This window comes from Streptomyces sp. A3M-1-3 (assembly GCF_024213665.1).
In the GTDB taxonomy this organism is placed as follows: domain Bacteria; phylum Actinomycetota; class Actinomycetes; order Streptomycetales; family Streptomycetaceae; genus Streptomyces.
This window is the reverse complement of record NZ_JANAVP010000044.1, coordinates 1-41552: the sequence shown is the minus strand read 5'-3', so window position 1 is coordinate 41552 and position 41552 is coordinate 1. Positions and strand designations below refer to the sequence as shown.

The 41552-nt window shown below is 71.2% G+C and carries 41 protein-coding genes and 2 pseudogenes; 24 read left to right on the top strand and 19 right to left on the bottom strand.

Features of this window, described 5'->3' with window-relative positions; translation table 11 throughout:
* Positions 1 to 72 precede the first annotated feature (72 nt).
* Entirely contained in the window at positions 73 to 528 is a 456-nt protein-coding gene (gene soxR / locus NLX86_RS32235) for a redox-sensitive transcriptional activator SoxR (protein ID WP_254375363.1), read from the bottom strand.
* A gap of 119 nt (positions 529 to 647) precedes the next feature.
* Here soxR and NLX86_RS32230 point away from each other — a divergent pair, with 119 nt between their 5' ends.
* Positions 648 to 1109, top strand: coding sequence for a MaoC family dehydratase (locus NLX86_RS32230; protein WP_254375362.1), 462 nt, complete (start codon positions 648 to 650; stop codon positions 1107 to 1109).
* On the opposite strand, the gene NLX86_RS32225 is transcribed toward NLX86_RS32230, so the two are convergent.
* Positions 1100 to 1759 (bottom strand): TetR/AcrR family transcriptional regulator, encoded by a 660-nt coding sequence (locus tag NLX86_RS32225; protein ID WP_254375361.1) that lies wholly within the window; start codon positions 1757 to 1759, stop codon positions 1100 to 1102. The two genes, NLX86_RS32230 and NLX86_RS32225, sit on opposite strands and share 10 nt — an antisense overlap.
* A gap of 97 nt (positions 1760 to 1856) precedes the next feature.
* Positions 1857 to 3017 (bottom strand): acyl-CoA dehydrogenase family protein, encoded by a 1161-nt coding sequence (locus tag NLX86_RS32220; RefSeq protein ID WP_254375360.1) that lies wholly within the window; start codon positions 3015 to 3017, stop codon positions 1857 to 1859.
* 59 nt (positions 3018 to 3076) lie between these two features.
* Between NLX86_RS32220 and NLX86_RS32215 the strand changes: the two genes are divergently transcribed.
* Together NLX86_RS32215 and NLX86_RS32210 are read left to right on the top strand one after the other, a co-directional pair.
* Positions 3077 to 3715: a TetR/AcrR family transcriptional regulator C-terminal domain-containing protein gene (locus tag NLX86_RS32215; RefSeq protein ID WP_254375359.1), complete on the top strand. Its 639-nt coding sequence runs from the start codon at positions 3077 to 3079 to the stop codon at positions 3713 to 3715.
* Positions 3716 to 3789: 74 nt separating this feature from the next.
* Positions 3790 to 4584 (top strand): isocitrate lyase/phosphoenolpyruvate mutase family protein, encoded by a 795-nt coding sequence (locus NLX86_RS32210; RefSeq protein ID WP_254375358.1) that lies wholly within the window; start codon positions 3790 to 3792, stop codon positions 4582 to 4584.
* On the opposite strand, the gene NLX86_RS32205 is transcribed toward NLX86_RS32210, so the two are convergent.
* The 5 genes from NLX86_RS32205 to NLX86_RS32185 all read right to left on the bottom strand — a co-directional run bounded on the left by NLX86_RS32205 (position 4554) and on the right by NLX86_RS32185 (position 12045).
* Positions 4554 to 5966 carry an MFS transporter gene (locus NLX86_RS32205; protein WP_254375357.1) on the bottom strand — a complete coding sequence of 471 codons (1413 nt, stop codon included), beginning with the start codon at positions 5964 to 5966 and terminating at the stop codon, positions 4554 to 4556. The two genes, NLX86_RS32210 and NLX86_RS32205, sit on opposite strands and share 31 nt — an antisense overlap.
* 239 nt (positions 5967 to 6205) lie before the next feature.
* The gene (locus NLX86_RS32200; protein WP_254375356.1) at positions 6206 to 7285 is read right to left on the bottom strand and encodes a Zn-dependent alcohol dehydrogenase; all 1080 of its coding nucleotides are present in this window, start codon (positions 7283 to 7285) and stop codon (positions 6206 to 6208) included.
* An 18-nt stretch (positions 7286 to 7303) separates the two neighbouring features.
* Positions 7304 to 8716, bottom strand: coding sequence for an aldehyde dehydrogenase family protein (locus NLX86_RS32195; protein ID WP_254375355.1), 1413 nt, complete (start codon positions 8714 to 8716; stop codon positions 7304 to 7306).
* Positions 8717 to 9038: 322 nt separating this feature from the next.
* Positions 9039 to 11288: a molybdopterin oxidoreductase family protein gene (locus NLX86_RS32190; RefSeq protein WP_254375354.1), complete on the bottom strand. Its 2250-nt coding sequence runs from the start codon at positions 11286 to 11288 to the stop codon at positions 9039 to 9041.
* A 106-nt stretch (positions 11289 to 11394) separates the two neighbouring features.
* A complete protein-coding gene (locus NLX86_RS32185) occupies positions 11395 to 12045 on the bottom strand; it encodes a TetR/AcrR family transcriptional regulator (protein WP_254375368.1) in 651 nt (216 codons plus the stop codon).
* 168 nt (positions 12046 to 12213) lie between these two features.
* Between NLX86_RS32185 and hmgA the strand changes: the two genes are divergently transcribed.
* The 3 genes from hmgA to NLX86_RS32170 all read left to right on the top strand — a co-directional run bounded on the left by hmgA (position 12214) and on the right by NLX86_RS32170 (position 15614).
* Entirely contained in the window at positions 12214 to 13542 is a 1329-nt protein-coding gene (hmgA, locus tag NLX86_RS32180; protein WP_254375353.1) for a homogentisate 1,2-dioxygenase, read from the top strand.
* 24 nt (positions 13543 to 13566) lie between these two features.
* Positions 13567 to 14316: a GntR family transcriptional regulator gene (locus NLX86_RS32175; RefSeq protein ID WP_254375352.1), complete on the top strand. Its 750-nt coding sequence runs from the start codon at positions 13567 to 13569 to the stop codon at positions 14314 to 14316.
* Positions 14317 to 14447: 131 nt separating this feature from the next.
* Positions 14448 to 15614, top strand: a complete 1167-nt coding sequence (locus tag NLX86_RS32170; protein ID WP_254375367.1) for a type ISP restriction/modification enzyme — start codon at positions 14448 to 14450, stop codon at positions 15612 to 15614.
* A 22-nt stretch (positions 15615 to 15636) separates the two neighbouring features.
* On the opposite strand, the gene NLX86_RS32165 is transcribed toward NLX86_RS32170, so the two are convergent.
* Entirely contained in the window at positions 15637 to 16368 is a 732-nt protein-coding gene (locus NLX86_RS32165; RefSeq protein ID WP_254375351.1) for a TetR/AcrR family transcriptional regulator, read from the bottom strand.
* A 64-nt stretch (positions 16369 to 16432) separates the two neighbouring features.
* Here NLX86_RS32165 and NLX86_RS32160 point away from each other — a divergent pair, with 64 nt between their 5' ends.
* The 3 genes and pseudogenes from NLX86_RS32160 (at position 16433) to NLX86_RS32150 (ending at position 19466) form a co-directional block, all read left to right on the top strand.
* The gene (locus NLX86_RS32160; protein ID WP_254375350.1) at positions 16433 to 17395 is read left to right on the top strand and encodes an ATP-binding cassette domain-containing protein; all 963 of its coding nucleotides are present in this window, start codon (positions 16433 to 16435) and stop codon (positions 17393 to 17395) included.
* Between the two features lie 18 nt (positions 17396 to 17413).
* Positions 17414 to 18172: pseudogene (locus NLX86_RS32155) on the top strand (ABC transporter permease); the annotation flags it as partial.
* Between the two features lie 61 nt (positions 18173 to 18233).
* Positions 18234 to 19466 carry a CaiB/BaiF CoA-transferase family protein gene (locus NLX86_RS32150; protein WP_254375348.1) on the top strand — a complete coding sequence of 411 codons (1233 nt, stop codon included), beginning with the start codon at positions 18234 to 18236 and terminating at the stop codon, positions 19464 to 19466.
* An 8-nt stretch (positions 19467 to 19474) separates the two neighbouring features.
* Here the strand turns inward: NLX86_RS32150 and NLX86_RS32145 are convergent, their stop codons facing one another.
* Positions 19475 to 19738 (bottom strand): hypothetical protein, encoded by a 264-nt coding sequence (locus tag NLX86_RS32145; protein ID WP_254375347.1) that lies wholly within the window; start codon positions 19736 to 19738, stop codon positions 19475 to 19477.
* 280 nt (positions 19739 to 20018) lie between these two features.
* On the opposite strand from NLX86_RS32145, the gene NLX86_RS32140 reads away from it, so the two are divergent.
* The 4 genes from NLX86_RS32140 (at position 20019) to NLX86_RS32125 (ending at position 24763) form a co-directional block, all read left to right on the top strand.
* Positions 20019 to 21554, top strand: a complete 1536-nt coding sequence (locus NLX86_RS32140; protein WP_254375346.1) for a DUF4331 domain-containing protein — start codon at positions 20019 to 20021, stop codon at positions 21552 to 21554.
* A gap of 266 nt (positions 21555 to 21820) precedes the next feature.
* Complete coding sequence (locus NLX86_RS32135; protein ID WP_308409668.1) at positions 21821 to 23128, top strand: tetratricopeptide repeat protein; 1308 nt, start codon at positions 21821 to 21823, stop codon at positions 23126 to 23128.
* Complete coding sequence (locus tag NLX86_RS32130; RefSeq protein ID WP_374214009.1) at positions 23125 to 23511, top strand: hypothetical protein; 387 nt, start codon at positions 23125 to 23127, stop codon at positions 23509 to 23511. The genes NLX86_RS32135 and NLX86_RS32130 overlap by 4 nt, the downstream gene beginning before the upstream one ends.
* The gene (locus tag NLX86_RS32125; protein ID WP_302062010.1) at positions 23426 to 24763 is read left to right on the top strand and encodes a serine/threonine-protein kinase; all 1338 of its coding nucleotides are present in this window, start codon (positions 23426 to 23428) and stop codon (positions 24761 to 24763) included. Before NLX86_RS32130 ends, NLX86_RS32125 begins: the two co-directional genes overlap by 86 nt.
* On the opposite strand, the gene NLX86_RS32120 is transcribed toward NLX86_RS32125, so the two are convergent.
* Positions 24747 to 25556 (bottom strand): SGNH/GDSL hydrolase family protein, encoded by an 810-nt coding sequence (locus tag NLX86_RS32120; RefSeq protein ID WP_254375343.1) that lies wholly within the window; start codon positions 25554 to 25556, stop codon positions 24747 to 24749. The two genes, NLX86_RS32125 and NLX86_RS32120, sit on opposite strands and share 17 nt — an antisense overlap.
* Positions 25557 to 25805: 249 nt before the next feature.
* Between NLX86_RS32120 and NLX86_RS32115 the strand changes: the two genes are divergently transcribed.
* The 5 genes from NLX86_RS32115 (at position 25806) to NLX86_RS32095 (ending at position 30483) form a co-directional block, all read left to right on the top strand.
* A complete protein-coding gene (locus NLX86_RS32115) occupies positions 25806 to 26198 on the top strand; it encodes a hypothetical protein (protein ID WP_254375342.1) in 393 nt (130 codons plus the stop codon).
* Between the two features lie 330 nt (positions 26199 to 26528).
* Entirely contained in the window at positions 26529 to 27392 is an 864-nt protein-coding gene (locus NLX86_RS32110; protein WP_254375341.1) for a glycosyltransferase family 2 protein, read from the top strand.
* Positions 27389 to 28465, top strand: coding sequence for a glycosyltransferase family 2 protein (locus NLX86_RS32105; protein ID WP_254375340.1), 1077 nt, complete (start codon positions 27389 to 27391; stop codon positions 28463 to 28465). Before NLX86_RS32110 ends, NLX86_RS32105 begins: the two co-directional genes overlap by 4 nt.
* A gap of 98 nt (positions 28466 to 28563) precedes the next feature.
* A complete protein-coding gene (locus NLX86_RS32100; RefSeq protein ID WP_254375366.1) occupies positions 28564 to 29337 on the top strand; it encodes a polysaccharide deacetylase family protein in 774 nt (257 codons plus the stop codon).
* 42 nt (positions 29338 to 29379) lie between these two features.
* The gene (locus tag NLX86_RS32095; RefSeq protein ID WP_374214008.1) at positions 29380 to 30483 is read left to right on the top strand and encodes a DUF5925 domain-containing protein; all 1104 of its coding nucleotides are present in this window, start codon (positions 29380 to 29382) and stop codon (positions 30481 to 30483) included.
* Positions 30484 to 30594: 111 nt separating this feature from the next.
* On the opposite strand, the gene NLX86_RS32090 is transcribed toward NLX86_RS32095, so the two are convergent.
* Positions 30595 to 30969 carry a GntR family transcriptional regulator gene (locus NLX86_RS32090; RefSeq protein ID WP_254375338.1) on the bottom strand — a complete coding sequence of 125 codons (375 nt, stop codon included), beginning with the start codon at positions 30967 to 30969 and terminating at the stop codon, positions 30595 to 30597.
* 60 nt (positions 30970 to 31029) lie between these two features.
* Here NLX86_RS32090 and NLX86_RS32085 point away from each other — a divergent pair, with 60 nt between their 5' ends.
* Together NLX86_RS32085 and NLX86_RS32080 are read left to right on the top strand one after the other, a co-directional pair.
* Positions 31030 to 31968 carry a GNAT family N-acetyltransferase gene (locus tag NLX86_RS32085; RefSeq protein ID WP_254375337.1) on the top strand — a complete coding sequence of 313 codons (939 nt, stop codon included), beginning with the start codon at positions 31030 to 31032 and terminating at the stop codon, positions 31966 to 31968.
* Positions 31968 to 32444, top strand: a complete 477-nt coding sequence (locus tag NLX86_RS32080; protein ID WP_254375336.1) for a DUF402 domain-containing protein — start codon at positions 31968 to 31970, stop codon at positions 32442 to 32444. The genes NLX86_RS32085 and NLX86_RS32080 overlap by 1 nt, the downstream gene beginning before the upstream one ends.
* Positions 32445 to 32586: 142 nt before the next feature.
* On the opposite strand, the pseudogene NLX86_RS32075 reads toward NLX86_RS32080, so the two are convergent.
* The 4 genes and pseudogenes from NLX86_RS32075 to NLX86_RS32060 all read right to left on the bottom strand — a co-directional run.
* Positions 32587 to 32763: pseudogene (locus NLX86_RS32075) on the bottom strand (GNAT family N-acetyltransferase); the annotation flags it as partial.
* Positions 32760 to 34259, bottom strand: a complete 1500-nt coding sequence (locus NLX86_RS32070) for a tripartite tricarboxylate transporter permease (protein ID WP_254375335.1) — start codon at positions 34257 to 34259, stop codon at positions 32760 to 32762. The gene NLX86_RS32070 and the pseudogene NLX86_RS32075, both read right to left, overlap by 4 nt.
* 1 nt (position 34260) lies before the next feature.
* The gene (locus NLX86_RS32065; protein WP_254375334.1) at positions 34261 to 34797 is read right to left on the bottom strand and encodes a tripartite tricarboxylate transporter TctB family protein; all 537 of its coding nucleotides are present in this window, start codon (positions 34795 to 34797) and stop codon (positions 34261 to 34263) included.
* Positions 34794 to 35777, bottom strand: a complete 984-nt coding sequence (locus NLX86_RS32060) for a tripartite tricarboxylate transporter substrate binding protein (protein ID WP_254375365.1) — start codon at positions 35775 to 35777, stop codon at positions 34794 to 34796. The genes NLX86_RS32065 and NLX86_RS32060 overlap by 4 nt, the downstream gene beginning before the upstream one ends.
* 130 nt (positions 35778 to 35907) lie before the next feature.
* On the opposite strand from NLX86_RS32060, the gene NLX86_RS32055 reads away from it, so the two are divergent.
* Both NLX86_RS32055 and NLX86_RS32050 read left to right on the top strand, forming a co-directional pair.
* Positions 35908 to 36591 carry a response regulator gene (locus NLX86_RS32055; protein ID WP_254375333.1) on the top strand — a complete coding sequence of 228 codons (684 nt, stop codon included), beginning with the start codon at positions 35908 to 35910 and terminating at the stop codon, positions 36589 to 36591.
* 37 nt (positions 36592 to 36628) lie between these two features.
* The gene (locus NLX86_RS32050) at positions 36629 to 37300 is read left to right on the top strand and encodes a maleylpyruvate isomerase N-terminal domain-containing protein (RefSeq protein WP_254375332.1); all 672 of its coding nucleotides are present in this window, start codon (positions 36629 to 36631) and stop codon (positions 37298 to 37300) included.
* 35 nt (positions 37301 to 37335) lie between these two features.
* On the opposite strand, the gene NLX86_RS32045 is transcribed toward NLX86_RS32050, so the two are convergent.
* Positions 37336 to 38193 (bottom strand): alpha/beta fold hydrolase, encoded by an 858-nt coding sequence (locus tag NLX86_RS32045; protein ID WP_254375331.1) that lies wholly within the window; start codon positions 38191 to 38193, stop codon positions 37336 to 37338.
* Between the two features lie 351 nt (positions 38194 to 38544).
* Between NLX86_RS32045 and NLX86_RS32040 the strand changes: the two genes are divergently transcribed.
* Positions 38545 to 39537 (top strand): lytic polysaccharide monooxygenase, encoded by a 993-nt coding sequence (locus NLX86_RS32040; RefSeq protein ID WP_254375330.1) that lies wholly within the window; start codon positions 38545 to 38547, stop codon positions 39535 to 39537.
* A 33-nt stretch (positions 39538 to 39570) separates the two neighbouring features.
* Here NLX86_RS32040 and NLX86_RS32035 read toward each other — a convergent pair whose 3' ends face one another.
* Both NLX86_RS32035 and NLX86_RS32030 read right to left on the bottom strand, forming a co-directional pair.
* Positions 39571 to 40431, bottom strand: coding sequence for a triacylglycerol lipase (locus NLX86_RS32035; protein ID WP_254375329.1), 861 nt, complete (start codon positions 40429 to 40431; stop codon positions 39571 to 39573).
* A gap of 143 nt (positions 40432 to 40574) precedes the next feature.
* Complete coding sequence (locus NLX86_RS32030) at positions 40575 to 41003, bottom strand: MarR family winged helix-turn-helix transcriptional regulator (protein WP_302062006.1); 429 nt, start codon at positions 41001 to 41003, stop codon at positions 40575 to 40577.
* Positions 41004 to 41105: 102 nt separating this feature from the next.
* Here NLX86_RS32030 and NLX86_RS32025 point away from each other — a divergent pair, with 102 nt between their 5' ends.
* Positions 41106 to 41480, top strand: coding sequence for a cupin domain-containing protein (locus tag NLX86_RS32025; RefSeq protein WP_254375364.1), 375 nt, complete (start codon positions 41106 to 41108; stop codon positions 41478 to 41480).
* The last annotated feature ends 72 nt before the right edge of the window (positions 41481 to 41552 follow it).

The window sequence follows — 41552 nt, the reverse complement described above, 5'->3', positions numbered from 1 at the left end:
CGATTCACCGGGGTATGCAAGCACAACACGACCGACAACGCACTTCTGCGACCAGCACTTTCGCAACAGACCCTAGCGCTCGGCCATCAGGCGCGAACCGCTCATGCGGTCGCCGAACACGTCGTCCGGGTTGGAGAGCACACAGGTGTCCAGGGAGAGGCAGCCGCAGCCGATGCAGTCGGTGAGGTGGTCCCGCAGCCGCCCCAACTGCTGGATGCGCTGGTCGAGTTCGGCGCGCCATGCCTCGGAGAGGCGCGCCCAGTCCTCGCGGGTGGGGGTGCGCTCGTCCGGCAGCTCGGCGAGCGCGTCCCGGATGGTGACCAGAGGGATGCCGACGCGCTGCGCCGCGCGTACGAATGCGACGCGACGCAGCGCGTCCCTGCTGTAGCGGCGCTGGTTGCCGGCTGTCCTGCGGCTGCTGATCAGGCCCTTGGCCTCGTAGAAGTGCAGGGCGGAGACGGCGGCGCCGCTGCGCGCGGACAGCTGGCCGACCGTGAGCTCGTGGATCTTCTCTGGAATCTGCGGCACTCCTCGAACCCTACTCCGCAGTCCGTTGACAATTACACAGGAGGCCAACCATGCTGAGCAAGCGCTTAGACATGTAGTGGGACATGGACATGTAGATGGAAAGCCAGAGAGGCAGGGCCATGGCAGAGCCGAGGATCTTCACGTCCGCCGAGGAGCTGCGCGCCGGGGTCGGCGAGCAGTTGGGCGAGAGCGAATGGCTGGAGATCGACCAGAAGCGGATCGACCTGTTCGCGGACGCCACCGGCGACCATCAGTGGATCCATGTGGACCCGGAGAAGGCAGCGGCCGGCCCCTTCGGTACGACCATCGCGCACGGCTATCTGACGCTCTCGCTGCTGCCCACCCTGGTGCCGCAGATCATGCGGGTCGAGGGCATGAAGATGGGCATCAACTACGGCACCAACAAGGTGCGTTTCCCCTCCCCCGTGCCCGTCGGCTCCCGGCTGCGCGCAACGGGCGTGATCAAGGACGTGACCGAGGCGGGCGGCGGCGTGCAGATCACCGCCGCCATCACGGTCGAGCGTGAGGGCGGCGACAAGCCGGCGTGCGTGGCGGAGTCGGTCTCCCGCTTCTACTTCTGAGGCGCCTGCTGCCAGGACTCCGGGCCCGTACGCCGCGCTCCGACCATACGGAGCACGAGGTCGGCGTAGAGCGCGCCGACCTCGTCGGGCGTTCTGCGCCCGTCCACCTTGAACCAGCGCGCCACGTCGATGCAGAGCGACAGCACGGCGACGGCGGTACCCGGCACGTCGGGCACCTCGAACTCCCCCGCCTGCACGCCCTCGTCGAGGATCCGGCGGACGGCGGCGTCGCTCTGCCTGCGCAGCGCGACGATCTCGGTGCGGTGCTCGGGGCCGAGGGCTTCGAGTTCGTACTGGACGACGCGGGCGGTCATATGGCGCCCGGCGTGCCACCGGACGAACGAACGCACGGCGTCGTCGAGCCGCTCGGTCGGCGTGCCCTCACCGCCGGCGGCCCTCTCCAGGATCTCGAGCGCCTTGTCGTGCCCGATCCGGCTGATCCGGTGGAGCAGCTCTTCCTTGGTCTTGTAGTGGATGTAGAGCGCGGCCGGGCTCATCCCGGCCCTGCCCGCGATGTCGCGAGTCGTGGTCGCGTGGTAGCCGCGCTCGGCGAACGCCTCGACGGCGGCGACGAGCAGCCTGCGGGCCGCCTCGGGGCTGACCTCGCCCCACGGCGCGTCCTCGCCGCCGGTCTCCTCCGCGATGCCCATTCGCTTACCCCTTCCACCCTCAGCCGGACTGACACCCTACCCTGAAGGTGAGCAAGCGCTTAGCTCTGACCGGCCTCCCGGGGGTCCCCTGATCGGCTCAGAACGCCGAGACCCCCGTGAGGGCGCGGCCGATCACCAGCTTCTGGATCTGGCTGGTTCCCTCGTACAGCGTCATCACGCGGGCGTCGCGCAGCAGCTTGCCGGCCGGGTACTCGTCGATGTAGCCGTAGCCGCCGAAGACCTGGAGTGCGTTGTTCGCGGCGCGCACCGCGGCCTCGGACGCGAAGAGCTTCGCCTTGGACGCCTCGGTGTCGAACGGCAGGCCGCGGTCGATCAGGTCGGCGACCCGCCAGGTGAGCAGCCGGGCGGCGTCCACGTCCACCGCGATGTCGGTGATCAGCTCCTGCACCAGCTGGTGGTGGGCGATCGACTTGCCGAACTGCTCGCGCTCGGCCGCATACCTCACGGCGGCGTCCAGCGCGGCCTGGGCTATGCCGACGCAGCCGGCGGCCACCGACATCCGCCCCTTGGCGAGCGCCGACATCGCGACCGAGAAGCCCTTGCCCTCCGGCGCGATCACCGCCGAGGCGGGGACCCTGACGTCCTCCAGCACCAGTTCGGCGGTGGCCTGGCCGCGCAGGCCGAGCTTGCCGTGGATCTCGCGGCGGGTCAGCCCGGCGGTGTTGGTGGGAACCAGGAAGGCGCTGACGCCCTTGTGGCCGGGCGTGTCGTTCGTACGGGCGAAGAGCAGCACCACATCGGCCCAAGTGCCGTTGGTGATGAACATCTTGGTGCCGTTGATGACCCAGTCCCCGGCCGTGCCGCCGTCCCGCACCGCCCGGGTGGCCAGATGGCCGGCGTCGGACCCGGTGCCGGGCTCGGTGAGGCCGAAGCATCCGACCTGGTCGCCCGAGGTCAGGCCGGGGAGCCACTGCCGCTTCTGCTCCTCGCTGCCCCACGCGGCGATCGACTTGGCGACCAGCCCGAGCGATACGGAGACGATGCCGCGCACCGCGGAGTCGCCGCGGCCCAGCTCCTCGGTGACCAGGGCGTACGAGAGGTGGTCGCCGCCGGAGCCGCCGCACTCCTCGGGGATGGTGAGGCCGAGGAACCCCAGCGCGCCCAGCTTCTTCACGATGCCGCGGTCCACGCTCTCGGCCCGGTCCCACGCGGCCGCGTGCGGGGTGATCTCGCGGTCGGCGAAGTCCTTGGCCAGCCGGCGCACCGCGGCCTGCTCATCGCTCAGCTCCAGGTTCATCGGCACCTCGTTTAATTAACACTGCTAGTTTATTGGCGGCAGGCCCTACTATGTGCCGCATGGCCCGCCCACGCAAGCCCCTCCTCAGCAGAGAGCGCATCGTCGACGCGGCGAGCGCACTCGTGGACGCCGAAGGGCTGGAGGCGGTCTCCACGCGCCGGCTCGCCGCCGGGCTCGGTGTCAGCGGGCCGTCCCTCTACAACCACTTCCGCAACAAGGACGAGATCCTCGACGCCGTTGCCGACACGGTCAGTGCCCAGGTCGACCTGTCGATGTTCGAGGACGGCCGCGACTGGCGCACCGCGCTGCACGACTGGGCCGTCTCCTACCGCGCCGCCCTGCGGGCGCACCCGAACATCGTCCCGGTCCTGGCCCAGGGCCCGGGCCGCCGCCCGGCCGGACTGCGGCTGGCCGACGCGGTGTTCGGCGCGATGGTCGAGGCGGGCTGGCCGCCCGCCCAGGCCACCCACATCGGGGCCCTGATGCGGTACTTCATCACCGGCTCGGCCCTCGGCTCCTTCGCCGGCGGTTTCGTCGACGACGAGGCGGCGTACAACCCGGCGGACTATCCCCACCTCGGGCAGGCCCATCTCCTGGCGGAGCGCCGGCAGCAGGTGGACGAGGGCGCGTTCGAAACGGGCCTGAAGGCCCTGATCGACGGCCTGGCGGTGCAGTACGAGCAGCTGGCGCGCGCGTGACGGCCGGCCGCCTGCCCGTTCCTTGACGTACTGACGTACTGACGTACTGACGTCCTACTGGAGGGTGATCGCTCATGAGCCGTTACGAGGAGTTCCGTGCCCTGCACCGGCCCGGTGCACCCCTGCTGCTGCCCAACGCCTGGGACCACGCCTGCGCCGCCGCGCTCGCGCAGGCCGGGTTCGCGGCCATCGGGACGACCAGCCTCGGAGTCGCCTCGGCCGCCGGGAAGCCCGACGCCACGGGTGACACCCGCGAGGAGACCCTGCGGCTGGGGCGCGGTCTGGCCCGGCTGGCCGTGCCGGTGAGCGTGGACATCGAAGGCGGCTTCAGCGAGCAGCCGGCCGAGGTCGCCGCGCTCGCGGCCGAGCTCGTACGGGCTGGGGTCGCCGGGGTGAACATCGAGGACGGCCGCCCGGACGGGTCGCTGGCCGACGCCAAGGAGCAGTGCGAGCTGATCCGGGCCGTCAAGGAAGCGGCGCCCGAGCTGTTCGTGAACGCGCGCACCGACACGTACTGGCTGCCCGGCCACCGGGAGCGGACAAGCGAACGTCTCGCCGCCTACCAGCAGGCAGGCGCCGACGGTCTGTTCGTCCCGGGGCTACAGGACGAGCGGACCATCGGCGCCCTCGCGCGGGAGCTGACGCTCCCGCTCAACATCCTCTTCGCGCCTGGCGGGTTGACCGTCGCGCGCCTCGCCGAGCTGGGCGTGGCCCGGATCAGCACCGGTTCGCTGCTCTTCCGGGCCGCCGTACACGGGGCCGTGGAACTGGCCCGTGCCGTCGCCCGCGGCGATGCGGAGGCCGCGGACCTCGGCGAACTGCCCTCGTACGACCGGGCTCAGGCCTGGGCGGGAGCGTTCTCCTCCTGAGGCGCGGCGTTCGCCTGCCGGCCGGCGCCGGCCCGCCGGGACAGGATGCGGATGGAGATCAGGGCGATGACCGCGAGGCCGATGATGTAGCCGGACACCGCCATCGAGGTGCCGGTGGCCTCCAGCAGCAGCACCATCACGAACGGCGCGAGCCCGCCGCCGAACACGGCCGCGATCTGGTAGCCGAGTGAGGCGCCGGTGTACCGCATCTCCGCCGTGAACAGCTCGGCGAAGAGCGCCGCCTGCGGCCCGTACATGATGCTCAGGAAGCAGCTGGTGACGAACGTGCCCACACCCAGCCAGAGCAGCGAGCCGGTGTCGATGAGCAGGAACAGCGGCACCGCCCAGACCAGCAGGCCCACCGCGCCGAAGGCGTAGATGCGGAGTCGGCCGACACGGTCGGAGAGGGCCGCCGCGGCGGGTATCAGCACCAGCTGGGTGAGGCTGACGCAGAGCGAGACGGCGAGGACCGCGCTGCGCTTCATCTCGAGTTCGCGGGTCGCGTAGTCGAGCACGCCGGTGATGATGATGTAGAAGGTCGCGGTGTTGACGGCGAAGGAGCCGCCGGCCAGGAAGACCGTGCCGAGATGACTGCGCAGAATCGTGCGCAGCGGCGAGCGAAGCGAGATGGGGGTCCCCCCGGCCGAAGGCTGGGGGAGAGCTTCGCCCTTCTCCTGTTCGGCCAGGGCCTTTTCGGCCTCGCGGAAGGCGGGGGTCTCCTCGACGCGCGTGTGGATGTACCAGGCCAGGACGAGGACCAGCACGCCAACGAGGAACGGCAGCCGCCATCCCCAGGCGGCGAAGGCACTGTCGCTGGTGGTGGCGCCGGCGATGAGGAACACGGTGTTCGCGGTCACCACGCCGATCGGGACGCCGAGCTGGACGAGGCTGCCGTAGAGGCCGCGCTTGCCCTCGGGGGCGTACTCGGTGGCCATGAGCATCGCACCGCCCCACTGGGCGCCGACCGCGATGCCCTGCAGTACGCGCAGCAGGACGAGCAGCACCGGAGCGGCGATGCCGATCGTCTCGTACGTGGGCAGCAGCCCGATGCCGGTGGTGGCGACGCCCATCAGGGTCAGCGCGAGGACGAGCATCGGCTTGCGGCCGCGCTTGTCGCCCAGCTGACCGGCGATGATGCCGCCGACGGGGCGGGCGAGGAAGCCGACCGCGAAGGTGGCGAAGGCGGCGAGGACTCCGGCGGAGGAGCTGCCGGCCGGGAAGTACAGATCGCCGAGCACGAGGGCGGCGGCGATGCCGAAGACGAAGTAGTCGTACCACTCGACGGCGGAGGCGAGAGCAGCGGCCGTGGCCACCTTGCGCCGGTTCCTGTCGGTGAGGGCCGGCGCGGTGGTGCCGGTCGATGGGGAAGCTGCCGTGTCCATGCGGTGCACACTCCGATGGTGGGTGCGGGGGACGGAGGGGGGGCGGCGCTGTGATGAGATTGCGGGGACCGTACCGACCGGCTGGTACGGAGGTCAACAGCCTGCACAGCAGCAGTTTGATCACGGCGTACCGCCCGGTACGCCGTGTCGGCGGGGCAGCACGAGTGCCCCGGCCGCGCGGGGCGGCCGGGGTGCTGGAAGGGGCGGCTGGACGGCTCCGGGAACCGGCCGGGAAGGGGCTAGAAGACGACCAGGGCGCGGCCGCCCTTGCCCGCGAGCATGTTGTCGAAGGCGGCCGGGATGCCGTCGAGGGAGATCCGCTCGGTGACCATGGAGTTCAGGTCGAGGCGGCCCGCCCGGATGTGCTCCGCGAGTATCGGAAGGTCACGGGCCGGGTCGGAGTTGCCGTACACACAGCCGGAGAGCGTGCGGCCGAAGTGGAAGATCTCCAACGCGTTGAACGTCACCTGCTGATCCTTGCCGCCGATCCCGACCACCGTGGTGCGGCCGCCGCGGCGAGTGGACTCCCACGCGGTACGAATGGTCGCGGCGCGGCCGACGCACTCGACGGCGACATCCGCGCCGTACCCGCCGGTGAGCCCCCGGATCTCCTTGGCCGTGGTGTCCGACGCGATCAGGAACTCGGTGGCGCCGGCGGCACGCGCCAGTTCCTCCTTCGCCGGGGACACGTCGACGGCCACGACCGGTCCGGCACCGGCGATGCGCGCGGACTGGAGCACGGCCAGGCCGACTCCGCCGACGCCGAAGACCGCGACCGACTCGGCGGGGCGGACCTGCGCGGAGTGGTGGACGGCTCCGTAACCGGTCAGGACCGCGCAGCCGAGCAGCGCGGCCTCGGTGAGCGGGATGCCGTCCGGGACGGGCAGGACACAGTTCGCCGCGACGACGGTCTCCTCGGCGAACGCGGCGACGTTCAGGCCGGGGTGGAGCTCGGTGCCCTCGGCCGTACGGGCGTGGATGTTGCCCACCCCGGCGAGGGCGTTTGCGCACAGCCACACCTCGCCGAGTCCGCAGTGGCGGCAGGTTCCGCAGGACGGCGCCCAGTTGAGGACGACGCCGTCACCGGGGGCGACATGGCCGACGCCCTCCCCGACCGACACCACCGTGCCCGCGCCCTCGTGGCCGAGGACCGCCGGGACGGGCACGCGCATGGTGCCGTTGGAGAGTGACAGGTCGGAGTGGCAGACCCCGGCGGCGGCGAGACGCACCCGCACCTGGCCGGGGCCGGGCTCGGGCAGTTCGATTTCGGCGATCTCCAGGGGAGAACCGACGGCGGGCAGGATGGCGGCGCGGACCACGTTGACTCTCCGGCGTTTTCAGAACTGCAGGGACTTGGTCTGGAGGTACTCGGCAAGGCCGTGCGTGCCGAGTTCCCGGCCGACGCCCGACTGCTTGTAACCGCCGAAGGGAGCCAGCGGGTTGAACCGCCCGCCGTTGATGTCGACCTGGCCGGTGTCCATCCGGCGGGCGAAGGCGACCGCCTCCTCGGCGTCGGCTGCCCAGACGGCACCGGCGAGGCCGTACACGGTGCCGTTGGCGATGCGCAGGGCGTCGTCCTCGTCCTCGTACGGAAGGATCGACAGGACCGGGCCGAAGATCTCCTCCTGCGCGATGGTCATCGAGGGCGTGACGTCCGCGAAGACCGTCGGGGTGACGTAGTAGCCCCGCTCGTGGGGCGAGTCCGGACCGCCGGCGACGACCCGCGCACCCTCCTCGATTCCCTTGGCGATGTAACCGCGCACCCGGCTGTGCTGCTTGGCGTTGACGACCGGGCCGAGGCGGCTGGCCTGGTTGTGCGGGTCGCCGGCGACGTACTTGGCGGCGGCCGTGGCGGCGAGGGCGACGGCCTCGTCGTACTGGTCCCGGTGGACGAGCATGCGGGTCCACGCGCTGCACGTCTGGCCGGAGTTGGACATGACGTTGGCCACGCCGACGTTGACCGCCTTGGCCAGGTCGGCACTCGGCAGGATGACGTTGGCGGACTTGCCGCCGAGCTCCAGGGCGACGCGCTTGACTGCCGCGCCGGCCGTCGCGCCGATCTGCCGGCCGACCGCGGTGGATCCGGTGAAGGAGACCAGGTCGACGCCCTCGTGTTCGGCGAGCGCCTGCCCGGCGACCGGGCCCAGACCGGTGACCAGGTTGAACACCCCTGCGGGGACACCCGCCTCGTGCACTGCTTCGGCGAAGAGCTGTGCGGTCAGCGGGGTGTCCTCGGCGGGCTTGAGGACGACGGTGCAGCCGGCGGCGAGCGCGGGTGCCACTTTGGCGACGATCTGGTGCAGCGGGTAGTTCCAGGGGGTGATCGCGCCGACCACGCCGACCGGCTCCAGCAGCACCGTGGAGTTGCCCGTCTTCTCCTCGAAGGAGTACGAGGCGGCGAGTTCGGCATACGATCCGGCGACGGCGATCGGCACTCCCGCGTGAACCATCTGCGAGAAGCCGAGCGGGGAGCCGAGTTCGGCGGTGACCGTTTCGGCGATCTCCTCCCTGCGGGCCGCGAGCACATCGCGCAGGGCGGCGATCCGGGCGGCGCGCTCGGCGGGCGGCGTCGCGGCCCAGCCGGGGAGTGCGGCGCGCGCCGCACGTACGGCCGCGTCGACGTCCTCGGCTGTGCCGGCCGGTACCTGGCCGATGACCTGCTCGTCGGCCGGGTTCACGACCGCGATGGTGTCCGGACCGACGGCGGGCCGCCAGTCCCCGTCGATGTACATCCCGTCATGGGCCTTCATCGCATGCCTCCAGTGCCGCCGTGGGTCGTCCACGCTATAAACTAGCGATGATAGTTTTCCGGCGCCAGTGCCTCCCATCGGAAGCGATGCGCGATGACCGAGGGCGAGATACCGCGGTGTTCGCCGATGACCGGCAGATAGGCGGTGAGGATGTCGGTCGCGGAGGGAACGGCCGTGCCGACGACGGGGCCGGGAAGCCTCGCAAGATCCCGTTGACCTCCCGCCAAAGCTGGCGGTGCGACGACGTCAGGTCGGCAAAGTCGGCGTTAACAAGATGTTGACGCGCGAGCAATAAGCGCAAAACCCCAGGTCACTCCCCCGGTCAGGAAATCGGCGCCACCTCGACCGGGAAACCGTTGAGGACAGCCGTGCCCGAGAGGGGGTCCAGCCGGCTGCCGTCGAGCAGCTGGTTGACGTTGACCCCGGGGCTGGCGGCGGCGACCTTCATCCGCGTCCCGGGCCGGTTGTGGCCCCAGCCGTGCGGCAGGCTCACCACCCCGGTGCGTACGGTGTCCGTCACCTCGACCGGGACATCGAGCGCGCCGCCGTCCGCCGTGATCCGCGCGGTCGCGCCGTCGGCGAGACCGAGCCGGGCGGCGTCCTCGGGGTGCACCTGGAGGGTGCAGCGGTTGGTGCCGCCGCCCAGGGCGGGGACGTTGTGCAGCCAGCTGTTGTTGGAGCGCAGATGGCGGCGGCCTACGAGCACGAGTGAGGCTGCCCGCTCCCCGAGGGCGCGCCGCAGCCTCGGCAGATCGGCGGCGATCGGCGCGGGGAAGAGTTCGATGCGGCCGCTGCGGGTTTTGAGGACCTCCGGGACGCGCGGCTCGAGGGGGCCGAGGTCGATGCCGTGCGGGTGGGCCAGGAGCCGGTCGAGGGTGAGTCCGTGCGTACTGCCGCCCTGGGCGCCGAAGCCGTCGCCGTACGGGCCGAGGCGCAGCATCAGGTCGAGCCGTCGCTCCGGGCCGGTGCGGCCCGTGAGCTGCGCGGCGAGTTCCTTCGCGTCCCGGCCGTGCACGGGCGAGAGCGGGTCGGCGACGGCCTTGGCGAGCGTGCTCTCGATCACCATGGCGTCGACGGCGGACGGCTCGGCGCCGTGCATGCCACTGGCGGCGAGGATCAGCCGGGCGAGGATTTCGCTCTCGTCGAGCCGGCCCTCCTCCAGGGGGACCGCGGGCCGGGTGTAGCGGACCTGGTTGCGTACGGCGAACGCGGAGAAGGCGAAGTCGTAGTGCGCACTCTGCGAGGGCGGCGGCGGGGGCAGGACGACATGCGCACGGCGCGACGTCTCGTTGAGATACGGATCGACGCTGACCATGAAGTCGAGGCCGGCCAGCGCCGCGTCGAGACGGTTGCCGTCGGGTGCGGACAGCACGGGGTTGGCCGCCAGCGAGATGAGCGCGCGGATCTGTCCCTCCCCGGGGGTCTCGATCTCCTCGGCGAGCGCGGCCATGGGCAGTTCACCCTTGGCCTCGGGGTGGCCGCTGACGCGGCTCTGCCAGCGGCCGAGGGCGAAGCCCTTGCCCGGCCCGGCGGGGCGCGGGGCCCGGTCGGTGGCGGCGAGGGGGAAGAGGGCGCCGCCGGGGCGGTCGAGATTGCCGGTGAGGATGTTGAGTACGTCCACCAGCCAGTTGGCCAGGGTGCCGTACTCGACGGTGGAGCTGCCGACCCGGCCGTACACGGCGGCGGTGGGGGCGGCGGCGAGTTCGCGGGCCATCGTACGGATCTCGTCGGCCGGGATGTCGCACGCCTCGGCGACGGCCTCGGGGGTGAACGGCTGTATCGCTTCCCGGAGTTCGTCCATGCCCTCGACGTGCTGTTCGAGCCGCCCCGGTTCGGTGCGTTTCTCCTCGAAGAGCACCTGGGCGAGCGCGGCCAGCAGCAGCGCGTCGGTGCCGGGCCGGATGGCCAGGTGCTGGTCGGCGAGCTTGGCCGTACGGGTGCGGCGCGGGTCGACGACGACCAGCTTGCCGCCGCGGCGGCGCAGGGCCTTGAGCTTGCCGGGGAAGTCGGCCGCGGTGCACAGGCTGCCGTTGGACTCCAGCGGGTTGGCACCGAGGAGAAGGAGGTGGTCCGTGCGGTCCAGATCGGGCACCGGGATGGCGACGGGGCTGCCGAAGAGCAGCCCGCTGGAGACGTGCTTGGGCATCTGGTCGAGGGTGCCGGCGGTGAAGAGGTTGCGGGTGCGCAGCGTGGAGAGGAGTACGGGCGGGTAGAGGGCGCCGGCCATGGTGTGGACGTTCGGGTTGCCGAGTACGACGCCTACGGCGTTCGGCCCGTACTGCTCGATCAGCGGCCGCAGTCCGGCGGCGACGGCGTCGAACGCTTCGTCCCAGCTCGCCTCCCGGAGCCTGCCGTCCTCCCGGACGAGCGGCATGCGCAGCCGGTCGGGGTCCGCGTCGAGTTCACCGAAGGACGCGCCCTTGGGGCAGATGAACCCCTGACTGAAGACGTCGTCGCGGTCCCCGCGGGCGCCGGTGACCCGTGTGCCCTCGATGGTGAGGGTGAGTCCGCAGGTCGCTTCGCACAGTGGGCAGATGCGCAGGGCTGTGCGGGCTGCGTCGTGGTGAGACATCGGGGCCCTCCCGGGGGCGGCGGCAGCGGTGGCGCGCGAGAACAGCGAGCATACCGACCGGTAGGCACGTTGGGGAGAGGCTGTGGGTTACAGAGTGAGGGGGTGGTCAGCCGAGCGTCCGGGCCAGGTACGCATGGAGAAGCTCCCGGGTCTCGGCGATCAGTTCGGGGTCACCCGACGGCCTGATGCGGAAGGCGAGCTGGAGCAGCGCGTCGGTGGCTTCGACCGCGACGAGGACGGTGCGGCGCAGCCTGTCGTCCGCCGCGCGGCCCAGATGCGCGGCGATCAGGTCGGTCAGCCGGCCGGCGACGAGGCCGTTGGTGTCGGCGTCGTCGGCGCTTTCGGTGGCCCTGTCGGCAGGGGCGGCGCTTTCGGCGGGGGCGGGGACGCCGAAGTCGACGAGCGCGAAGCCGGGGACGGTGCGCTTCATGGCGATGTACTCGTCGAGTACGGCGTCGATGGCGCCGCGCCAGTCGGTCCTGGGCAGGGCCTCGAGCCGGGCGGCGGCGCGCTGGGCGTAATGCTCCAGGTTGCGGTGGGCGAGGGCGTCGGCCATCGCGCGCTTGTTGCCGAAGAAGCGGTAGACGGAGCCGATGGGGACGCCTGCGCGCAGAGCCACGGCACGGGTGCTCAGATTCTCGTACCCCGTCTCGTCGAGGAGTTCGGCGCACGCGTCGAGGATGCGGGTCAGCCGCGCGGCGCTGCGCTGCTGGACGGGCGTGCGGCGGAAAGACTTCGCGTGGGGCACGCGGTCCATCATGCCGCTCCCCTGGATCGCGAGAGCAGTACATGGTTCAACTTCTGGAACCCCTCGCGCACCGGAATCGTCACAGCGGCACGTCGCAGCGGCACGCCCCCGTTGACGTGGCAGCCCAGGAATCCTACGGTCATGCATAGGATTCCTTCAGAGCGGCAGGAGCACGTGATGGGCACTGGTGACACCGAGCAGGCGAGGAAAGCGGCGGAGGGACTGGCGTACTCCTCCGGTTTCGGCAATGAGCACAGCTCGGAAGCCGTACCAGGCGCTTTGCCGCACGGACGGAACTCACCCCAGCGCGCCCCGCTCGGCCTGTACGCCGAGCAGTTGAGCGGCTCGGCCTTCACCGAGCCCCGCGCGCACAACCGCCGCTCGTGGCTCTACCGGATCCGGCCCTCTGCGGCCCATCCCGCGTCCGTACGGATGGACAACGGCGCCCTGCGCACCGCGCCCTTCACCGAGACCGTCCCCGACCCCAACCGCCTGCGCTGGAATCCGATGCCCGAACCCGCGCCCGGCACCGACTTCCTGGCCGGTCTCTGGACGCTCGGCGGCAACGGCGACGCCACCCAGCGCACCGGGATGGCGATTCATCTCTACTGCGCCAACGCCTCCATGACGGAGCGGGTGTTCAGCGACTCCGACGGCGAGCTGCTGATCGTCCCCGAGCGCGGCGGGCTGCTGCTGCGCACGGAGTTCGGGCTGCTGCGTGCCGAGCCCGGCCACGTCGCCCTGATCCCGCGCGGCGTCCGTTTCCGCGTCGAGCTCCTCGACGACACGGCCCGCGGCTACATCTGCGAGAACTACGGGCAGCCCTTCGCCCTCCCCGACCTGGGCCCGATCGGCGCCAACGGCCTCGCCAACGCCCGGGACTTCCTCGCGCCCGTCGCGGCGTACGAAGAGACCGAAGGACCGGTGGAGGTGGTCAACAAGTTCTGCGGGAACCTCTGGACCGCGAGCTACGGCCACTCGCCCCTCGACGTCGTCGCGTGGCACGGCAACCATGTGCCGTACGTCTACGACCTGCGCCGTTTCAATGTGCTGGGCACCATCAGCTACGACCACCCGGATCCGTCGATCTTCACGGTCCTGACGTCGCCGTCCGACACCCCCGGGCTCGCGGGCGTCGACTTCGTCGTCTTCGCACCCCGCTGGCTGGTCGGCGAGGACACCTTCCGGCCGCCGTACTTCCACCGCAATGTGATGAGCGAGTTCATGGGCCTCATCGAGGGCGCGTACGACGCCAAGGCGGAAGGCTTCCTCCCGGGCGGCGGCTCGCTGCACAACATGATGTCCGCGCACGGACCGGACCGCGAGACCTTCGACCGGGCGAGCGCGGCCGAGCTCGTGCCGCAGAAGATCGACGACGGTCTCGCCTTCATGTTCGAGACGCGCTGGCCGGTGACGGCGACCGGGCAGGCGGCGGCCGCAGACCATCTCCAGCGCGGGTACGACAACGTGTGGCAGGGTCTCCAGCGCCACTTCAGGTCGAAGTAAGTACGTACGTACGGAGAGCACGCCGTGACCGCCTTTGCCCCGGACTCGCTGGTCCTGAACCGGAAGCTGCCCCTCTGGTACCAGGTCTCGCAGTCGCTGCGCGCCTCGATACTGGGCCGCACTCCGGACGCCTCGCTGCGCCTGCCCACCGAGGAGCAGCTCGCCGAGCACTACGGCGTCAGCGTGCTCACCATGCGCCAGGCCCTCAAGGAACTGGAGCAGGAGGGCCTGATCAGCCGGCACCGGCGGCGCGGCACCTTTATCGAGCCGGGGGCCCAGCGCGGCGCCCCGGTACGGCTGCTGGGCTCGGTGGACGCCATCGTGGCCCAGCAGTCGGGCGAGCACACGACCGTGCTGGGCCACGGCCCGGTCCCGGTGCCGGGTGACCTCGCCGAGCACTTCCCCGGGCTGACCGAGGTGGTCACGTACAAGCGGCTGCGCCGCGACGGTGACAGCGGTGAGCCGACCAACTGGGCCGAGAACGCGGTCCGTCCCGAACTCGCCGCCGCCATCGACCTCGCCGACCTGGAGCGCTGGCCGATGACGAAGGTGCTGCGGGACGCGGTCGGTGTACGGATCAGCCGGATCACCGACACCGTCGAGGCGCGGCTGGCCGACCCGCCGACGGCGGAACTGCTGCACGTGCCGCTGCTGAGCCCGATCCTGCACTACACCGGTGTGACGTACGACGAGGAGGGAAAGGTCGTCGATGTCGCCCGCATCCGATACCGGGGCGACCGGTTCTCCTTCACCGTCACCATGGATGCGCACTGACCTCCGGTCCGGTGGCGTGGATACCATGCGGGGCGCCGGAGGGAAGGCCCGGCACGCAAGCCCACGGGGAGGGTGGCACGGTGACGGCACGGCGCGCGGAGAGTGACGATCCCCCGCTGCTCGACGAACTCATGCCGTGGTCCGTGGCCCCGATGCGGCTGGGCCGCTCCTGGCCGCTGGCCCCGGACGCCGCTTCCCTGCGAACCCGTTGGGACCGGCTCGTCCGCGCCGAAGGGGCGGAGCGCGAACGGCTCTTCGACCCCAGCAGGGCGCGTACGCCGCAGAGTTCCGTCGCCGCACTGCCCGGCCAGCCGACCTCCACCGGCCGGTTCGCCCGCGAGAACGGCCCCTGCCCCGATCCGGTCCGGGTGCTGTACGGGCCTTTCGACGAGCAGTGGCTGCTCCCCGACCACCGGCTGATCGACGTCGCCCGCCCCGAGCTGTGGCGCGTCGCGGACGACCGGCAGCTCTTCGCCGTCGAGCAGGGTTACGTGCCCCAGGCCGGCGGACCCGCGTTGCCGGCCACCGCCCTGTTGCCGGCCGGCCGCTCCCCCGCCGGGCGCCCGGGCCGTATCCGCCCGCTGTACCGCCGCCCCGGCGGGCTGGAGCCGAATCTCACGCCCGGCCTGCTCCCGTCGCTGAGCGGCCGGTACGGGCAGGAGGTCACCCCGCAGGACGTGTTCACCTGGGCCATGGCGGCGGCCCGGGCCACCCCGGAGGGCTGCGCCGTACCGCTGCCGGCCGACCGCGAACTCTGGCAACGCGGAGTCGGGTTGGGCCACCGGATGCTGGCCCTCCAGCTGCGCGGGGCACGCGGCGGGGAGCGGCCCCGGATGCCGGGCGGCCGGCGGCCGTACGTACGGGCCGCGATCCCCGCCCATCCGGCGGAGCTGCTGTACGACCGCGAGGAGGAGGTGCTTCAGCTGGGCGAGGGACGGGTCTCGCCGGTTCCGGCGGGGGCCTGGGACTTCCATGTGTCCGGAGTGCGGGTCCTTCAGGCGTGGTTCGAGCGCCGGACCGGGCGGGGCGAGCCGGGCACGCTGGAGGCGGTACGCCCCGCCGCGTGGCTCCAGGAGTGGACGTCCGAACTGCTGGAGCTGATCACCGTACTGGGACTGCTGTACGAACTGAGGCCGCAGCAGGAGGAGTTGCGGGCGGAGTTGACCGACGGGTCCCAGGTCGCGCGGGCGGAGCTGCGGCGCGCCGGTGTGCTGCCGGTGCCGGCCGACGCCCGGCGCCCCGCCTCCGTATTCGACCACCACGAGGAAGGCCCGGAAGGCCAGTTCTCTCTGCTGTGAGGTTGCCGTGAGGGGGACGGCCTCAAGTGCCCCGGCTCTCGCGCGCGAAGGAGTCGAGCACCCGCCCGAGCGCCCGCTCGAAGAACGCGTCCAGGTCGATCGGCCCGGAGTCCTCCGCGAACGCGGCCGCCATACGCGGGTACCTGCCCGTCCTGACCTCGCGCATCAGGTACGCGCCGCGCATCGCTTGGTCCTGTTCCTCCGTCCAGGGCAGTGAGCGGCTGCGTTCGGCGGTGGCGAGTTCGTTGCTCACATAGGTCGTCACCATGCCGTTGACCATCGCGACGAGTTCCATCTTCGTTCCGAAGGTGGCGTCGAGGCCGTCCAGGCAGGCGAGGCAGTGCTCCAGATAGCGCAGCGCGTTGGGGCTGAAGCCGTACACCGGGGACATCAGGCGGGGCAACCACGGGTGCCGGTGCATGAGCGCGCGGGTCTGCTGCGCGAGCGCGAGCATGTCCGCCCGCCAGTCGCCGGACGGCTCCTCGGGCAGTTCGTGCTCGCCGCTGACGGTATCGACCATCAGCTCGTACAGGTCTTCCTTGCGCGGCACGTAGTTGTACAGCGACATCGTGCCGCAGCCGATCTCGGCGGCGACCCGGCGCATGGAGACGGCGTCGAGACCGTCCGCGTCGGCGATGCGCACCGCCGCCGCCGCGATGTCGGCGCGGCTGTACGCGGGCCGGGGACCGCGCCCCGCCCGTTCCGGGCGTGCCCAGATGACCTCGGGTACCGCCGGACGCCCGCTGGCTGCCATGGATCCATCACCTCGGGCACCATCCTAGTTACGTACACCGTACGTAGTGCGGTACGGTGCTGCCATGACGACTACGTACGCTGTACTTAGTGAGGGTCTCCAGAAGCGCTTCGGCGAGGTGCACGCCCTGAGCGGGCTCGATCTCGCGGTCGCCGAGGGGACGGTCTGCGGGGTACTCGGGCCGAACGGCGCCGGCAAGACGACCGCCGTCCGGATCCTGACCACACTCACAGCCCCCGACGCGGGCACGGCCCGGGTCGCCGGCCACGAGGTGGTCCGCGATGCGGCCGCCGTGCGCCGGAACATCGGCGTCACCGGGCAGTACGCCTCGGTCGACGGCGATCTCACCGGGCGCGAGAACCTCCGGCTGTTCGCGAGGCTGCTCAGGCTCAGGGGCGCGTCGGGCCGGATGCGCGCCGACGAACTCCTGGAACGCTTCGAACTGGCCGACGCCGCCGACCGCCCGGCCCGTACCTACTCCGGTGGTATGCGGCGCCGCCTCGACCTCGCGGGCAGCCTGCTCACCAGGCCCGCGGTGCTGTTCCTCGACGAGCCGACCACCGGCCTCGACCCGCACAGCCGGAACCAGATCTGGGCGGCGGTGCGCGAACTCGCGGGCGAGGGCACGACCGTGCTGCTCACCACCCAGTACCTGGAGGAGGCCGACCAACTGGCCGACGACATCGTCCTGATCGACCAGGGCCGGGCCGCGGTCACTGGCACCCCGGGCGAACTCAAGGCGCGGATCGGCTCGTACGCGGAGGTGGTGGTCGCCGACGCGTCGGCGCTGATCCCGGCCGCCGGCGTCCTCGACCAGCTCACCGGCTCCGAACCGGTCCTCGACCCCGAGCGCCGCACCGCCGGGGCCGTCGCGGCCGATCCCGCGCTCACCCTCCCCCGCCTCGTGCGCGAACTCGACGCGGCGGGCGTGCCGGTGATCGACGCGAGCCTGCGCCCCCCGACGCTGGACGAGGTCTTCCTGCGCCTGACCGCCCGCCCCGCCTTGATCGAGGAGCATGCCGCATGAGCAGCATCGTGTACGACGGTACTCGGCCGTCATCTCCAGCGGATGAGGCATGCCCCCGGCGTGCTGATCCTCACCCAGACCATGCCGATCACGATGCTGCTGTTCTTCGGCTACGTCTTCGGCAGCGCGCTCGCCATGCCCGGCGAGGAGTACCGCGCCTTCCTGGTGCCGGGACTGCTGGCGGCGACCGCCGCGAACGGCATCATGACCGGCATGTTCCAGGCCGCGCAGGACGCCGACCGCGGCGTGATGGACCGTTTCCGTACGCTGCCGATGAGCCGGGCGGCGGTGCCGCTCGGGCAGACTGCCGCCGATCTGCTGACGACCGCCGCCGGGATGGTCCCGCTGATCCTGGTGGGGCTGGCGGTGGGCTGGCGGATCGAGGGCGGGGCGCTCGAGGCGCTCGGCGCCTTCGGGCTGCTGCTCCTCTTCCGCTTCGCGACCTCGTGGGTCGGCGCGTACCTCGGGATGCTCGTACAGAACGAGGAGGCGGCCGGCCAGCTGGGCAGCGCGACCTTCATCCTGCCGCTGCTGTCCAGTGCGTACATCCCGACGGACAACCTGCCGGGCCGGCTGCGCGCGATCGCCGAGTGGAACCCGATCAGCGCGGTGGCCACGGCCGTCCGCGATCTGTTCGGCAACGCGGGCGCCGAAGCGGCTCCGGGAGCGGCCTGGCCGGTCGCCCACCCGGTGGCCGGGGCGGTCTGCTGGTCGGTGGTGCTGCTGGCCGTGTTCGTCCCGCTTGCGGCCCGAAAGTACGCGCGCGGCGGTCGCTGAAAAGATCTCGGCCTGCGCCGGGGGTGACAAAGGTGCCCTGTACACGATAGGTACGGCTGTCATGAGCACCCAGCCCGCGCCGCAGCCGCTCCCGCTCCCCCTCCCGCTCCCGCTCCCGCTCGACGGGATCACCGTCGTCGCCGTCGAGCAGGCCGTCTCCGCACCCTTCGCCACCCGCCAGCTCGCCGATCTCGGCGCTCGTGTCATCAAGGTCGAGCGCCGGGACGGCGGCGACTTCGCGCGCGGCTACGACACGGCGGCACGTGGTCTGGCCTCGCACTTCGTCTGGGCCAACCGCGGCAAGGAGTCCCTCGCGGTCGACCTCAAGGATCCGCGCGGCCTCGATGTCGTCAGCCAACTCGTCGCGGACGCCGATGTGTTCGTGCAGAACCTGGCGCAGGGCGCGGCCGCCCGGCTCGGCCTGGACGCCGCGACGCTGTGCGCCCGCCACCCCCGGCTGATCGCGGTGGACATCTCGGGTTACGGCGCCGGCGGACCGTACGCCCACAAGCGCGCGTACGACATGCTCGTCCAGTGCGAGGCGGGCCTGGTGTCGGTGACCGGGACGCCGGAGCAGCCGGTGAAGGCCGGCATCCCGGCGGCCGACATCGCCGCCGCGATGTACGCGTTCTCCGGGGTCCTGGCCGCCCTGCTGCGGCGCGGGGTCACCGGCCTCGGCGGGCCGGTCGAGATCTCCATGCTGGACGCACTCGCCGAGTGGATGGGCCACCCGCTGCACCATGTGATGCACGGGGGTGAAACACCGGCGCGCACCGGGGTGGCGCACGCCGTCATCGCGCCGTACGACGCCTACCCGACGAACGACGGCGGGCAGGTTCTGCTCTCGGTGCAGAACGACCGGGAGTGGCGCCGACTCGCCGAACAGGTGCTGTCGGTACCGGAGTTGGCGGACGACCCGATGTTCGCGACCAATGCCGCCCGGACCGCGAACCGGGAGAAGACCGACACGGTGGTGGGGCAGGCCCTGGCCACCATGACCACCGAGGAGGCGGTCATCCGGCTGGAAGGAGCGGGCATCGCCTGTGCCCGGCTGAACTCGGTCGCCGATCTGGCCGCCCATCCGCAGCTCGCGGCCCAGGACCGCTGGCGGGAAGTGGAGTCACCGGTCGGGCCGCTGCGGGCCCTGCTGCCGCCGATCGGGCTGCCGGGCGGCGCGGCACCGCGCATGGGCGCGATTCCCGCGCTCGGCGAGCACACCGACGGGCTGCTGCGCGCCCTGGGGATGACGGGCGAACAGATCGCAGCGCTGCGCCGGGACGGCGTGGTCGCCTGAGCGCGATGTCAGCCGCGGCTGCCGAACAGCGAACGGCGCAGGCGCCGCAGCGGCGCGAAGAGCGAGACGCGCGCACTCTTGCTCCGGCGGGTGTGCGCGATGTCGCGCGTGGTGAGCTCCCGCATCAGCAACGTGGCCTCGGCCACCTCGCGCTGGGGTACGGCAGGGCCGCCCAGCACCGCGAGATGACGGTCGAGCCGCGAACTGGTCGCACTGCTCCCACACGTGACAGCAGGCACACGCGCCCTGCTGTGCATAGCTATTTGTTCCATGTCACTCCCCACCCGTACGAGGGCACCCGGCCCGGGCAGGTTAACCCTATCGCCCCTGCACGGCACTCGTGTATCCCGGTCACGCGATTGACCACCTCTGTACGGAGGTTGACGGTCACTCACTGAATCCATCTGATTCCAGGGCGAGTTGGACAGCCCCACCGTCTTCCCGGGCACCAGCCCCGCGGAATTGACCGCCCGCTCGACCAATCCGCCGGGCCGTCGGCGCCGAATGCGTGGCATCGGAGCACGATCAGCACTCGCGCGAAGGACGTACCGGATGACAGCCATATCCAGGCGGCGACCGGGGCTCAGGAGTATCGCCGCACTGACCTGTGGTGCGCTGGCCGCCGGAGGACTCGTGGCCGCCGGCGTGGCCGCACTCGAACCGGAGGCGGCCCGCGCCTCCAGCCACCGGGAGGCGCCGCTGATCTCGGGGCAGCCCCAGTACGACAACACGGACGTGTACGCGTTCGTCAGTCCCGACAAGGCGGACACGACGACGATCGTCGCCAACTGGCTGCCGTTCGAGGAGCCGGCGGGCGGGCCGAACTTCTTCAAGTTCGCCGACGACGCCCAGTACGACGTGCACATCGACAGCGACGGCGACGCCCAGGGCGACCTGCTGTACCGGTGGACGTTCAAGGACCATGTGAAGAACGGCGACACGTTCCTCTTCAACACCGGCCCGGTCACCGCACTCGACGACCCCGACCTCAACGTCAGGCAGACGTACGACATCGATCTGCTGAGGCTGAGAGACCAGCATGTGATCTCCACCACGAAGATCGCCGCGGACCTGCCGGTCGCCCCCTCGAATGTGGGCAAGGCGTCCATGCCGGACTACCGGGCCCTGCGCGACCAGGCCGTCCGCGAACTACCCAGCGGCGCAACGGCGTTCGCGGGTCAGGCCGACGATCCGTTCTTCCTCGACCTGCGGGTCTTCGACCTGCTGTACGGCGGAGACCTCTCGGAGGTCGGCCGCGACACCCTGAGCGGCTACAACGTCAACACCATCGCCCTTCAGGTGCCGACCGAGCACATCCGGCAGTCGGAGGCACAGCCGGTCGTCGGCATCTGGTCGACGACGCAGCGCCGGAACGCCCAGGGCGACTTCACCCAGGTGTCGCGGCTAGGCATGCCTCTGGTCAACGAGGTCGTCCTGCCGATCAAGGACAAGGACAAGTTCAACGCGTCCGCCCCGTGGAACGACGGCGACTTCCTTCAGTCCGTGACCAACCCGGAACTGCCGAAGCTGATCGAGGCCATCTACAAGATCAAGGCCCCGGCCGAGCCGCGCGACGACCTGGTCTCCGTCTTCCTGACCGGCGTCGACAAGCTCAACAAGCCGCCGCACGTCAAGCCCGCGGAGGTGCTGCGGCTCAACACCGCCATCGAGCCTGCCGGCGACCCCAAGCGGCTGGGCGTACTGGACGGCGACAACTCCGGCTTCCCCAACGGACGCCGGCTGACGGACGACGTGGTGGACATCGCACTCCAGGTCGTGGAGGGCGAACTGCTCGGCCAGAAGAACGACTTGGGCGACGCGGTGGACGAGAACGACCAGAAGTTCGACCGGAGCTTCCCCTACGTGGCGCTCCCGACCGCCGGCTCGCGCGGCCCGCTGGCCAAGGGGGACAAGGCCCAGGAGGGCGGACGCAGCCTGCTCACCGGTGGCGCGGCGGTGGCCGGCTCCACCCGTGACAACAGCGGCACAGTGCTGCTCACCTCGGCGGCGGCGGCCGCGGCCGGCGTCGTGCTGGTCGGCCTCGGCCTCACGTGGTGGCGCAACCGCCGCAGGAACATGCGCTACTGACCCGGCTCGTCGGGGGCCGGCCGGACACCCCTGGGGGCCGGCCCCCGCGACGTACGTACCCAGGCACGAACGGAAAGGGCAGTCGCATGTCCCTGCGAGGGGAACCACGAACGAACACGGGCGAGCCGGGCGGATTGGGCGGGCCTGGCTGGTCCGGCGCCTCGGATGCGTCCGGCGCCTCGGGTGGCGCGTCGGGCGCCTCGGGTGGCGCCTCGGGCACGTCCAGCGCCTCGGGCGCGTCCGGCAGGAAGGGGCGGGCAGGAGGGGTGTTGCTCCTCGCGGGCGCGATGGCGCTTGCGCTCACCGCGACCGCGGTGGCGGTCGGCGGGACCGACCCCGCTCCGCCGCCCGCCGCCCGCACGGCACCGGCCGCCGACGCCCCGCTCGACCGGCTCGGCGCCGGTGAGCTGGCCAGGGGTGTCAAGGACCTCCAGGCGCATCTGCGGTCCCGGCCCAAGGACGCCCGCGCGTGGGCCACCCTGGGCACCGCTTACGTCGAGCAGGCCAGGACCGGCGGTGACCCGACCCGCTACCCGCAGGCCGCGAAGGCGTTCGCGCGCTCGCTGGAGCTTCAGCCGCGCGACAACGACGTGGCCTTCGCCGGGCGGGCCGCACTGGCCGCCGCCCGGCACGACTTCCGGGGCGCGCTGCGCGACTCCGGGCGGGCGCTGGCGGTCAACCCGTACAGCGAGCGCGCGCTGTCCTCCCGGATCGACGCCCTGGTCGAACTGGGCAGCTATCCCAAGGCGTTGGCCGCCGCCAAGGAGGCCGACACCCGCCGTCCGGGCATTCCCGTCTTCACGCGCTACGCGTACGTACTGGAGCTGCGCGGCGACGCGTTGGGGGCTCGCGGGGTACTCACGCGGGCCCTCGACTCGGCCTCGTCCCCCGCCGACACGGCGTACGTCGCGTCGGCCCTCGGGCAACTCGACTGGAGCCAGGGCCAGTACGACAGTGCCCTGCGGCACTTCGCGACCGCCCTGCGTGCCGACCCCGGCCACCTGCCGGCCCTGGAGGGCCGGGCCCGCGCCCAGGCGGCACGCGGCGACGCGGCGGCCGCCCGGAAGGGGCTGGAAGCGGTGGTGGCGCGCCACCCGCTGCCGGGGCAGCTCGTGGCGCTGGGCGAGCTGTACGAGGCGGAGGGGCGTACGGCCGACGCACGCGCCCAGTACGAACTGATCGGCACCTGGACCGCGCTGGCCCGCGCCAATGGCGTGAACACAGATCTGGACACCGCCCTCGCGCTGGCCGACCACGGCGACCGGGCGGAGGCGCTGCGCGCCGCCCGCGCCGAGTGGGGCAAGCGGCACACCGTCCACACCGCGGACGCGCTGGCGTGGGCGCTGCACGTCAACGGCCTTTCGGCGGAGGCGCTTTCGTACGTCGACCGGTCGGCGCCGGCCGGCAGCCGCAACGCGGTGTTCCTCTACCACCGGGGCATGATCGAGCGGGCGGCGGGTGAGAAGCGGGCCGCGCACCGCTCGCTCACCGCGGCGCTGGACATCAACCCGGCCTTCTCACCGACCGGTTCGCGGGCGGCCAGGGCCGCGCTCAAGTCGCTGGGGGCGTCATGAGGTGGCGCACCCGCGCCGTCGGCGCCGCGGTTCTGGTGGCCGGGGCGGCGCTCGCGGTGCTGCCCGCGGGAGCAGCCGCCGCGCATCCGCTGGGGAACTTCACGGTCAACCGGTACGACGGGCTGGTCGTCGCGCGGGGTGAGCTGCGGGTGGACCACGTCGAGGATCTGGCGGAGATCCCGGCGGCCCAGGCACGTTCGCGGATCGACCGGAACGGGGACAAGGAGATGTCCCCGGCCGAGCTTTCCGGCTGGGCCGGTGAGCGGTGCCGGGACGCCGCCCGCGACAGCCGGCTCACTGGCTCCGCAGCGCGCCGCGCACATCGGCGCCGAGGTCCTCGCCGCGCTGCGCGCCGCGCACGAGGCGGGCGTGCTGCACCGTGACGTCAAGCCCGGCAATGTGCTGATGTCCAACGACGGGCGGGTGGTGCTGACCGACTTCGGCATCGCGACGGTGGAGGGCAGTTCCGCGCTCACCATGACGGGCGAAGTCGTCGGCTCGCCCGAGTTCCTCGCCCCGGAGCGCGCGCTTGGCCGCCGGCCGGGCCCCGAGTCGGATCTGTGGTCGCTCGGTGTGCTGCTGTACGCGGCGGTGGAGGGCAGTTCGCCGTTCCGCCAGGACACCCCGCTGAGCACCCTGCGGGCCGTGGTGGACGAAGAGCTTCCGCCACCGCGCCGGGCCGGGCCGCTCACTCCCGTACTCGAGGGGCTGCTGCGCAAGGACCCGGCGGACCGGCTGCCGGCCGACGAGGCCGAGCGGATGCTACGGGTCGTCGGGGCAGGCGGCGCCCCACGCGCCGCTCCGCCACCGCCCTCGCCCTCCCCCGGTCCGTACGGGCCGACGGTCACGTCCGCGACACCCCCGGCCACGCCCCGCCTCCCCTCGCCCCTGCCGTCCGCGGCCGGCCCGGCCACGACGAACGCCACCGCCACGTCGGACGACCGCTCCCGGCGGGCCGCCCTGGTCCTGGCGGCCGGGGTGCTCGCGCTCCTCCTGGCGGTGGGCGGTATCGCGTGGGTACTGGTCAACGGCATGGGCGGCGACGGCAACACCGGCGGTACGACGGGCAGTCCGGGCGCCACGACGGGCGGCGGCGCAACAGGTGGGGCCGACACCGGAAGTACGACCGCCGGCACGCCGAGCGACACGGGCGACCCGGCCGGTACGAGCGGAACCCCCAGCGGCAACGGCACCACGACGGACGGTGGCGGCCATACGTCAAGCTCGCCGCCCGCACAGACCGTGGAGATCCACCTCCAGGCCGTACGCGGCAGCTACACCGGAGCCTGTCCGCCGCCGGAGGCGGACGCACCGGCGTTCACCGCCACGATCACGGTCGGCCGTACGCCGGCCACGGTGGAGTACCGCTGGGTGACGAGGAGCGGTGAGACGTCCGACGGCGCCTGGAAGACGCTCGACTTCGCCGCGGGCGGCAGCAGGACGCAGCAGGTGAACCACACCGAGCTGACGTACAAGCAGGGCGAGGTGCACCGCGACGAGATCTGGGTGGAGGCCGGGAAGCCGGTCAGGGCGAAGTCCGACGCGGTGGCGTTCTCGGTGACCTGTGAGGAGGAGACCCCGACGGGCGGCGCCTCCTCCTCCTACTCGCCGGAGTCGGTTACGCCACAGCCTTGAGGACGGGCAGGTAGCCGCCCGACTGTCCGGCTGAGGTGGGGTGGTAGGACTCGGCGATGTTGAGCCAGTTCACGCTGTGCAGCCAGGCACTGCCGGAGCAGATCTCGTGGCCGGTGAAGGTGGGGACGACGTCGCCGAAGGTGAAGCCGTGGTCGGCGGCGCGCTTGGCGGTGGCGCTGTTGAGGTGGTCCGCCGCGCTGTTGATGGCGGAGCGTTCCTTTTCGCTGAGCCCGGCGACGCAGGTGCCGCTGAGCTTGTAGAAGCGCGGGTATCCGAGGACGACGACATGGGCCGCGGGTGCCTTGGACCGGATCGCCGAGTAGACCTGGTCGAGCTTGCCGGGCAGCGTCGTGTCGACGTACCGGCGGGCTTCGTTGATGCGGTTGATGCAGTTGGTCTCGGACTGCAGCACGCAGGTGGTCATGACGTCGGAGAAGCCGGCGTCGTTGCCGCCGACGGTGATGCTGACGAGGTCGGTGGCGGCGCTGAGCGGGCCGAGCTGCCCGGCGAGAACATCACCCGTACGAGCGCCGGAGCAAGCGGTGAAGTGAAAGCTTGAGGGGGAATGGGCGGCTGCCCAACGGGCCGGATAGGCACGGGTGGTGCGCTTGCAGTTGCCACTCGCACTGTCGTACGCGCCGGCGCCGAGACCCGAGGAATACGAGTCGCCGAGCGCCACATAGGGCCCGGGAGCCGCCTGTTGAGCGGCGTGTGCCGCGCCGGACCCGGTGAGGGCTGCGACGGCGGCGAGGAGGAGTGAGGATGAGAATGCCGCGAATCGGGACAGTTTCATGGAACCTCCCTTAGCAGGATCTCTGCCACATCTGTCGTACCAAGACCCATGCGGTACGGGAAGTGTCCATGCCAAACCAGGCGTTTTGCCCGCTTCCGAATTGCCCTTGCGTGACGGGCCCATGACATCCCGTCAACTTGTGCCGTTCGCCGAACGCGACCTGCACATGCTGTTCACATCTTGACGACCCCTCATCTTCTGCGCGACATTGAAGCCCGGCATCAGGCGCGTCGGGGGGCAAAGTCGCCAATGCAGACGATCAGTGGCAAGCCAGGACCAGCAGGGCGTGACACCCTGCCCCTGCTCGCGGGCGCGGCGGCAGCCGTCGGAGGGGTCGGCGCCGTCCTCGCGTTCAGCGACAGCGAATCGCCACTGCGCGCTCCGTTCGCGCTCTTCTTTCTGATCACGATGCCTGCCACCGCAATCGGTTCGGCTTTGTCCGCAATGGAACTGCCGGCCCGTCTGGTGGCGTCGACAGCAGGGGCGGTGACCATCAATCTGCTGATCGCGCAGGTGATGTCGGCCATGAACACCGGGCCGATACGCGCCGGGATTCCGGCAGTTGCCGGAGTCAGCGCTCTCCTCTTCCTTCCGGCGCTTCTCCGCGCCCATGAAAGAAGGGTCAAAAACACAGAAACGTGAGACCTCAGTGCAGGTCTTGCCATACAGTCTCAATCATCAATACCGTCGTACATCCACCCGCATCGGACCATCATGCAAAGCGGCTCAGGGGAGGGCTCTAGCGTCGCGATGGTTTCCGGGGCGGGGCGCGGTAGGGGGGTGCCGTACTCGGTCACCGACTTGTGCCAACTTGTGCCAAGTCACGGGCCGACGCGGCCAGTTTTGCCAGCTCACCCAGCCAGTACGGTGCGCCATGCCGTCATGACCTGAGTGAGAACCCCCCTTTCGAACCGGACACTCATCCGGACTGCCCGGGGGCGGGCAGTCCACCGGACGAGAGGGAAAAGACTCATGAGCTCATTCCTTCGCCCTGCGATTCCGGGGCAAGATCCGTTAATCCTGCCGTCGCGGAACGGCAACACGTCCGAGACCGGCGCCGGCCGAATACCCGGCCAGTACCGACGGGTCTCCTCCCACCTCGCCATAGCGCCACCGGTGAGCGTTGTGATCCCCGCGATGAACGAGGCGGAGAATCTTCCCTACGTATTCAAGACCCTGCCCGACTGGATCCACGAAGTCGTTCTCGTCGACGGGAATTCGACGGACGACACGGTTCAGGTCGCACAAGATCTCTGGCCGGGCGTCAAGGTCGTAAAGCAGCGCGGAAAAGGCAAAGGCGATGCGCTGATCACCGGATTCGCCGCCTGCACGGGCGACATCATCGTGATGGTCGACGCGGACGGTTCGGCGGACGGCGGCGAGATCGTCTCCTATGTGTCGGCACTCGTCGGCGGAGCCGACTTCGCCAAGGGCTCCCGCTTCGCCAACGGCGGCGGTACGGACGACATGACGCCGGTCCGCAAGCTGGGCAACCGGGTCCTGTGTGCCGTCGTCAACGCCAAGTTCGGCGCGCGCTACACCGATCTCTGCTACGGCTACAACGCCTTCTGGCGCCACTGCCTCGACAAGATCTCGCTGGACTGCACCGGGTTCGAGGTCGAGACGCTGATGAACATCCGCGTCGTCAAGGCCGGGCTCAGAGTCCAGGAGATCCCGAGCCACGAGTACCTGCGGATCCACGGTGTCAGCAATCTGCGCGCCGTGCGTGACGGTCTGCGCGTTCTCAAGGTCATCCTCAAGGAACAGGGAACCCGCCGGCGCAGACGGCTCTCCCCGTCCCTCACTCTCAACGCCAACCGGGGAGAGGTGTCTTGAACCAGGCGGACATCTCCGTGGTGATCTGCGTCTACACCGAGGAGCGCTGGGAGGACATCCTCGCGGCGGTCTCCTCGGTGCGGTGCCAGTCCCTGCCCGCGCTCGAGACGCTGCTCGTGGTGGACCATAATCCGGCACTGCTGGAACGGCTCGGCGCGGAGTACAAGGAGTACAAGGAGACCAGGGCGGCGGTGCGGGTGCTCGCCAATGCGGGCCCCCGCGGCCTCTCCGCCGGCCGCAACACCGGAATCGCCGCCGCCAGGGGCTCGATCCTCGCGTTCCTCGACGACGACGCGGTCGCAGAGCGCGACTGGCTGCGCCACTTCGCCGCCGCGTACGCGGATCCCCGCGTGATGGCGGTCGGCGGCCGGACCATGCCGGTCTGGGCCTCGCGCCGCAGGCCCGCCTGGTTCCCCGAGGAATTCGACTGGGTCGTCGGCTGTACGTACCGGGGGCTGCCGGAGGGGAAGGTGCGGGTCCGCAACGTACTCGGCGGGAACGCCTCCTTCCGCAGGACGGCCTTCGACGCCGCCGGAGGCTTCGCCACGGGCATCGGCCGGGACGGCGACAAGCGGCCGCTGGGTTGCGAGGAGACCGAGCTGTGCATCCGGCTCAGCAAGGCGCTGCCGCAGGCGGTGCTGCTGATCGACGACCGGGCAGTCATCCATCACAAGGTCCCTGCGGTGCGGGAGCGGTTCGGCTACTTCCGCACCCGGGCGTACGCGGAAGGCCTGTCCAAGGCGCTGGTGGCCCGCAGTGTGGGTGCGGACAAGGGGCTCGAATCCGAGCGCCGCTACACCACCCGGGTGCTGCCCGCGGGCGTGGCGCGCGGGCTGCGCGACGCACTGCTCGGCCGCCCCGGCGGGGCAGGGCGGGCGGGCGCGATCGTCGCCGGCGTGGCGGCCGCGGCGGGCGGATATCTGCTCGGCAGCCTCCGCGCCCGCCGGGGAGGCACGACCTTCACGGCGGAGCCCATCGGTGGGCACGCACCGGGTTTGGCGGTGGTACCTCCGGTGCGCGGGCTGCCGGCCTCCGCCGGAGAGATCCGCGGACGAGGAGGGGACGCCGCATGACCACGGGGCACCCGGACCCCCCGGGATCCTCCGTGTCCGTATCCGGGACCGGGACGCGGACGCGGACGCGGACCACCATCCCCCCGGTGCCGATCCTGATGTACCACGCGGTCGCCCGCACCCCGGCGCCCGCGACCCATGGACTCTCAGTCACCCCGGAGGCGTTCGCCGAGCAGATGGACCTGCTCGGCGACCGCGGCTTCACCCCGCTGACCACAGCGCAACTGGCCGCTGCCTGGCGCTCCTTCGGAGCGTTGCCGCGGCGGCCCGTGCTGATCACCTTCGACGACGGTTACGAGGGCGTGCACCGGCACGCCCTCCCCGTCCTCGCCAAGCACGGCTTCGCCTCGACCCTGTTCGTCTCCACCGGCTGGCTGCGCGGCCCGGACGACTGCGGCGGCGCGCCCGACACCATGCTCGACTGGGACCAGGTACGCGAAATCGCCGCGGCCGGCACCGAGATCGGCGGACACAGCCACACCCATCCGCAGCTCGACCAACTCGCGGACGACCAGCTGACCTTCGAGATCCGGCGCTGCAACGAGATCATCGCCGGGCAGCTCGGGGCACCCCCGGTGTCCTTCGCCTACCCGTACGGTTACTCCAGCCGGCGGGTCCGGCGTACCGTTCGCGACGCCGGGTACGGGCAGTCGCTCGCGGTGGGCAACGCACTCGCGCGTCGCCGTCAGGGTCCGTATGCGCTGGAGCGGCTGACGGTACGGCGCCATACCGGGATCGAGGAGTTCGAGCGGCTGGTCGAGGGCCGGGCGATCGCCCGGAACTTCGCCCGCGACCGGGCCCTCACCAAGGGGTATGCGCTGGTACGGGCGGGCCGCAGGGTTTTCCGTACCAGCCGGAGGCCGGACCTGTGATACCGCGAAACCTGGGTGCAAAGGGCCTTGCCGTGCCGGATCATGGGCGCCATGTCTGCCAACCCTCATGACGCTCTGCCGGTCCGGCTCAACGTCGACGACAGCGATTCACCGTCCGATGTCGTCGACGCGCTGTTTCTCGGCCGCTTCGCGACGGGCGAGCAGCCGTACTCCCACAGTTCCTCGCTCGACCGGGTCAAGTCCGGTGTGACTCTGCTGCCGCCGGCCGCGAAGGTGCTGCGCTCGGCACGCGACGACGACCGCAGCGCCACTCTCGCCGAGGGCGAGGGCTGGACGCTGCTGGTCTCGCGCTGGAACCGGGGCGCCGATGTCACGGTGACCGCCGTCAGCGACATCCTGGCCGAGACGGTGCTGAAGCAGGCGACCGACGGTGCGCAGGACGAGCCCGAACCGCAGCCCGAGAACGTGACGATGGGGTTCTGGTACGTCTCGCCGCGCCGCGGCCCGCACCGGACCACCCGGCAGATCGCCGCCGGGACGTGGGCGGAGGTCCGGCCCAACTACACCGCGCCGGTGGCCGAGGCGATGGACCGGCTGATGAAGGTCACCCCCGACGACATCGCGGGCCGGCTGCTCCTCCTCCACGGCCCGCCGGGCACCGGCAAGACCTCGGCGCTGCGGACGCTGGCACGCTCGTGGCGCGACTGGTGCCAGGTCGACTGCGTACTCGACCCGGAGCGGCTGTTCAACGACGTCGGCTATCTGATGGACATCGCGATCGGTGAGGACGACGGCACGACGAAGGGCCGCTGGCGTCTGCTCCTCCTCGAAGACTGCGACGAACTGATCCGCGGCGAGGCCAAGCACACGGCGGGCCAGGCGCTGTCCCGGCTGCTGAACCTCACGGACGGGCTGCTCGGCCAGGGCCGCAATGTCCTGGTCGGCGTTACGACCAACGAGGACCTGGAACGCCTTCACCCCGCGGTCGTCCGCCCCGGCCGCTGCCTGGCCCGGATCGAGGTCGGCTCCCTGACGCACCGCGAAGCGGTGGACTGGCTCGGCACGGAGGAGGGCCTCGGCCGCGAAGGCGCAACCCTGGCCGAGCTGTACGCCCTACGCCGCGGCAACACCCCAGCCTCGGTCCCGCCCCAGCACCAGGAATCAGACGCGGGCCTGTACCTCTGACCCCGCCCAACAAGACACCCACGCGCTCGCGCCGCGAAGCGGGCGCGCCGGGGGGGCCGGGGGGCGTGCTCCCCGGTTTCGGAAAGGGGCGGGTAGCGGAATGCTCCGCTCCTACCTTGCGTACGCCGCTCGCAGGGCTTCCTCCACCGCCGCCCGCGCCGCGTCCCGGCCGAGCCCGAGGCGTACGGCCCGCTCCGCGTACGCCTGCGCCGCGGCCGCCGCCTCCCGCTCCGCCGCGTCGCCCGCCGCCGCGACGAACGTGCCGTTCCGGCCGCGCGTCTCGATAACGCCGTCGGACTCCAGCGCGCGGTACGCCTTGGCCACGGTGTTGGCCGCCAGCCCGAGTTCCTCGGCCAGCCCCCGTACGGTCGGCAGCTTGTAGCCCACGGGCAGCCTGCCCGAACGCGCCTGCCCGGCGATCTGCGTGCGCAGTTGCTCGTACGGAGCGGTCCCGGCGGCCGGGTCAATGGAGATCTTCAAGGTCACGGCCCGATTCTCGCAAAAATGGGAGGCGACCATGCCGGGACCGCACATAGCGTGCGCCCCATGACTGTGATCGTGCGTGATTTCCGCCCCGCCGACGCCGCCGACGCCGAAGGGGTCGTCCGCGTGCGACGCGCCGCACTCCCCTTCATGGTGACCACCCCCCGGGGCATCGCCTTCGAGGTCGCGAGCGCCAACCCGGCCAAACGCTTCCGACTCCTGGTCGCCGAGGAGCACGGCGAGGTAATCGGAACGGCTCAGGCGGGCATCGCGTACGACAGCACCGAGCCCGGCCAGTCCTTCGTCAATCCGTACGTCCATCCGGCGCACCGCGGCCGGGGCGCGGGTTCACTGCTCCTGCGTACCGCCGAGGAGTACCTCGCGGCCGCGGGCGCCACCGCCGTCTATTCCTGGGTGCTGGACGAGCCCGCGTTCCGGACCTTCGCCGAGCGCCGCGGCTACCGGCCGAGCCGCCCGGCCCACTTCCTGCGGCTTGACCTGGCGAACGGCACGCTGCCGCCGCTGTCCGAGCTGCCGCCGGGGGTGGAGCTGCGTACCGCCGCGGACTTCGCCGACGACCCGCGCCCCCTCTTCGAGGCCGATGCGGAGACCACCTCGGACGAGCCAAGCGACGTGGGCGCGGAGTTCACGGACTACGCGGACTGGCTGAGCCACACCTGGAACAACCCGTCCCTGGACCGCGAGCTGACCTCGGTCGTGGTGGTGGACGGCGAGGTCGCCGCGTTCAGCGCCGCGGAGACCGACGGACTCACCCGCTACTCGTCGGCCATGACCGGCACCCGCCGCGCCTTCCGCGGCCGGGGCCTGGCCAAGCTGGCCAAGAACGCCTCCCTGCACCGGGCCAGGGCGGCCGGCTACACGGAGGCGTTCACCGGCAACGACGCGGACAACGGTCCGATGCTCGCGGTCAACAAGTGGTTCGGCTACGAGATCTCGGCGACCGAGGTCAGGCACGTCAAGCAGCTGGGCGGCGGCAGCTGATGGGCGAGCTGACCGTCGCTCTCGTCAAGGGCGGGCGTACGAAGATCCGTTACCCGGCGACGCTGATCGCGGACGACGGCGACCGCATCACGGTCCGCGCCACCTGGGCCGCCGAGGGAACCCGGGACTTCGGCTTCGTCCGGTTCGAGCCGGGCGACGTCTTCACCGAGCACTTCTGGCGCCGCCGCTGGTACGCCGTGAAGGAGGTCCGCTCGGGGGACGGCACGCTGAAGGGCTGGTACTGCGACGTGACCAGGCCCGCCGTCGTCCGGGACGACGAGCTGGTGGTCGAGGACCTGGACCTCGACCTGTGGGTGTCGGCGGACCGGTCCTCCGTCCTGCGCCTGGACGAGGACGAGTTCGAGGCGAGCGGCCTGGCCGCCCGCGACCCGGAGGCCGCGGCACAGGCCCGCCGCGCCCTCGACACCCTCGAACTCCTGGCGCGGGAGGGCGGCTTCGACCGCCTGCTCAGCTGAGACGAGCGGGCGGGGCTCAGATCACCCTCGCCCTGCTCCCCCGCTCCGGGTCGTACGCGACGGCGTCCCCGTCCTCGTGCCAGTGCACGACGAACCGGTCACCGGCCCGGTACACGTCGCTCGCCGCCCCGGCGCAGGATCAAACGACCGGGTCACCGGTGACGAACACCCGCCCCGCCGCCACGTTCGCGTCGTGATCCGCCTCCATCGGGACCGGTTGGCTACCGATCCGTTCGATGTAGGGGTGGTAGGCCGCGTCGGTCACGGCCTTCACGGCGGGCACGTCGGCGGCGGTGGCGCGGCGGATGTCGTCGGTCATGCCGCTACGTTACGGCGGCGACGCAGGAGCAGCCTCTGCAGCCAGGGCCAGGCCAGCAGGACCACGATCACGGCGTACACGGTCACCGAGAAGGGCGTGTTGACCAGGCCCGTCACGCTGCCGTCGCTGATCTGCAGCGCGCGCCGCAGTTGCTGTTCCGCGGCCGGGCCGAGGATGACGCCGATGACGGCCGGCAGCACCGGCAGTCCGTACCGCCGCATGCCGAACCCCAGCAGGCCGATGGCCAGCAGGATCACCAGGTCGAGCGCCTCGCCGCCGACGGCGTACGCGCCGACCGCCGCGAAGAACAGGATGCCCGCGTACAGGTAGGGGCGCGGGATGCGCAGCAGCTTCGCCCACAGGGGGGCCAGTGGCAGGTTGAGGGCGAGCAGCAGCACCATGCCGACGAAGAGGGAGGCGATCAGGCCCCACACCAGGTCGGGTTCGCGTTCGAAGAGCAGCGGGCCGGGCTGGATACCGTACTGCTGGAAGGCGGCCAGCATCACGGCCGCGACGGCGGTGGTCGGCAGGCCCAGGGTCAGCATGGAGACGAGCGTGCCGGCGGCGGAGGCCGACGCCGCGGACTCGGGGCCCGCGACTCCCTCGATTGCGCCCTTGCCGAACTCCTCCTTGTGCTTGGAGAGCCGCTTCTCGGTGACGTACGAGAGGAAGGTCGGGATTTCCGCGCCGCCGGCCGGGATCGCGCCGAACGGGAAGCCGATGACCGGGCCGCGGAGCCAGGACTTCCAGGTGCGCTTGACGTCGGACCTGGCGAGCCAGGGGCGGCCGACCGGGATCGGCTCGCCCGTCGAGCGGCGCAGGTGCGCGGCGACCCACAGGGCCTCGCCGATCGCGAACAGACCGACCGCGACTATCACGACGTCGATGCCGTCGGCGAGTTGGAGTGAGCCGAAGGTGAGGCGCTGCTGTCCGGTCATCTGGTCGAGGCCGACCAGTCCGATGGTGAGGCCGATGAGCAGCGAGGCCGCGCCGCGGATGCGCGACGATCCCAGTACGGAGGTGACGGCGATGAAGGCCAGCACCATGATGGCGAAGTAGTCGGGCGCGCCGATGTCGACGGCGAGCGAGGCGACTGTGGGGGCGAGGGCGACCAGCAGGATGGTGCCGATCATGCCGCCCGCGAAGTGGCCGATGGCGGCGGCCGCGAGGGCCTGCGCCCCGCGCCCGGCGCGGGCCATCGGATTGCCTTCGATGGCGGCGACCACGGCCGCGCTCTCGCCGGGGGTGTTGAGCAGGATGGAGGTGGTGGAGCCGCCGAACATGGCGCCGTAGTAGATGCCGGCGAACATGATGAACGCGCCGGTGGGTTCGAGTCCGTACGTCACCGGCAGCAGCAGGGCCACCGCCATGGCGGGGCCGATGCCGGGCAGCACGCCGATGGCGGTACCGAGCAGGACCCCGATCGCCGCCCAGAGCAGGTTGACGGGGGTGAGGGCGGTACCGAAGCCGTCGAGCAGGGAGTTCAACGAATCCATGTCACAGCGCTCCCATCAGCGGGCCGCCGGGGAGCGGGACACCGAGCAGGTTGTTGAAGACGACGTAGGTGAGCAGGGAGAGCCCGGCCGCGATGAGCGGGTCGCGGTCGATGCGGCGGCTGCCGAGGGCGTACGCGGAGCCCCAGAAGAGCAGCGCGCCGGAGACCGGGAAGCCGAGGGGGCCGATGAGGACGGCGTTGCCGAGGAAGACTCCGGCGAGGAGCAGCACGGTCCGCCAGTCGCTGGGCTCGGAGAGGTCGATGTCCTCGCCGCCTTCGGCCTCGCCGCGGCCGCCGCGCAGGACGTCGACGGCGAGCAGCGCGGCAACGAGCAGGAGCGCCACGGCGACGACGACGGGGACGGTCTTCGGTCCGACGGGGCCGCGCTGGGCGATGTCGACGTTCATGGTGAGGGCGTCGGTGAGGACGAGGATGCCGAGCACCAGCAGTAGGACGCTGACGCCGAGTTCGGAGTGGTCGCGCAGCCATGAGGTGCGGCGCGGGGCGGCGGTATTCACGTCGGTGGCGTCGGTGGTCACAGCCCCAGCTCCTTCAGCACGGTGTCCACGCGCTTGTTCTGTTCGTCCAGGAAGTCGCCGAACTCGTCTCCCGTGAGGAAGGCGTCGTCCCAGCCGTTCTTCTTCAGCGACTCCTTCCACTGCGGGGAGTCGTGGAGCTTTTCGGCGAGGGCGATGAGCTTGTCCCGCTCCGTGTCGGAGAGTCCGGGCGGGGCGACGATGCCCCGCCAGTTGGTGAACTCCGTGTCGAGTCCGGCCTCGCGGAGGGTGGGGGCGTCGAGGCCGGGGACGCGCTCGGGGCCGGTGACGGCGAGCAGTCTGAGCTCGCCCGACCTGATCTGGTCGAGGTATTCGCCGACGCCGGAGACGCCGAAGGCGACCTTGTCGCCGAGGATCGAGGCGAGGAGCTCGCCGCCGCCGTCGAAGGGGATGTAGTTGACGGACTTGGGGGCGATCCCGGCCGCCTGTGCCATCAGCATGGGGGCGAGGTGGTCGGGGCCGCCGGGTGAGGATCCGCCGCCGACCGGCAGCTTGCCGGGGTTCTTCTTCCAGGCGTCGAGCAACTGCCCGATGGTCTTGTAGGGGGAGTCCTTGGAGACGACCACGATGTCCTGCTCCTCGGTGAGCCGGGCGATCGGGGTGGTGTCGGCCAGGGTCTTGGGGGCCTTGTTGGTGTGGACGGCGCCGACGACGCCGAGCCCCATGGACATGGCGAGTTTGCCGTTGCCGGGTTCGCTGACGAGCCGGGTGAGTCCGACGGTGCCGCCGGCGCCCGGCAGGTTGAACACCTCGATGTTGTGGGTGAGGCCGGCGTCCTCGGCGTTCTTGGCGGCGGTACGGGCTGTGATGTCGTATCCGCCGCCCGGTGTGTTGGGGACCATGAAGCGCAGGCCGGGGATCTGCGTGCCCGTGTCGGCGCCGCTGCCTGTGGTGAGCAGCGGTGGTCCGACGAGCACGAGCAGCGCCGCCCCGAGCAGGGCGAGGGGAGTGCGCAGTCGCACGTGTGCCACCACCTGTTCGTACGGGAATCTGTGTGAGGTGGCCCACATGTTGCCTGGGTGTTAGGAAGCTGTCTCTCTTCCGGAATCAACGGACGTTGTGGTCGTTGTGGTCGCGGCTTAGCCTGTCGCGGTGACAAAGGTGCTGGTCGTGGATGACGACTTCATGGTCGCCAGGCTGCACAGCCGCTATGTGTCCGCGACGGACGGGTTCACGGTCGTCGGGGTGGCCCACAGCGGCGCCGAAGCGCTGCGCGCGGCGGCCCGGCTGCGCCCGGATCTCGTACTCCTGGACATCTATCTGCCCGATATGACCGGGATCGAGGTACTGCGTGAGCTGCGTGCGGCGGAGCAGCGGGAAGGCAGGCCGAGTGTCGACGCCCTGTTCATCACGGCGGCCCGGGACGCCGGGATCATCCGGGCGGCCCTGCGGGCCGGGGCCCTGCACTATCTGATCAAACCGTTCAACCAGGCGGCGCTCCAGGAGCAGCTGCGCCACGTGGCCTCGCTGCGCTCGCGCCTGGACACCCTGGGCGAGGCGCGCCAGGAGGACGTCGACCAGATCTTCGGTACCCGGCCGCCCGGCTCGCGCGAGCTGCCGAAGGGCCTCGCGGCGCATACGGCGGAACTGGTGGAGCGCACGCTGCGCACGCACGCGGCGGGCCTGTCGGCTTCGGAGTGCGCGGAGGCGGGAGCGCTGTCGCGGGTGAGCGCGCGGCGCTACCTGGAGTTCTTCGCGGACACGGGCCGCGCGGAGGTGACGCTGCGGTACGGCGGCACGGGCCGCCCGGAACGCCGCTACCGGTGGGTGGGCTGAGCGCTCGCCCTTCCAGCCCTCGCGCTACGGTCCTACCATGTCTCGATCAGCGGAAACAGAAGCAGCAGCCGAACCATCGCCGGTCACGGCCGACGACGTCGACCAGGCCGTCCGGCTCGCCGTCACCACCCTCCGCGAGGCGCCCCCGGCGGCCTGGGCCAGCGAGGCCGGCTCGCTGGAGTGGACCTGCTGGGAGACCGTCGAGCACCTCAGCGACGACCTCTTCGCGTACGCCGCCCAACTGGGCCCCAAGCAACCGCCCTTGACCGGCGAAGTCCCGTTCATCTGGGAGAGCCGGCGGCCCGGCGGCCCGGCGAACGCCATCCACGCGGACCGCGCCGCAGGGCCCGCCGGCCTGTTGCAGGTACTGGAGGCGAGCGGCGCGCTGCTGGTCGCCATGGTGCGTACGACACCGGCGCAGGTCCGCGCGTACCACGGCTCCGGGGTGTCGGACCCGGAGGGCTTCGCCGCGATGGGCATCGTGGAGACCCTGGTGCACACCCACGACCTGGCCGAGGGCCTCGGGCTCCCCTGGGACCCGCCGGCCGATCTGTGCGCACGGGTACTCGCGCGCCTGTTCCCGGACGCTCCCGGGGACACGGCCCCCTGGCCCACCCTGCTGTGGTCCACGGGCCGCACGGAGCTCCCCGGACGCCCGCGCCTCACGACGTGGCGCTGGTACGGCGCGCCGAGGCGGCCGATCTCCTGAAGCGGGTGGTCAGGGCAGCGTTCCGCGGCTCACCACTACCAGGATCCCTGAACTCCGCTGAGGAACGCCGCGGTGGTCGCCACGAACCGGTCGGGATCGTCGAGCCATGGGAAGTGTCCGGCTCCGGACTGAATGACGAGTCTGGCGTTCGGGAACAGCTCGGTGAACTCGGCCATGGTGCGAGGAGGTGCTTGCAGATCAACCTCCCCGGCGAGCGGGAGCACCGGCGGCCCGAACCGTGCGAGCGCCGCGCGGGTGGCGTCCGGGTCGAAAGCGCCTTCGGCGCCTAAGGCAGTCGCGGCCTCCTTGTTCTTCTGCCCGTCCTCAGCAGCCTGATGGGCCTGAGAGACCTCGTCCCAGCGGCCATGGAAGAACGGTGCGACGGCCTGCCAGCGGTCGTCCGTCGCCTTGCCCGCAACGATCGCTTCCAAGGCCGCGAACGCTGTAGCGAACCACGGCTCGTCCTGTCGGAGCTGCGCGGTCTCGCGCCGGACGTCTCCAGTGATCGCGATCCCGACGGCCCTGGTACTCGGCGTGATCAGCGCGAGCTTGCTGACGTGTTCCGGATGCCGGCCCACATACAGCGCCGCCAGATTCGCACCCGCGGAATGCGCGAGCAGGTCCATTCTTTCGAGGCCGAGGTGCTCGCGCAGGGCGTCAACGTCATCGACGAGTTGGTCGCAACGGTAGGAGGCGGCGCTCTTCGGTATCGCCGACTGGCCGGTGCCCCGAAGATCCAGCGTGATCAACTGTCGGTGCGCGGAAAGGCCGCCCAGGTCGCCGAGGTAGACGGATGCCTGCATCGGCCCGCCGGGCAGGCAGACCAGAGGAGCGCCGTTTCCAAACACGTGGTAGGCAAGCTTGGTTCCGTCCTGCGCGGAGAAGGTAGGCATGGCCAAGACCCTGTCAGCGGCGCTCAGGCAGAGCAACTGGGTTGCCCGACAGGCACTCATGGCTGCAGCCATTGAGTCAGCCGGCCCCAAGTTGCGTACCACCGTTCGAACCCGGAGGTCGGGGGTCCTGTCGGCGTCCTACCTGAGGGCCCGCTTAGCGTCGCCTTAAAGCGACCATAAGGATCTCCTCCGGGCCGTCCCAGCAGGCGATTTCGGGGTTTCCAGCGGCTAGCTTGCTGATCGCCGGGGCGGGTTTCGGTCCGTCGGCGCCGTCTTCGGGGGGTGGCGCCGGCGGGGCCGAGGCGCCCCTCCCTGCCACCGAACCTGTGCCGCTGTCGAAGGAGATCCCCCATGACCGCTCGCCGTACGGCCACCGGCGTCGCCGCTCTCGGCTTCGCGCCGCTGGCGCTGGCCGCGCTCGCCGCCGGGCCCGCCGCCGCCCACGGGGCGATGACGGACCCGGTCAGCCGGGTGTCGGCCTGTTTCGCGGAGGGGCCGGAGGGCCCGGAGTCGGCGGCGTGCAAGGCGGCCGTCGCGGCGAGCGGCACGCAGGCGTTCTACGACTGGAACGAGGTCAACATCGCCAACGCGGCCGGCAACCACAAGTCGCTGATCCCGGACGGCAAGCTCTGTTCCGCGGGCCGGGACAAGTACAAGGGGCTGGATCTGGCGCGGGCCGACTGGCCGTCGAGCAAGCTGTCCTCGGGCGCGCACACCTTCCGCTACAAGGCGACCGCCCCGCACAAGGGGTCCTTCGAGCTGTACATCACGAAGGACGGCTACGACCCGTCGAAGCCGCTGAAGTGGTCCGACCTGGAGTCGGAGCCCTTCGCGACGGTTACCAACCCGAAGCTGGAGAACGGCGCCTATGTCTTCGACGGGACCGTTCCGGGCAAGTCCGGCCGGCACCTGATCTACAGCATCTGGCAGCGGTCGGACAGCCCGGAGGCCTTCTACACCTGCTCCGACGTGGTGTTCGGCAAGGACACCGGCGGGTCGGGAGCCGGTGGCGGTTCCGGTGAGACCGCCCCCGCCCCGACCGCCTCCGCTCCCACGGACGAGGAGATCGAGGACGGGACCGGCGAGTCCGGCGCCGGTACGGAGTCCAGCGCTCCCGCCACGGAGACGACCGAGGAGACGACCGAGGAGGCGGCCGGGAACGAGCCGGCCGCCAATGGTTCCGCCACTCCGGCCGCCGACGGCGAGAACCTCGCCAAGACCGGCGGCGACAGCACCACCTCCACGCTCGCGATCGGTGGTGCGGCCGCCCTCGCCGTCGGCGCCGCGGTACTGTTCGCCTCGGTCCGCCGGAAGGCCGTCACCGGCGGCCGTCACACCCGCTGAGGCACCGGCTCTCCAGAAAGGACCGCCTGCGCGTCAGTGGAAGACCGACGCGCAGGTGGTCCTCTTCGCGTGGGCGGGGTCGAGCGCGTTGGCCGCCTCGTGGAAGGCGATCCGGTCGATCAGCCCGATCGCGACGTGTTCGGAGATGTCGACCGGACACAGGTCCTGGAGCAGGACGTTGCGGACGCCGGGGCCGTCGAGGTACTGGCTCCGGTACGGGGTGACGACCTGGTCGTACTTGGTGGCGATGACGGTGTACCGCACGCCGGGGACGGTGTCGCCGCCGTCGTTGAGTTTGGTCAGGAAGGCGGAGCCCGCCACCTGGTCGGCGAGTCCGGGGGTGGCGGAGCTGAGCAGGTCCTCCGCGCCGGGGAAGTACGGGAGCAGTTTCGTCAGCCCCAGCAGGGTGGTGCCGTGGTTGTCGGGGGCCAGGCCGACGAGGGCGTTGACCTTGTCGGCGCCGCCCAGGAACTTGAGGTAGTAACGCGGCATCATGCCGCCCTGGGAGTGGCCGACGAGGTCGGCTTCGGCGGCGCCGGAGGCGGCGAGCACTTTGTCTACGAAAGCGTCGAGCTGTTCGGCCGACTTGTCGATGGGACCGAGGCCGTGGAAGAACGGCACGCCGGGCAGTTGACCGTAGTCCAGCGAGTAGACGCAGTAGCCGCGGTGCACCAAGTAGGGGGCGAGGCCGAGCCAGTTGTCGACGGAGTTGCCGAAGGTGCCGTGCACCAGGACGACGGGCCGGGGGTGGGCGGCGGAGGGCTTGCAGGAGTAGTTGTTCCAGCCGCTGCTGGGCGCGGCGGCCGCGCCTGCGGGTGCGGGGGCGGCGGTGACGGCGGTGAAGGCCAGGAGCAGGGCGGCCAGGGGTCTGAGGACTCGTTTCCAGGGCAGCATCGGGTGATCTCCTTGCGGCTCAAGGGGAATTGCGATGGGGGATTCGCCCTGTGATCCGGATCACAAGAATGCTGTGCTCACGTCAAATTACGCGCGAGTAGTAAAAGTGTGAAGTTACGCGTCGGTAAAAACCTGGCAGGCCGTCACCAGGTGGGCCGCACCGGCCCGTTGGGGGCGATACGCAGCAGGTCGTCGCACAGTGCGCGGGCCCGCCGCTCGCCGAGCAGCTCGGTCCACGGCCGTACGGCATCGGCCGCCGCGGCCTCCGCCGCCCGGGTGCACTCCCAGCCGCGGTCGGTGAGGACGACCAGCCGGGCGCGCGCGTCGTCCGGGTGCGGGCGGCGCTCCGCGTAGCCCTTGCGTACGAGCTCGTCGACGAGCTGGCTCGCCGCCTGCTTGGTCACCCCGAGGTGCTCGGCCAGGTCGGTGGCGGTTGCGCCGGCGGGGGCGAGCCGGGCGAAGGCGAAGCCGTGGGCCGGGCGGAGCCCTTCGTGGCCGCGGGCGACGACGCCCGTGTGGATCCGCTGAGTGAGCTCGCCGGCGGCGGCGAGCAGGGCGGCGGAGAGGGCCATGGCATCGCGATCGTTCACGGATACAGCTTGACATAGTAGTCAAGCAGCTTGAATATATAGTCAAGTTGCTTGACTAAGTTGCTTGACTATCCGGGAGAGACCTTGCCTGTTGTCCGTACGTCCGATGCCGTCGTCCACGAGATCCACGGCACCCGTTTTCTCTCGTACGCCACACCCGCCCGCGGCAGCAGGGAGCTGTGCGCCTGGCGGGGCGAGATCCCGGCGGGGACCTCCTCGCCGGTGCACACCGTCACACGCGAGGAGATCTTCTACCTGCTCAGCGGCGCGGTGGAGGTCACCCTCGACGGCCGCACCGAACCGCTCGCCCCCGGCGACGCGGCCGTCATCAACGCCGGCGTGCCGGTGCAGATCCACAACCGGGGTACGGAGACGGCCATCGCCTGGGTCACCACCTCCGTCGGCATGGAGGTCGACCTGGAGGACGGCACCCACCTCGCTCCCCCGTGGGCGAACTAGGGTCTGTTGCGAAAGTGCTGGTCGCAGAAGTGCGTTGTCGGTCGTGTTGTGCTTGCATACCCCGGTGAATCG

Bases quoted from the DNA above. Each gene is read 5' to 3' on its own strand.
- NLX86_RS32230 (WP_254375362.1), top strand. From the start codon at position 648: ATGGCAGAGCCGAGGATCTTCACGTCCGCCGAGGAGCTGCGCGCCGGG.
- NLX86_RS32225 (WP_254375361.1), bottom strand. From the start codon at position 1,759: ATGGGCATCGCGGAGGAGACCGGCGGCGAGGACGCGCCGTGGGGCGAG.
- NLX86_RS32220 (WP_254375360.1), bottom strand. From the start codon at position 3,017: ATGAACCTGGAGCTGAGCGATGAGCAGGCCGCGGTGCGCCGGCTGGCC.
- NLX86_RS32215 (WP_254375359.1), top strand. From the start codon at position 3,077: ATGGCCCGCCCACGCAAGCCCCTCCTCAGCAGAGAGCGCATCGTCGAC.
- NLX86_RS32210 (WP_254375358.1), top strand. From the start codon at position 3,790: ATGAGCCGTTACGAGGAGTTCCGTGCCCTGCACCGGCCCGGTGCACCC.
- NLX86_RS32205 (WP_254375357.1), bottom strand. From the start codon at position 5,966: ATGGACACGGCAGCTTCCCCATCGACCGGCACCACCGCGCCGGCCCTC.
- NLX86_RS32195 (WP_254375355.1), bottom strand. From the start codon at position 8,716: ATGAAGGCCCATGACGGGATGTACATCGACGGGGACTGGCGGCCCGCC.
- NLX86_RS32190 (WP_254375354.1), bottom strand. From the start codon at position 11,288: ATGTCTCACCACGACGCAGCCCGCACAGCCCTGCGCATCTGCCCACTG.
- NLX86_RS32185 (WP_254375368.1), bottom strand. From the start codon at position 12,045: ATGGACCGCGTGCCCCACGCGAAGTCTTTCCGCCGCACGCCCGTCCAG.
- hmgA (WP_254375353.1), top strand. From the start codon at position 12,214: ATGGGCACTGGTGACACCGAGCAGGCGAGGAAAGCGGCGGAGGGACTG.
- NLX86_RS32170 (WP_254375367.1), top strand. From the start codon at position 14,448: ATGCCGTGGTCCGTGGCCCCGATGCGGCTGGGCCGCTCCTGGCCGCTG.
- NLX86_RS32165 (WP_254375351.1), bottom strand. From the start codon at position 16,368: ATGGCAGCCAGCGGGCGTCCGGCGGTACCCGAGGTCATCTGGGCACGC.
- NLX86_RS32160 (WP_254375350.1), top strand. From the start codon at position 16,433: ATGACGACTACGTACGCTGTACTTAGTGAGGGTCTCCAGAAGCGCTTC.
- NLX86_RS32150 (WP_254375348.1), top strand. From the start codon at position 18,234: ATGAGCACCCAGCCCGCGCCGCAGCCGCTCCCGCTCCCCCTCCCGCTC.
- NLX86_RS32145 (WP_254375347.1), bottom strand. From the start codon at position 19,738: ATGGAACAAATAGCTATGCACAGCAGGGCGCGTGTGCCTGCTGTCACG.
- NLX86_RS32140 (WP_254375346.1), top strand. From the start codon at position 20,019: ATGACAGCCATATCCAGGCGGCGACCGGGGCTCAGGAGTATCGCCGCA.
- NLX86_RS32130 (WP_374214009.1), top strand. From the start codon at position 23,125: ATGAGGTGGCGCACCCGCGCCGTCGGCGCCGCGGTTCTGGTGGCCGGG.
- NLX86_RS32120 (WP_254375343.1), bottom strand. From the start codon at position 25,556: ATGAAACTGTCCCGATTCGCGGCATTCTCATCCTCACTCCTCCTCGCC.
- NLX86_RS32115 (WP_254375342.1), top strand. From the start codon at position 25,806: ATGCAGACGATCAGTGGCAAGCCAGGACCAGCAGGGCGTGACACCCTG.
- NLX86_RS32110 (WP_254375341.1), top strand. From the start codon at position 26,529: ATGAGCTCATTCCTTCGCCCTGCGATTCCGGGGCAAGATCCGTTAATC.
- NLX86_RS32100 (WP_254375366.1), top strand. From the start codon at position 28,564: ATGTACCACGCGGTCGCCCGCACCCCGGCGCCCGCGACCCATGGACTC.
- NLX86_RS32095 (WP_374214008.1), top strand. From the start codon at position 29,380: ATGGGCGCCATGTCTGCCAACCCTCATGACGCTCTGCCGGTCCGGCTC.
- NLX86_RS32085 (WP_254375337.1), top strand. From the start codon at position 31,030: ATGACTGTGATCGTGCGTGATTTCCGCCCCGCCGACGCCGCCGACGCC.
- NLX86_RS32080 (WP_254375336.1), top strand. From the start codon at position 31,968: ATGGGCGAGCTGACCGTCGCTCTCGTCAAGGGCGGGCGTACGAAGATC.
- NLX86_RS32070 (WP_254375335.1), bottom strand. From the start codon at position 34,259: ATGGATTCGTTGAACTCCCTGCTCGACGGCTTCGGTACCGCCCTCACC.
- NLX86_RS32050 (WP_254375332.1), top strand. From the start codon at position 36,629: ATGTCTCGATCAGCGGAAACAGAAGCAGCAGCCGAACCATCGCCGGTC.
- NLX86_RS32045 (WP_254375331.1), bottom strand. From the start codon at position 38,193: ATGCCTACCTTCTCCGCGCAGGACGGAACCAAGCTTGCCTACCACGTG.
- NLX86_RS32040 (WP_254375330.1), top strand. From the start codon at position 38,545: ATGACCGCTCGCCGTACGGCCACCGGCGTCGCCGCTCTCGGCTTCGCG.
- NLX86_RS32035 (WP_254375329.1), bottom strand. From the start codon at position 40,431: ATGCTGCCCTGGAAACGAGTCCTCAGACCCCTGGCCGCCCTGCTCCTG.
- NLX86_RS32030 (WP_302062006.1), bottom strand. From the start codon at position 41,003: ATGGCCCTCTCCGCCGCCCTGCTCGCCGCCGCCGGCGAGCTCACTCAG.